Source organism: Lactiplantibacillus sp. 30.2.29 (genome assembly GCF_018991255.1).
GTDB classification, from domain to species: Bacteria; Bacillota; Bacilli; order Lactobacillales; family Lactobacillaceae; genus Lactiplantibacillus; species Lactiplantibacillus pentosus.
In genome coordinates this window covers 57,672-115,342 of sequence record NZ_JAGYGU010000005.1, presented here as the reverse complement: position 1 = coordinate 115,342, position 57,671 = coordinate 57,672, and the positions used below count along the sequence as shown (strand labels likewise).

Sequence of the window (57,671 nt, the reverse complement as noted above, 5' to 3'; positions counted from 1 at the left end):
CAATACTTAACGGTAAATGTTTGGTTGCTAACGCTAAAAAGCCAAAGCTTAGAATCATCCCAACCACCGTTGCGGCCGCGTAACCCAAGTGGCTGAACCCATTACTTAACTTCATCATTGTCGCCCAGACGACTTCAAAAATCCCTGCAATTACTAAATAAATCCATGTCATCATCAATTCCTCCTCGAAAAAAAACGGACAACGCCACGCGGCTTCCACAATGACCTAAGGAAGCGGCGTTAACGTTGTCCGGTGACAAGTTTGTTTAATATTTCAGTCCACTATAGCAAATCCAATTCAGGTGGTCAAGTCTATTCACCCTTCAACATCCATTTGGTCAACGGCGTCAGTGGTGACGGTAAATCATCAAGGTCAAAGAACGCGGCGGTACTCGTTTCGTCAGTCGCCTGAATGAGTTCCCCGCCAGTCGTATTGGCGCGGTACAAAGTCGTGACGCTATCAATAACATCGCCGTTGGGGTATTGATAGTGCATGTTGGGACCACTGAAGACGTCGATCAACGTCAAATCACCGACCGTTAACCCCGTCTCTTCTTTTAATTCACGGCGGGCCGTCTGCTGGACCGTCTCGCCCGGCTCCGTGGATCCCGCGGGCAAACCCCAACAATGATTATCCGTCCGATAAATCAGGACAATTTTACCGGTTGAATTCTGAGCCATCATTGCGGCACCCGCCACGACTAACGGCAGATGACCGACCCGTTTGCGTAAATCAAGCACATATCCCAAGATAAATTCCTCCCTAATGCCCGAAATCGTAATATTTTGATTAGACATGTTATACTTAACTCAATCATAACACGTTAGGAGTGAGTGTATGTCTGAAACTAACGCTCAAAAAGTACAAGAAGTCATCATTGCCGGCATGTCTAAGACTGTCGCCAACTACGACTATGCGATGTCCGAACTAGAAGCGCTCGTTGCAGCCAATAATATGCACGCCGCCCTGCGAATCGACCAGGGATTGGAAAAGCCCAACCCGGCCACCTTCTTCGGCAAAGGCAAAGTTGTCGAAATCAAAGAAGTCGCAGCAGCCAACGATTTGCACATTATGGTCATCAACGCGGATCTGACCCCCAGTCAGGTGCGTAACTTAGAGGAACAAACGGATATCCAAATCATCGACCGCACTGGGTTGATTCTGGAGATTTTTGGTAACCGTGCTCGTAGCAAGGAAGCCAAGTCGCAAGTCAAAATCGCCCAGCTGCAATATCAGCTCCCCCGTTTGCGGACCAGTATCTCCAACCGCCTGGACCAACAAGCCGGAGCCGCAGCTGGTGGTGGCGGTGGTTTTACCAACCGTGGTGCTGGTGAAACACAACTGGAATTGAATCGGCGGACGATTCAAGACCGCATCAGCCACGCCAAGCACGAACTCAAGGAACTCAACAAGGATGAAGTCGTCCGACGCGCCCAACGCGATAAGGCCGGCCTACCGAACGTTGCCTTAGTGGGCTATACCAACGCCGGTAAATCAACCACGATGAACGGCTTAGTAAAACTGTTCGGTAAGGGTGAAGATAAACAAGTCTTCGAAAAGGATATGCTGTTCGCCACGCTAGATACGAGCATCCGCCAGCTGACCTTCCCCGATAACAAGCAGTTATTGCTCAGTGATACGGTCGGATTCGTCAGTGACTTGCCGCATAACCTGATCAACGCCTTCCGCTCAACGTTAGCCGAAGCCGCCAATGCCGATTTACTGGTTCAAGTCATTGACTACGCGGACCCGCATTACAAAGAAATGATGGCCACGACTGAAAAGACTTTGAAGGAAATTGGCGTTCACGACGTGCCAATGATCTATGCGTTTAACAAGGCGGACTTAACCGAAGCCGACTATCCAAACCAACAAGATGATCAACTAATTTATACGGCGCGTGACGAGGCCTCCTTGCAAGCTTTGACCAGTATGATCAAAGCCAAAGTCTTCAAGAACTACGTGACGACAACGTTATTAATTCCATTCAGTGATGGTGACGTGGTCGCCTACTTGAATGACCATGCCAACATTCTCAAAACGGATTACTTGGCGGATGGCACCCAATTAACGGTCGAACTGAACGCCGTGGATGCACAACGCTATGAAAAATACGTAGTGACACCTGCTTAATGGGTTGTCCAATCAAAACGAAAGAGGTGCACCTAGATTTGATTCTAGGGCACCTCCTTTTTGTCATATTCAGCTTGCTCAAAAGATTAGCGGACGCCCATCGTTTGAGTATTCATCAGGTTTTCAATTCTTATCTTTAGGCCATTTTAATGGGTCGCCGTTTTAAGCCAACCCCCGCCGACTCACAAGATAGACGATCACAATTAGCGGCAACGTCACCATCATGACCGGGTAGAACCAGGTCATCGACAGTACACTGGAAATCAGCCCACCAAAAATCGGTCCCAGTGACATCCCTAAGTCGACGCCAATGTAAAACGTACTGTTGGCCAAACCATGGTCGGCTTCTGGTACCAGCGTTAGCGCCTTGGCCTGACAGATTGAAAACATCAAGCCATAGCCCGCTGCTAAACCAGCCGCGCCCAGCAAAAGCATCGCCCAGTTGGTCATATCCGTTAAGCCAATTAAGCCCAACAGATTAAAAATCAGGCACAACCAGATGAACCGTTTAAATGGCACCCGGTCAAACCAGTCACGTAAGATCAGCCGCAAGACAAGTAAAATCACCGCGTAAACTGGGAAGAAGATCCCAGCGGCCACGTGAAAATGACGCGCGGCCACGTAGCTGACGATATAGGTCTGCGTTGCGAAGTATGGTAATGAAAATAAGAGCAAAATCAGCGCAACTGGAATCACGCGCGGCTGGACAATGCGAAAATGCCGTTGCTGTGCATCCGCCTTGGGCACCGCCACCGGTTCACCGTGGTCACCTACAAATTGAATCATGATCACCAGTAGTAAGCTACAACCGGCTGCTAGCCAGAAGACACTTTGATAACTGTAATGCTGATACAAAAACACACTGATTGCGGGCCCACAAGCCATGCCGAGGGCGTTTGCTAATCCATAAATCCCCATCCCAGAACCGATACGGTCGGGTGGCAGTAGACTAGCCATCCAGGTCGCCATGCAGACGGAACAGAGGGTATAACCCAGACCATTCACGATCCGCAATAGCATAATCAGGGTAACGTTAGTCGTTAAGCTGTAACCGAGGCTAGCTAACAATAATAGACAGCCCCCAATAAAGGTCAGCCGGTACTTCGACACCCGGTCAGTCAGATTACCTGCCAGGGGCCGCAAAACTAAGGATGTGAGGTTGGTCAACCCAGCAATCACCCCTGCTAGCACCGAACTCGCCCCGATACCGTGCGCAAATCCGGCAATCACCGGGTTGATCAACATTGGGCTCATTAGGAAGAAAAAGCTTGCTACTAGGACTAACTTCACATCTGGCGTGTATAAACGCGTCTTCATCAATTCTCATCGCTCTCTAAATTTTGATTGACCTGTCGTAACAAATCTAAGAATAACTGTTGTTGCTGCTCATCGAGGTGCGCAAACATCTGCGCGCTCGTTTGCCAACCGTGTTGCCGTAACTGGGCGCGTTTGGCACGGCCGCTCGCCGTCACCACCACCTGCTTGGCCCGTGCGTCCGTGGGACTGACCACTAATTGGACGTAGCCGCGCGCCTGTAGCCGTTGGACAATCAAACGAGCCGTCTGGTGTGTGATACCCTGGCGCGTCTTAAACGCCGTCACCGTCTGCTTAGGATGATCGGTAAAAAAGACGAGCGCATCCGCCTGCTCAGTCGTTAATCCGACCGTTCTTAAATGTTGATTACGGCGGCGCGTAATCTGCCTGGCCAGCACCAAGACTTGCCTAGCCACCATTTCATCATGATTCATCCCATCACCATCCCTATCTTTTATACAGCTAGCTGTGTATAATGTCAAGATTACACGTGCTGTTAAACTGATAGGGTCAGAGGACTGTAAAACGTTAACATTTCCATTATGTCAGCTGCGTTGGTCAGGTTCTATGATTAAATCATGCCAATTATTGGGCCTACTGTCCGTCAGCCGGTGTTCTTCCTATTCCGACTTCCGGGGCCGGCTGACAATTGCTGGAACGTAAGCCGACATCGATTTGAACTCACGCAGAAGTTCACTGCGCAATTTCAAATACGAGTCTTATTCTAAGCCGGAAGTAACCCACTTCCGACTAAGAATAATTTGGCTACTGAGCATTGTCAGCCAGCCCCTCCAGTCGGGAAGCCGCTCGAATGGCGGATGAACAGCCACCTAACTAGGCACAATTGAGCACTGAACACTAGGTGACTGGCCCTTCAGTCAAACTTTTATTCGGTGTCGTTGATGCTTTATGACATTTGGGCACCCAGAAGATTACCTGAATATTCTTCATTCATCTCAATACCAATAATTTCAGCGGCACTAGTCTTGCAACTAGTCTGTAAAATTGCCTTCATTTAGAATTCAAAACTTTACTATCTCAGACGACTAGAGAAAATTCTATCAGGCAAGTTCTGTGAAGTTGTTTGTCAGAATCTTTAAAACAGGGGTAAAGGAGCCTCGCTAGTGTTGAAACCAGTCTCAGAGTTAAATATCAAAATGACTGTGTACCCAGAAACCAGCGACTAATCCAACAAAAAGCTGAGTCCGCACATGTCTGTCTTTCGAATACAACCCAGGCTGGAAGGTGGTTCTGACAATGCTCAGCGATGAAATTCCACTTAGCAAGCGTTGTGTGCTTGGTTAGTGGAAGACCAGTATTTAAGACGTGGGCTTTCGGCTTAAATCTGTGTCCATCGCGTTCCAGCGTTGTCAGAAACACCTGGAAGCCGGCATAGGACGACCCTATCACAGCAGTTTTACACTAACTCGCCTTGTTCCCAGCGATCCTCAGCTGGCTGCTTTTGAACTTAATAACTGGCATGATTTAATCATTTTTAATGCTAAACAATAATCAGCACAACGCGTAACCGAATCACATCATCAGCCCACAAAAAAAGTTGTTAGCTCATGGAACGCTTAACAACTTCGCTGCTATGATTCAAATTTAGGATAGCGCATTTTTCTGCCGTTGTGCCGTCTGCCAGAGTGAAAAGGCCGTCCAACAACTGACGAGCACGATTAGCCAACTGAGGGCTGTTAAGGAAAGTGACTTAACGAGCGTCGCCGCAACGACCACACCCAGAATACCGCCTAAGATAATCCCAAACAACCCGCGGTAATCGACCCGGTCATGCCGAATGAAATTAACTGACGAAATCGGCATTAATAGTGCACAGGACAACATCATGATTGGAAAAGCCGCAATCGGTGTCAAACCTAAGAAGTACACCATGACCATGCAAGGTGCGTATAGGCCGACCCCCGCTGACATCAATAGACCCAAGATAAAGTTACCCACGATTCCGGCAATCAACTTCCAACCCACCAGGCCAGTTGCTTGATTGGCGACCCCTAATAAACTAATCAAGCCTAGTAGTTTGGCCGCCATCAACAACGCCGTCACAATCAAAGCGCCAGCCATGATCAGTTGGACCCATCGTTGATTAAGCTTCGTCATGACTTCACTACCTACTAAGGCACCGATTGTCGCGGCCAGCACCAAACTGATCAGTGTGACCGGGTCGACGGTGACCGCCGTCACAAAGAAAAAAGCCTCAAAGGCGGTCGGAATCGCATGCATCGTATTTAAAGTTCCCGGCAATTGGCGTTCATCTTTTAAATAGTGACTGGCTTGAAAAATCGCCGTTGAGACCACAAAACTGCCGATCCCCAACGTATCTAAAAAATCAGTCACCGCGCCAATCACCATTCCAAAACCAAAGGAATGGTCAAAAATAGCAGCGCCTTGGCGTTTTGCACCGGCTAACAGTAAGCCAAATAACCCGATGCTGAAAATCGCCAACACTATCACAATTGCAATGACCATCAATCTAACCCCACTCTCTTACTTACTCGTAGCATTATACTGTATTTCACCCGTCGAACCAATTATTTTTATCGCAGTCAGGGCTGAAATGAATGCACCAAGATTCGGCAAACGGTTGCAATGACAATCCGCGACTAGCTTGCAGGACCCTGCAGCCCATATGTTATCGATTATATGCTATAATCCAGGCAATTAGATTGCATACAATCTGTTTTTAAGTTTTCTTATTCAACCAAAATCACAATAGAAAGGTGGTCACAATATGAACACAGCCCCCATTCGACCGCTTGACGAGCACATCTGCTTTTCGGCCTATACGACGGTTCATGCGATTCAACGTTTATACCAGCCAACCTTGGCCGAACATCATCTCACATACCCGCAGTACCTAGTCTTAGTGGCACTCTATGCTGATCCGCCCAAGGCCGTTCCCGTCAAAAAACTGAGCGCCCAGCTCGACTTGAGTACGGGCACCCTTACGCCAATTTTAAAACGGATGACTAAGGCCGGTTTGATTGCACGTCAACGCAATCCACACGATGACCGTAGCGTGCTCATTACCTTAACGGAAGCCGGGGTCACGACGCGCAAAGTCTTGAACACCCTGCCTAACATTTTAACGGAACGCGGCGGACTGGACAAAGCTGAATGGCAACAGCTCCAGACATTGATGAATAAGCTGATGCGTAACTTGACCGACCAATAAACCAGATAATATCTGTATATAAATAAGTTGCTGCATAAATCACTTATGGCACAATCAGCCTTGTCACCTCCACTCTGAATCTTCTGTAGCTCCAGGAAACCGACTAGATGGTTTTATCGAACTTTCCTATTACTAAATCGTTATTAGTTCGGATTTTGACGTTACCAGGCCCATAAAGGGGCGATATTTCGTTGTCAGCGTCGGTAATCTCTGGTATGCTAATTGCAATCATTTAGAATTTGGCTGCTCCAAGGAGGAATTCAGGTCATGCAGGAAACAAAACAAGAAACGACCTTGAACCGTTCGCTCGGTTTTTGGTCGGCACTTTCACTCGTCGTGAGTACAGTTATTGGCTCAGGAATCTTCTTCAAACAGTCATCCGTTCTGGACAGCGCTGGTTCACCCAGTGCGGCGCTACTTGCTTGGCTGCTCGGTGGACTGATCACGTTGACGGCCGGCCTGACGATTGCCGAGGTTGGCGCGCAAATGCCGCACACTGGTGGCCTCTACGTCTACATGGAACAAATCTATGGCAAACTCTGGGGCTTCCTTTCTGGCTGGATGCAGATTGCAGTCTACGGTCCCGCCATCATTGCCTCGATTGGCGCTTATCTAGGGATTCTGTTAGTCGGTTTCTTTAATTTGAGTTCTGGCTGGCAGGCGCCTCTTTCAATCGGTGTCATCGTTTTGATTGGGATTTTGAATATGTTCGAAAACCGCTGGGGCGCGGCCTTTCAAATTGCCACGACACTGGGTAAACTATTACCGATTGCGGCAATTATCATCTTCGGGCTGTTCTTCGGTAATCAAAACGCCTTTGGACAGTCCCTACATACGATCAGCCAATCAACCGGTAGTTTTGGGGTGGCGGTCCTCGCAACGTTATTTGCCTATGATGGTTGGATTTTGGTTGCTAACCTTGGTGGCGAGATCAAAAATCCCCAAAAGCTATTGCCTCAAGCCATTATTTTAGGCATCTCACTGGTGCTAATCGCCTACACCCTTGTAAGTTACGGTATCTTGCATTTTGTTCCAGCCGCCACAATCCACAAACTAGGGCAACAAACGACCTTGTACTTTGCCCAGGCGGCGTTTGGTACGATTGGTGGCCGATTACTGAACATCGGGATCATTATTTCGATGGTCGGCTGCTTGAACGGGAAAATCATGACGTTCCCCCGTATTGTGTATGCGATGGCGCACCAGAACCAGCTGCCGTTCGCCAAGCAACTCAGCTTTTTGCACAAGAAGTCGCATGAACCAATTGTGGCCACCATTGCCATCCTAGTGTATGCCAGCATCATGATTCTGTTCTTTAATCCCGACCGGCTGTCAGACCTGTGCATCTTCACAGTGTACTGCTTCTACGTCGCGACGTTTGTTGGCGTCTTCCTCTTACGCAAACGCAATCCAGCATCCGCGCGGCCATTCTCAACACCAGGATTTCCAGTAACACCGCTGATTGCCATCTTAGGCGCCCTGTTCGTGATTATTAGTGAGATTGGCTCTGACCTCTCCGGCGTGCTGATTTCACTAGTCATCGTCGCAATTGGCGTTCCGATTTATTATTGGAAACGGCGGCAGAATGCCACACGCTGATTGCGAGAAAACTTTAGTCTAAATTCAAATTAGAATAAGGCAGGATTGTAAAAACGAGCACTGACAGAACATTCAATTCTGTCAGTGCTCGTTTTTCGTGACTATTTTGATTTATAGCGTTTTAATATTCGTCAGCAAATCATCGACCTAATTTGACCTCCAGAGCTTGCTGTTTCTGGCCTATAAAAACAGCACAAAAAAATCGCTCCACAACGGAACGATTTTTAACACCCTATGCCAATTTCTTGTCCAGCACCCGTGATAAGACGGAGAGTGCGTAGCAGATGATGAAGTACATGACTGCGATCATCAAGAACATTGGTAAGATGTAGGCTGAATTTTGCCCGTAAATAATTTGTGCGTGGTTCAGTAATTCTGGTAACACGATGATGGTGGCCAGTGACGTATCCTTGATCAAGGAAATGAATTGGCTCACGATCGTTGGAATCGTCTTCTTGATGGCTTGTGGGAAGACGATGTGCCACAACGCCTGTACGTAGCTCATCCCGTTGGCGCGGGCGCCTTCCATTTGGCCATAGTCCACCGCGAGGATCCCAGAACGAATGATTTCAGCTAACATGGCTGATTCGAAAATCGTCATCGCTAAGATTGCTGCGAAGATAATGCCGGGTTTGAAACCCAGATGTGGCAGGCCAAAATAAGTAAAGAAGATGATCAAAATTAATGGTAAGTTCCGGATAATGTCGACGATAAAGCCGACCACTGCTGACAAGTACTTGATTTTAACGTAGCGGAGCACCCCTAAGACCGAGCCGATAATAAAACTGGCAATGATGGAAACGACGGACACTTCCACCGTGACCCAGAGTCCTTCGAGCAAGAACCGGATATTTATCCACGAATAAGCTTGAATAAAGTTTTGCATGAAACGTCGCCCCCTTCTAGTTAGCTAACTTCTTCTCGAGATGCCGCATGTAATAACTAAGCGGTAGCGTAATCACCAGGTAGAAGCACCCAACGACCACGTAACTGTTGATCGTATCTAGTGATAACGACGCAATCGAGTTCGCTTGATACATCAAATCAAACCCGGCCACGAAGGCTAACACTGACGAGTTCTTCACCAAGTTGATGAATTGGTTACCCAATGGTGGGATGATGATTTTGAAGGCTTGTGGCAACACGATTTTGCTCATTGCTTGCCAGTAGGTCATCCCATTGGCACGGGCCCCTTCCATCTGACCAGGGTCCACGGATTGAATACCAGCCCGGACCGTTTCGGCGATGAAGGACGACGTATAAATCGTCAGCCCAATCGTCCCGGCGGTAAAACCGTCGATTTTGGCGACGTACATCGGAATAATCACGTAGAAGAACATCGCGATGACTAGCAATGGAATATTCCGGAAAACTTCAATGTAGACCCGGCCGATGATGCGCATCGTGTGACTAGGCAAGACTTCGAAGATCGCGAACATCGTCCCGATAATCGTACTAAATATCAAAGCGATCACACTGGATAACAACGTATATCCGAGACCTTGAATCAGCTCTGACCAATAATGCGTTAGAATGTATCCCATTAGCGTGACGCCTCCTTATAGTCGAAGCCGGCCACGTTCCCAAACCACTTCTTCAAGATGCGGTTATACGTCCCGTCCGCTTCAATTTCTTTTAATGCTTTATTTAATTCCTTTTTCAATGGCGTTTGCCCTTTGTTAACGGCAATCCCGTAAGGTTCCTTCGTAAAGGTCCCGCCGACGACTTCGTAACCTGGGTTTTGAGCAGCCATCCCGTAAAGGATCCCGTTATCAGTCGTCAAGGCAACCCCTTGGCCTGATTTCAAGGCCGTCATTGCTTGTGCGTAGTCCGACAACTCTAGCACTTTGGCCTTAGGCGCCACTTTCTTGATGTTTTCAACGGAGTTTGCCCCCGTAACACCTAGAACCTTCGTGCCAGTTTTGTTCAAATCTTTGACTGATTTAATCGAACTGCCCTTCTTCACCAGCAACGATTGCCCGGCATCGAAGTAGGAATCGGTAAAATCAACTTGTTTTTCCCGTTCGGGGGTGATGGTCATCGTGGCGATGATGGCGTCAATATTCCCGTTTTTCAACAGCGGAATCCGCGTTTGACTCGTCACTTGCACAAACTTGGCCGTGGCGTCTTTACCCAACACCCGTTTTGTGAGGGCTCTAGCGATATCAGCGTCAAACCCCTTGATGGTGTTGTCCTTAACGTCCATCAACCCAAATAACTTCGTATCAGCTTTAACACCCCAAGTGATGGTCTTGCTAGCCTTATCATTAGTCAAAACGTCTTGTTTGGATAACGACTGCCGTGAACCGCAAGCGGTTAAGACCACCACTAGCACGGCGAGCATGCTGAGTGCGCCAATTAGTCGTTTTAGCTTCTTCATTCGTGGTCCTCCCCTACAAATTAGTGTGTAATAATTTTACTCAAGAATTGACGGGCCCGTTCATTGGTTGGTTGACCATCAAAGAATTTTTCCTTCGCATCGTCTTCCAGGATTTCGCCGTCAGCCATGAAAATAACCCGGTCCGCAACTTCACGGGCAAAGCCCATTTCATGCGTCACGACTAACATGGTCATACTGGAGTCTTCCGCGACACTCTTCATTACGTTCAACACATCATCAATCATTTCCGGGTCCAGCGCAGAGGTTGGTTCATCAAATAACAGGCACTTTGGCTTCATTGCGAGTGAACGCGCAATCGCGATCCGTTGTGATTGGCCCCCAGATAATTGGCTTGGGAAGCTGTTGGCTTTGTCTGCCAAGCCAACGCTATCTAGTAAGTCCATCGCCAGCTTTTTGTTTTCCGCTTCAGGCCGTTTTAAGACTAACCGCGGTGCAATCATAATATTTTCGAGCACCGTTTTATTGGCATATAGATTAAAGTGTTGGAAGACCATGCCGACATTTTTACGAATCTTGTTCATATCCGTCTTGCGGTCCGCCAAATCAAACCCATTGACTAACAACTGACCTGACTGGACTCGTTCCAAACCATTAACGGTTCGAATCAAGGTACTCTTACCTGAGCCAGAAGGTCCGATCAAAACAACTTTTTCACCTTCATTAATCGTTAAATTGATATTTTTGAGGGCGTGAAAATCACCATAATACTTTTCGACGTCGTGAAATTCGATCATTGACATTGCAGTCACCTTCGCTTTCTCTATCAGCCTATTGACTGACGGTCTAGAATTATTGCATTAATTTATAAAGTTAAGAAATCCTTATTCTTCGTTAATGCTATTTAAATAGTTTAATACATAATTAGTAATTTTGTCAAAAAGGAGTCAAATATTGTTCGATATCAATAAAATAGTGAGAAAGTCATCCGCTGTTTTCAGTTAAATTAACTGAATCCATTTAGATATCTTGAACAATCTAGTCATAAGTGCGCCTATAATTCGTGTTTTATCAGCATTTTTCAGCCTTGTAATAAGAATTTATCAATACACTTAATAAAAATTTTATTATTCCGACCCGCTCATTAGGTCAATCATACCACTACCGCAGCCAACCAATGCTTCTCAGGCATAAATTTCATGATTTGACCGGTTAACAAACGACCTTAACGCTTCGTTAATCCTTTCGATAAGCTTTCTTTACTAATCCCTGCTAGACTCATTTCAATGACAATCATCGATAGGAGCTGATTACATGTTAATTGACCAAGCCACCAACATGACCAATATTATCGCCGCTCAAATCATCAAGGTGTTTTATCCATTTGTCATCGCCAAAACGGAGACTGGCGAATACTTGAGCCTTAATTTATCGACCAATGAACAACGGGACCCACTCTTCTGGGATGAACTGCGCAGCATCTTACAAGCAAAACTCTGGGTGCCAATCGGTCGCCACTATCACCAGTTGCTCGACAACGGCTGGTTAGCGGTCGGCATCAGTTGACGATTAGTTGACGTTTTGCTGACTCTTCACCTGACATGGCCCTGGCAGGTATCCGACTGATTTCGTCCGCTCAATTTGCACCCAAACTTAGCCCCATATAATTGAATCACACTTAAATTTAAATAGTCGCTTCAAGAATTTACCATTAAATTCCCGAGGCGACTATTTTTCAATCAATTAACACCATTATCAGCGTCTCACTCAACCGTCGCCGTGCCCACACCGCGTCTGGTTTCAAGTTTAGTTAAAAGGCATGTTCACTCGTGCCACCGTTCAGAATCGTCACGACGTCATCCAAACTAATCTCGACCATGTTTTTGACCGCCAGATTCGTGTAGAAGCCGACATGTGGCGTAATGATCACGTTCGGCATCTGCATGAGTTGCGCCACGTTGGTATCTTGCAATACTTCGCCCTGATGGTCTTGGTTGAACAACTCATTTTCACCTTCGACCGTATCCAGCGCACAGCCCGCGATTTCGCCTGCTTTTAAGGCTGCGACCAGGTCAGCCGTCACAATGACTGGCCCCCGTGAGGCGTTAATAATGTAAGCATCCGACTTCATGACTTTTAACGCCGCTGTGTCAATTAAACCTTGCGACGTTGGATTGAGGTCCACATGCAAGTCGACCACATCCGCCTGCCGTAACAAGTCTTCCTTAGTATCGACGTAGGTTAAAACGTCGGTTAACTCAGGATGACGCACGACATCGTAAGCAATCACCTTAGCACCGAGGCCGTGGAACAAGCGGGCTGCCGTCCCACCGATTCGACCAGCGCCAATAATGCCGACCGTTAGCGACCGAATTTCACGTGCTTGCAACCCCGCCCACTGGAAGTTCTGTTGGCCGATACGTTGGTCAAACAGTTCCAGGTTCCGAATCAAACGCATCGTTTGTGCCACCGACATTTCAGCGACTGAATTCGGTGAATACGCTGGCACGTTGGTGACCACTAACCCGGCGGCTTTGGCAGCGGGAATATCGATCGTATCGACCCCGGCCGTCCGACTGGTCAATTGTTTCAGCCCAGCCGCAGCTAAGTCTTGATACAAACTAGCGTCGCCGCCAATTGGGCTCCGTTGTTGGATGACAAGGCCATCGTAACCCTTGACCAAGCCTGCAGTATCCGGGTGGAATTCTAAGTCATTGGTATCGACCTGAATTTGGTGTGCTGTAGCCCACGCTTGAATGGCATCCTGTTCGTCATCGCGAACACTATACATTAAAATTTTCATATTTACTTGGCCTCCTGTGCTTTACTGGCAACGTATTGACTGATTCGTTCAACGGCCGTCTTCAGATCGGCCATGGATGCGGCGTAACTGATTCGAACGTAGCCTTCACCACCAGGGCCAAATGAGCTTCCGGGAATCAATGCGACGCGGGCCTCATGGGCCAATTCACGACAGAACGCCATACTGTCTTGTGGCAATCCCGCTGGAATCTTACTGAATAGGTAGAATGCCCCTTCTGGTTTCGCAGATTTAAAGCCCAATTGATTCAACGCGTCGTACAAGTAATCGCGACGGGCCTGGTATTCGCGTTTCATCTGTTGCGCGTCATCGAGGCCATTTTTGAGTGCTTCCGTCGCGGCAGCTTGGGCATTGGTGGTCGTCGAAGTCACCGTGAATTGATGAATCTTTCCCAGTTGGGTCGTAATTGCCTTAGGCGCACACATGATACCAATCCGCCAGCCGGTCATCGCGTGTGACTTCGAGACCCCGTTTAGTAAAATCGTCTGCTCTGGTAAGTAAGATGCAATCGATTCATGCCGCTCCCCATAGGTCAGTTCACTGTAGATTTCATCTGATAAAACGAAGATTGGTTGGTCCGCTAAGACAGCCGCCAATGCCTTCAAATCATCATGCCGATACGTCACACCAGTGGGGTTCGAGGGGAAGTTCAAGACAACGGCTTTGGTCTTAGGATGGTCGTTGAGCGTCTGTTGTAATTGTTCTGGTGAGAGCACGAAGCCGTTCTTGGACGTATCCATAAATACCGGCGTGGCGCCCGCCAACTTCACGATGGCAATATACAGTGGGAAGATGGGCGTCGGAATCAAGACTTCATCGCCAGGATTCAAAATTGAACTTAACGCCGTGTAGATGCCACCCGTCGCCCCCGCGGTAATAATCACTTCGCTAGCTGGGTCATAGTGCACATCGTATTTTTTCGCTAAGAAGTCGGCTGCCGCAGTTCGTAACGCCATCGTCCCATTCGAAGGCGCATAGTGACTTTCATCGTTTTCGATACTCTTAATCGCGGCCTGCTTAACGTGTTCCGGTGTATTGAAATCTGGTTCACCGAGTGTTAAACGAACGATGCCGGGGATCGACGTGATCTCGGCGTTGAAGGCTAAAATATCAGACGGCTGAATCGCCGCGATTTCATGATTCATTTGTTGGACGAGTGTTTCTGCATTAATTGACATAGGGGTTCCTCCCGAATTTTAGTTAAGTTTAGTTGGTGGAAGCGGCTTGGATCAGGGCGAAAAAAGCGCACCCTCTGAAAATTCAAAGGGTGCGCGACAACGCAAATACAGAATTATTAGCCACCCTTGGAATTTTCAAACATCCATGGGCGCCGTTAAATCACAAAATGCTTTTGGCAACCGCATCGATGCAAACATCGGATTCGTGTTTGCACCTAAGCAGCGGGCACAAACACTAGCGAAAATACCAAAAGTAAAAGCTAGTTCTAGATTTTAATGAATTTAACGGTAATGACATATCATTAGCTCCTCATCAATTGTTAATCTAACTATAATGGTTGTTGTCAGCACTGTCAAGGGTCAATTTGGTATACTGAGAGTAAATCCACTTTGGAAGGAACGATTATTATGACTTACCAGGCACTGATGTTTGATATTGACGGGACGTTAACGAATAGTCAACCAGCCTACACGACGGTGATGCGGGAAGTTTTGGCAACTTATGGCAAACCGTTCAGCGATGCGCAGGCCCAAAAGACTTTTCCGATGGCCGCTGAACAAGCGATGGCTGAGCTCGGTATTGCTGCCAGTGAATTCGACCATTTTCAGGCACAGTATGAAGATGTGATGGCGAGTCATTACGATGAAATCGACCTTTATCCGGGCATCACGACCTTGTTCGAACGACTGCCTGCGGACTTGCGCCTCGGTATCGTGACCTCACAACGTCGCAATGAACTTGAAAGTGGGATGCGCAATTATCCGTTCATGATGCGGATGACCGTAACCATCAGTGCCGACGATACTGAACGGCGTAAACCCGACCCACAGCCATTGTTAACGGCACTCGGCATGGTCAACGTTGCGCCAGAAAACGCCCTCTTCATCGGCGATTCATTGAGTGATGAACAAACGGCTCACGCCGCCAACGTTGACTTTGGTTTAGCTTCCTGGGGGATGGACCCGAATGCGGAACACGTGCATGTGGCGCACCGGTTTGAACAACCATTGGATATTTTGGAACTCTTTAAGTAGTCGGCGGTCGGTTTATTCGGTCCGTCTTTGAAAAAATAAAATGAATCGGCGCCACAAGTGACAGATTGTTTATCACTTGTGGCGCCGATTCGATTTTTACACAACGTTAAGCCGTGCCCGCTGATATTTAGCAATAGTTAAGAGATTCTAAACAAGAGTCGTCATTATTCCTTGAATCGATCTGAACCTTTAGGCGTATTGATTGACCAAATGATGCCATCCAGAAGTGATAACAATAAACCGGCAAACGGAAAAATCCTGATGGTTAAGATTGCAACAACAATAATCACGAGCTCCAATGCACCAAAGGGCCCCTTTAGCATCATCATAATCGGCTTTGCTTTTTCCGGATTATCCTTAGCCAAACTCATCGTGAGCAAGTAGAACGCCACTGCCCAGCAACCATACACTAGAATATAGAAGTACTCCGGTGCGATTGCACTCGGAAAGTCACCCACCCAGCTAGTTGCAACCGGGAAAAACGACATCGCAAACAACCACAGGCAATTCAGCCAGAATGACCGTTTAGAAATCCAATCGGCATTATTGATCAAGTAGTGGTGGTTATACCAAGTGGTACAAATTAAAAAGAAGGTTACGGCATAGGCAAAAAATGGATGCCACTCCGCAATCAAGTCATTCAACTGACCGCCTGCAGGTGCCTTGATTTCCAAAACCATGATTGTCAAAATAATTGCGATGACCGCATCAGTAAACGCCTCAAGCCGGGATTTTTTCACTTTTCTGGACCTCGTTTTCTCAGTTTATGATATTTTCATACCCTAATTTACCACAACGGGCAGGTGTTAAGCATATCGCCTAACTCCTACCCGCCATGCTTATTTGATTTTTTCTAGCCAGTGATCAATGGCAGAATTGAGGGACTGGTCATCATTTAAAACTCCCATGGTCAATTCTAGCAGGTCTTTAACCTGCCCGTTATTTAATTGCTGCTTCAGATCCGTCAGATATTGCTCATCATGATCATAAAACGTCACCCATGGATAGACTGGATTGCCCGCAAAATCTGCCTGTTTTAAGAAAGCTTGTAATGGGTTCGAAATCGTATATCCCCAAGCTGGTCCACCAAAAATGATTCGTTGATACTGACTCATATCAGGAACGTTCGTCTGTAATTCTGGCAATTGACCCGATTTACGCTCTGCTTGTGCAACATCCCAAGCTGCCCACATATCCTTATCATAAGGTTTGACTGGTTTTACCTCAAATAAGTCTGCGTCCAATTTTTTAGCAATGCTGTTTGCCACTTTTTGGTTGTAACCAGTACTGGAATAATAAATAATTAATGTCTCTGCCATTATGCTAGCCTCCTACTGACTATTTTAAATCACGAACGACTTGTTTATAAGTTTTGCTTGAAAAAAGCTTCGATTTTGTCAAACGGAATATAATCGTGATCACCACCATCATAAAGGTCACAGTGTGTGGCACCCGTAATGGTAATCAGTTCTTTGCTTTGGGCATTCGTTAAACGAGCCAACATATCAACTGATTGCTGATATGACCAGGCTTTATCACCATGAACCAACAATACCGGTTGTGTGACCTCGTCTGCACGGGCATAAATATCGTCAATAAAATGACTAAGCATCGTTGTTGGGGTCCAACCTAACCCAGAGTTGACAGACCGCTTATGATAACCTCTTTGAGTCCGATAGTAAGCATAGTAGTCCTTCAACATTTCAGGTGAATCCGCATCAATGTCAGGAACAGTAATCATCGGGTCTACCTTTTTACCACTAACGATCTCACTCCGTAACGCATTCAGTCCCCGACGTGCTTCAATTCGATCAGCGCTATTCTCAAATTGATCAAAGACACCCATCGTGGAACTAACCACGGCCTTAACACGCGTATCCATGGCCGCTAATGGAAATGTATAACATCCCCAGCCACAAACTCCCAACACGCCAATTCGATTAGAGTCAACTACTTCAAGGGCGTCGAGATAGTCGACTGCTGAAGAAAAATCATCAATATTGATATCCGGTGACGACACATTGCGCACATTACCGCCAGATTCACCTGTAAATGATGGGTCAAAGACAATCGTGACAAAGCCACGTTCAGCCAGTGTCTGCGCATACAGGCCACCCGCCTGTTCCTTGACAGCCCCATAAGGACTTGCGACTGCAATTGCCGGCATATTCTCAGTCGCATTTTTTGGCATATACAGGTCAGCTGCCAAAGTGATTCCATAGCGATTGACTAATTCAACTTTGGTATTATCGACAGCATCACTCTTTGGAAAAGTCTTGTCCCATTCCTGAGTTAAGTTAAGTTTCTGAGTTAATTGAACGTTGTAATGATTTGCTAATTTCATAATCCTTTATCTCCTTATATTTTGATGATTACATTGCTTGTAATGTCGGACGAACGATTAATTCTGAAATGGACATATTCGCTTTTGAATCAATGGCAAATTCAACTGCTTGTGCAATCTGATCGGCAGTTAAACCATCTACCGTCCCCCAGTAATCCGTATTACTTTTACGCGTTTCAGGATCACTGATGTGACTCGTTAATTCACTCTGAGTTGCCCCTGGCGTAATAATCGTCGTTTTAATATGGTTAGCCGCTTCTTCCATTCGCAACCCATCCATAATGATTCGTGCTGCATACTTAGTGCCAGAATAGACGGCCATTCCCGGCGCAACGACATGTCCGGCAACAGAATCCGTCGTAATAATATGACCTTGTCCCTGTGTTTTCATAATCGGAAGTGCAGCCGCGATACCATTCAACGGTCCCATGATATTAATATTGACCATATTCTGCCATTCGTCCCGATGGCCATCAATTAAGTTGGAAAGTGGCATGATACCGGCATTATTATAAAGAACGTCGATCCGTCCAAATTCGTTGACAGCAGTTTCAATCGCAGCTCGAACTTCTTTAAAATTCGTGACATCCGCCTGTACTGGAATCACTTGTCCTTCGTCAAATTCGCTGGCAATTTCATTTAAACGATCTAAACGCCGAGCAGCAATAACTAGCTTTGCACCATCACGAGCTAAGCGTCGGGCGGTCGCCGCACCAATTCCTGAGGAAGCCCCCATAATAACAACAACTTTATTTGATAAGTCAGTCATAATAATCACCTTTCATTTTTGCCTGTTGGTTTCTTTCAACGATTATTATTATAGCTTCGGGGCAATGTAATGTATAATAGTTATATTTGATGGCAACCGATGATTAAAAGTGATTGGTAGCGACTGTTTCAAGAACTAATTGGCATAGCGCAACTTTTGATAATGTGTCTTCTCAAATTAGTCCGTCTATCTTTAGATAACCATTTTTTCATCAACAACGAATTAGTAGTCCGAAACGTATTAAGTACAAGGAGTGATGACATGGAATTACGGGTTCTAAATTATTTTGTCGAAATCGTTAATCAACATGGGATGACCAAAGCTGCTAATCACTTACATGTTTCGCAGTCAACACTATCCAGACAAATTCAGGATCTAGAGCAAGAATTGGGGACTCAATTATTTGTTCGTGGTCCGCGCAATATTTCACTGACCGAAGACGGCTACTTTCTCTATAGCCGCGCCCAAGAGATCCTATCCTTATCAGATGGCACTAAAAATTACTTAGTACAAGGAAAAAGTCTGGCTGGCGAGTTGAACATCGGCGCAGGGGAAAATGACGCCAACCAATACCTGTTACCGAGTTTTAAAAGATTAATTGATACTGGCAACGGTGTCAGAATCAATTACGAAAGTCTAGATGGGGACCAAATCATGGCAGGCATCGATCGTGGGAGCCTAGATTTCGGCGTTATTGCGACCAATCAAAGTTTTAACGACTATAATACTCTCACGCTCCCGTTTGAGGATCACTGGGGGATTGCCTTTCCAGCCAACCATCCCTTCGATCAACGCAATGAAATTGTCGCTGCTGATTTACGTCACCAAAAACTACTCATTCCGCGCCAACTTGATTCAAGTTCACAACTACTTGCATATCTCGACGAATATGTCGATGATTATAAAATTGTTGCAACTTATGATATGCACTACAATATGCGTGCAATGGTCACCAATCGGCTTGGCTTAGCGTTGACCTTTGACAAACCCATCTACCAGAGCGGTAATATCCATTTCAAGCGTCTCCAATATTTGCAGCCAATTCGATCGATGCTCATTTGGCGTAAGGATCATCAACTCACGCGGCTGGGAAGTGCCTTTATCGAAGAAGTTAGGGAAACAGTTGAAAAAGACCGCGATACTCCTAAGCGCAGCAATTAATGGCTGCTAGTTCAATACTTTTTTCCGTTCACTGCAGACTAAAAGACAGCTGTTGCCATCAGAGTTAGTTAGACAACAGCTGTCTTTTAGCGATTTTTAATTAAAATTTTGCTCTGCTTTTTCAGCCGAAACGTGGTTCTAAAGGCAGTTTGTTCCGCTTAACACTAAAAGAGCCATCATCCAAGCCCAGGATGATAACCCTTTTACCTACTGCTCTCTATCTTTACAGTCGAAACGTGCTAAACGCCACAGTCAGCTCCGCTTAACCCTGTTCCGCTAATCATCCCAAAACCGGATGACCAGCCGCTCTACCTAGATGGCCGAAACGTGGTTCTAAAGGCAGTTTGTTCCGCTTAACAATAAAAGGGCCATCATCCAAGCCCAGGATGATAGCCCTTTTACCGTTAATGCTCACAAACTAACCGCCTTTAGAACCACTCTTATTCTTGCCTATCCTCATACGCCACCTGCGCCGTGACCTGGTAATCACCTGGCTGCTCGATGGCTGAGGTCCGACCTGCGATTTTGCTCATGCCGCCCGTGATCACTGTTGAAGCGAGATACAGCTTGTAGTCCTCATGGGCATCGTGGACATCCGTCAAGCCAACCTTCGTAATATGCCCGACCGGTGACTGGTCCATCTGGTTAATGCCCGCATAGATGACCAAGCGGTGGTTTTCCAATTTCAGTTGCGAAAATGGAATCTGGATCCCCTGCCCAATCGCATATACCGGTTCGCCAGTGGCCTGAGCCTGCTGGATGACCGCATCATCACTCATGCCACCGTAATCCAACCGCACGATATTAGCCGCTTGCAACTGATCGACGATTTGATGCACATTTTCCTGTTCGGTATGCGACGTTTTGACCGTGGCCGGCAATAATTCCTGACCATCAAAAATCCCATTGGCCGGAATGTAGGGTTGTTGCTGGTTATTTTGAGCTTGCTGTTCAGCGGCCAACGCTTCCTTTGGTTTACCGCCTAACAATTTTTCAATTTTCGGTGATAAATCATACTTGGCTGTCTTATTAGTAAAGTAATAAATCACGTTTAACGTAATAAAGTAAATCAACGCCAAGAAGACTAACATGTAGAGGATACCGCGTAACCACGCACCGTTTTGCATCAAGCGGATGGCGACGTAGCCCAAATACAGGTTACCAGCGATACCAATGCCAATATAAATTTGATTTTTAATCTTAACATTGACGTTGACGTACCCCAACGCATGATTAATCATATCTAAAATACTAAACATTCACTATTCGCTCCCGTCGTCAGTAGTCGTCGTCGCTGACTGTGTGGTCGTCGAGCTGGACGTCGTCGTTGCACTTGATGAGGTCGTCGATGAACTATCATCATCGTCATCATCCGTCGTCGTGGCGGCACTGCTGCTACTGCTTGAAGCATCGTCGTCATCCGTCGTACTAGAACTTGTACCCGTCGTCGAACTCGACGTACTGCTGGTCTTGTCCGCGCTACTGCTGTTATCGTTGTCATCTGTATTGCTACTACTACTGCTACTTGAGTTGTTATCTTCATCATCCGTGGATGAATCTGAACTCGATTTGTCTTTGGATTTACTTTCATCGGAGCTATCATCAGCGGCCTTCTTCTTCGCACTGCTTGAAGTCGCTGACGAGCTTTTGACGACACTGCTGCTGGCCTTGGCACCATTCACAGTATGGGTGGTTTTATTAACGACCACGTTGGTTACGCCGAGCGCTAAAACGATCGACACGATTGCAAATGGTGAAATAAATGGTGGTGTTCGATAAGCCATCGATGTCATTCCCTTCTGAGGCTTTCCTGTTATTCTTTCTAATCTATAATTAAACCATGCTCACGGGTAGAATGCACTAATTCCAACCCAAATTAATAAACTCTTTACCGCCAGCCGCCATAAAAAAAGCCGACCTTTCGTCAGCTATTCAACGCTTGTTTTTTCGTACAGTCCGCACACAACCCATAAATCTCGATTCGATGCCCGGTAATCGTGCAACCAGGCAGTTGCGCTTCGTATTCATCCAGCGGACAAGCCTCGAGTTCCGTGACCTTGCCACAATTCGAGCACACAAAATGATGATGGTGCTGGTGCTTGAAGTCACATTGATATTTCACGAGCGTCTGATTCGCCTGGGCTTTCAATTCGAGTAGGCCCAACGTTTCAAATTCCTTAATATTTCGATAAATAGTATTGTGGCTCATCCCTGAAAATAGCGTGCGCATATGCTCATCAACTTCCGAGATGGCGACGTAATGGTCCTGATAGGTGACCAGATAATCTAAAAGTGCTTGCCGCTGCTTGGTAATCTTGAGTTGATTACGGCGTAAAATCGCGACGGCTTGTTCAATTGGTGTTTCCATTGCTTGTTGCCTCCTACCGACCAGGACTCGACTAAATCATAATCATTACTATTTAGTTTAGCATAGTCACCCATAAAAGTGAATCTTGTTGCCCGGTGAATCCAACGAGCTAGTCCTTAGAAACGGCATTCGGCGCACCATACTCTGCCACTAGTTGGTCCAGTTGACGTTGTGTGGCCTGCCACTCATCATTGACCAACACGTGTGCGTGCCCGACTAACCCGGCTGGCAACGCTTGGTCCCGTAAATATTCCTCACTGGCGACCCGTTTTTGGATCCGGCTTGGTTGGTCACCACGCTTAGTCAACCGCTCAATCAGTGCTTCTTGGTCCGCAACTTCCAGGTAAATCACGACGGCTTGCTCACCTAACTCACGGGCATAAGTAATCGCGCCCGCGGTATCCAAGACGATACTAATTAATGGCGAGCGTTCCCAGGCGGCCGCTAAGCCTTCCCGTGAAGACCCGTATTGATTGCCACTGTATGTGACGTGTTCGAGGTAATGTTTGGTTGCAAAACTAGCCGGCGTTTCAAAGTAATAATCACGGCCACTCACTTCGCCTTCTCGCGGTGCCCGGGTGGTATGAGTGATAACTTGCGGAATCTGATACTGCGACCACAAGTAATGGCTGACCGTTGTCTTGCCACTCCCAGTCGGGCCAGTAATCACAAAGATGCGTTGCTTTGTCAAAGTAAATTAACCTCCATTTTTAGTCCATGTAAAGCTTTTCATTTGCGTTAGCTCGGTAAACCGAGTATAGTAACGAGATTGTAAGGTTCAAATAGATGATTCACGCATCTCGTAGCAAACCAACAATTTTCAGAAGGGAGTTTTGTCATATGCAATTTCAAAAAACGAATAGCTGGTTCAGCATTGTTTTAGATACGCAACGCCAAATGTTTGTTGCAACTGACAAACTTCATCCAGAATTGTTCGCTGAAGGCGTAACAATCGAAGATGCAGTTGCAAACTTAAAAACTCAGGCCTAAGCCACATCTAAAAAAAGTTGTTTAAAAATTACTGGTACCGTTTATGCGACGGCACCAGTAATTTTTTTACGCTCGTTCAGGCTTACAGGTGTTGTTCAATGTACGCATTCGCCTGGTCCAGCATTTTTTTCAAGTTATCGTAAGTCAGTCGTTCGCGGGCTGCGGCATAGTCAAACCAGCCAATCGCACTGATTTCAGCTTTTTGCCGCGTCACCACCACGCCACTCGGCACTTCACTGACAAATAGGGTCACTTGCTTCAAATTGCCGTTTGGTAAATCGTACTCCGTGTACGCTTTAAAATTCGTGTCCAATGTCGCGTCGATCTGCGTCTCCTCACGAATTTCGCGTTTGGCCGTTTCCGCTAAAGTCTCGTTGCCTTCAACGTGCCCCTTAGGGAACCCCCAGAAATCACTGGTTGCGCTCTGCAATAATAAATAAGCGGGATGACCGTCTTTTTGCTGATAGACGACCGCGCCACTTGCTACTTCTGTACTCATGAAGTCGCACCTTCCTAATTATGAATTACGTCTTAGTATAACATGTTCCAGGCTCAATGAACGCTCAAAATTGCACGAAGCAGTTGGCCCAAGGCAATCCCTTGACGCTCATCTGTTCGTTGCTGCGCAATCGTTTCGGCGACTGCAAGATGCAACCACTGATTGGCCCGCTTCAAGGCAGCCGCTAAGTCGACGCCCTGCCCTAACAGTCCCGCAATCACCGCTGTGAGCGTGTCGCCGGTGCCATTATAGTGACCGGGTAACCGTGGCTGACCATAGAATTGAACCGTGCCGTGATCATCTAGCCACGCACAGCCGATCTCTTTACCCCGCTGGACATCCGTAATAACCGCATGTGCCCCGGGCTTTAGTTGCTGTTGTAGCGCTGGCAAGATGGCCGTTAAATCGGGATTTTCTTGATACGGCATCCCCGTCAACAACGCCGCTTCAGTCGTATTTGGTAAAATGACATCCGCGTGTTTGATCAAATCACGCATCGCGTCGACATACTGCTGATCAAAGCCCTGATACAGTTTGCCTAAGTCACCTAAAACTGGGTCGACCACTAATAAGTCTAACGGTTGTTGGGCCAAATACTGCGTCACTAATTGACACAGTGGTACCGAGCCTAGATAGCCAATCAACGCCTGGTCAATCTTCAGTTCAGCCTGCGTCCAATGTTGAAAAACCCGTGGCAACCAATCTGCCAAATCAACGACAGCTGGCGTTCCATAGCCACTTGTATGCGTTGATAATAAACTAGTCGGTAATGCCGCGACCTCGTATTGCATCGCCGTTAACACCGGTAAAGCTGCACTCAGCGAGATCCCCCCCACCGCTGATAAATCCTCGACAACTAACATCGTTGACACGGACGTCGCCTCCTTCTGATAAGTTGTTTAGTGCTTATTCTATCAGAACTCAACTGCCCTGTAACCCGTCCACACCGAATTGATTGGATTTCAAAGCAATCATGGGGTGAAACGCTCATCTTTGAAATTGCGCAGTGATTTTCTGCGTGAGTTCAAATCGATGTCGGCTGCGTTCCAGCGTTGTCAGCCGGCCCCGGAAGTCGGAGTATGACGAACAAACACTGACGCAACTCACCAATACGTCTACTTTTAATGATTCTGCATTTGACCAAACACGAAAAAGAGGCCCTTCCTCCGCGCCCCTCATTAGTCGGATGTTCTCCAGAACTGTACAAGCTAGTTATTTACTCCTGATGTAACAAATATTGTTGTTCAATTGCGCGCCGGGCCCGCACGGCATCTTCAAAATGGTCAAAGTGCTTGTTGAGGACATAGTGGCCCTTAAAGTAAAAGTGTGCGACCCACGAATGCGACTGCTTGTCGTAGCTCACGCCAACCACGCCACTCGTATTGCGCTTGGACTTCTTGAGTGAGCTCACATCCGTGTGATGGTCATGAATCTTCAAATTCCGTGGATCACCCATCCGTGACACGACTTCCGGATTATTGAAGATATTGCGCCGACTCTGTTCAGCTGCCAAGCAGCCACAACTCCGCGTCTTGCCGTGGCGCAAAACGTAAGAATCTACGACACAAGTGCGCCCACACGAACACTGACAAAACCATAGGGCATTGCCATTTTTCGCCCGTCCTGCCCGATACATCGCTGTTAACCGCCCAAAGTGTTGCCCGGTAATATCGATTGCCGCTGCCATTTTAATCCCACCATTCTTGAAATAATCTCTATTGATAACAATATTATAAGCTTTAGCGTATCGATTTAACAGTTTAACGTATTAACTTCGTTTAGATTTTGATAATTACTGGTCTTAACTGTATTTAGACAGTGTTTAATGACTAGCAACTATCCGTCATCGGCTAATTTTTGCCGTCATAACTTGGCGGTTCAACAAAATCAACAGAGCCTTCCTTAATTATTAAGAATAAAAAGTGTTAGTTCTAATTGACTTTTAATAATCAACCACGGTATCATATGAGCATGGCAAATTGTCGATAATGACAATCAACTGTTACAAATAACCAAAAAGGTGGTCCATGTTATGGGGATTTTCCAGCGCATCTTCCAAAAAGAAGATTTAGAGCGCTATTTACAAAAAGACAGTCATTTTGAACGCACCCTCTCAGCAGTCGACTTGATTGCGCTGGGTATCGGTGCCGTTATCGGGACTGGTATCTTTATTCTACCCGGGACAGTCGCCGCAACTAAGGCCGGCCCCGGCATCATTTTATCCTTCGTCCTAGCCGCCATCGTCTGTGCGGTGGCCGCAATGTGCTACGCTGAATTCGCTTCGGTGCTGCCGATTGCCGGTTCGGCTTACTCATACGGCAACATCGTCTACGGCGAAATGATTGGTTGGATCATCGGCTGGGCCCTCGTCCTAGAATACGTGCTCGCCGTCGCCACGGTGGCAGTCGGTTGGGCAGCATATTTCAATTCGTTCATTGCTGGCTTCGGACTCAAGTTGCCGAAAGCCATTACTGGTTCGTTTGACCCGGCTCACGGCACTTACATTAACGTCGTCGCAATTTTAATCGTTTGTTTGATTGCTTGGATCATTGACACCGGCTTAAAGACTTCGATTCGTTTGAACAATATTATCGTGGTCGTCAAACTCGCCATTATCGTGTTATTCCTATTGGTCGGTTCATTCTACGTCAAACCAAGCAACTGGACGCCATTTGCACCATTTGGCGGCATGGGGATTCTAAAAGGAGCGGCGGTCGTCTTCTTCGCCTACCTGGGCTTTGACGCCGTCTCGTCATCCGCTGCCGAGGTCAAAAATGCCAAACGCAATATGCCGATTGGGATTATTGGGACGTTGGTGATCTGTACGATTTTCTACATCTTAGTTTCAGGCGTGTTGACTGGGATGGTTTCGTACAAACAACTCAACGTGGACGATGCCGTTGCCTTCGCATTGCAACTCGTTCATCAAAACTTTGTTGCCGGCATCATCTCGATTGGCGCCCTCGCCGGAATGTTCACTATGATGGTCACGATGATTTACAGTAGTTCACGACTACTCTATTCCATCGGCCGGGATGGCCTATTGCCCCGGTTCTTAGGTAAAATTGACAAACATCACGCGCCTAAAAACGCCATGTTGACTGTGACGATCGTCATTTCGATTCTCGGTGGTTTGATTCCACTCGACCAACTCGCTAACCTGGTTAACATCGGGACACTGATTGCGTTTGCGTTCGTTTCATTCGGTATCTTGTTACTCCGGCGCAATCCAAAGCTCAACCAGATCAAAGGATTCCGGGTGCCATTTTATCCGGTCTTACCAATTATCTCGGGGTTACTGTGCCTGTTCATGATGACCCAACTTTCAGCTGAGACTTGGCTCGCATCACTAGCCTGGTTTGTGCTCGGTCTGCTCATCTACTTCGGTTACGGGATCCGTCACAGTCGCATGAATAAGGCGGACGACGAAGCTTAGGGCACTGTGAATGCTAGGCTTGGCCTGCTGGTAACAGTACCCGTTCATGTCAAACTGGCAATGATTGATGCGTGTGTTCAAATATTTCCAACGTTGTCAGGTTATCTCAGAGCCCAGAACAAGCGCACCAACAGACACATTGATACTGACAAGATTAAACCGCTCGTTTCAAGTCATCACCTGACTTTGAAACGAGCGGTTTTGCGTCTGCATGCAATTTCAGCGTATCAATGACAACGGTTGCATTTTAAGGTATGATAGCGTTAATGATAAAGGAGCGTGATTCGATGTTGACACCTAAACTTATTCACGAGAATCTCCACGAACACCATACCCAAGTCCTACAGCTCTTCAAACAGAATCCCTGGTTGATTCCAGTTACGACGGCGCTGCACATTGTCCCAGTTGCGATTGGCGTTCACGGCTTTTGGAAGTCGCGGGCACTAAGCAAGCAGCTCAAAATCGAGCGTGAAAAGACTAAGCAGCTCGCCTTACAACAAGTTGACAAGGTTCAAACGACGATGGCGGATCACCATTGCCAAATGCCAGCCTTACACCATTTGATGATGAAGTTGCATTCACAGCACTAAGCTGAACATGGCTTGCACTGCGACCAATTCGGGTTGCGGCACAAGCCATGTTTTGTTTGATTGCTATTTTATTGTGACGATTGTGTGATTTTGACTAAGTACGTTGCTTTTACTAAGATGTTGGTTGGACTGAATGTTGCTATTACTAATGTGCAGTTCTGACTAATAGATCGCTTTAACTCACGTCCTGCGCTTACTCGGCCAAATGGATGGTCACGTTAGCGGATGCCCCCACTAGTTTGGCGACTGGGCAACGGGTCTCCGCGATTTCGATCCAATGGTTGGCGGTCGCCGCATCCACCTCTGGAATCGTCACCGCTGCGTCCAAGAAGAATTGGTAGCCAAAACGGTCACGGGACATTTTGATCGTCGTTACGACTTTACTCTGGTGCGCTTGTCCGTGTTCTTTTTCGATGGCCTCTAAGGTCGCATTCAGACAAGTGCTTAACGCTAAACCAATCAGTTGTTCCGGATTAGTGCCGGCGACCGGTTTGAGTGGACTCGAAACTGATACTTGTAACCCGTCTGGCACATAGGCCTGCCCTTGGATGCCGTCTTCGTTTACTGCCTGGGTTTGATATAGAATTGGAAACTCTGCCATGTTGATCCCTCCATTAGATAATTCACTTTGCATTCAACCTACCACAACCTGACAAACTTGTCAGTAAGAAACCTTGGTTCTGACATAATTAGCGGTATAATATTGCTAATAATACTTAATGAGGAATTTACTTATGAAAAATAATCAATTTGCAATTGTGCCCACCGATTCGGAAGCAGCAATTGCCGAACTCCAAAAAATACACTTTATTACGCCTGAAATGACGGCGCTCACAACTGTGCCTGCCGTTTATCAAGCCTTGTTGGCGAAGGGCTTACCAGAAGTTCACACGGCTAGTGGCCTCAAACATAAATTCAACAATATCATGGCCACCAGTCAGCAGACCCTGACAGAATGGTTAGCTGACGCGACCATCGTCAATAATCAAGTTTTTTATAACGTCGGCCTGCAATTGCTCGGTTTTTTGCCGGGCCAAGACTTTGACTTAGCTGACCCATTGCTGGCCATGCGTGACATTCATTTACCAATGGTTGGTGACACCGCTTTTGACCGTGAATCACTTTATTACGCCTGGTATTTATTACTCAATACACGTGGCAACCATGGCCAAACATTAATTGAATCTTTAACGACCCGCGGTTATTTTGTCCCGTTCTATCAATTACCGAACGAACAAAAGCCCTTGTTTTTCAATGGTAAAGCCCAAGCCGTCTTTGATACCAACACCTTGATTCGTGAAGTGGTCTACGTTGAAGCACCACTCGATACGGACCACGACGGCCAGCGTGATTTACTCAAAGTCGAGATCTTACGCCCGGCCGAAACCGCCACTGGTCTAAAAGTGCCGGTACTTTACACGGCTAGTCCTTACAACCAAGGGATCAACGACCATGCTGGCGAGGCTCAAATGCATAACGTCGACGTGCCGTTAACCGCTAAGGAACCGGATGACAATACGTATGCCGACGTTGAATACCAACCTGAACAAACATCACTACCCGCACCACGGACGCCTGAAAGTACGACCACGACCGCTGAAGAGACCTTTAGTCGTGAGAAGTCCTACACCCTCAACGACTACTTCTTAGCCCGCGGATTTGCCGTCGTGTATGCGGCTGGAATCGGCTCAATTGATTCCGACGGCTTGGCCCCAACTGGTGACGTGGATGAAACCACCTCGACCGTGGCGATTATCGAATGGTTGACTGGCAAACGTCAAGCATTCACCAATCGCGATGGTGACGTGGCGATTACCGCTTGGTGGTGCAATGGCAACGTCGCGATGACTGGCCGTTCATACCTCGGCACGCTCGCCACTGCGGCTGCCACTACCGGTGTTGATGGCCTTAAGACGATTATTTCAGAAGCCGCCATTTCCAGCTGGTACGACTACTACCGCGATAACGGGCTCGTCGTGGCCCCCGATACCTTCCAAGGTGAAGATACCGATGTGTTAGCCGCCGAAGTCTTTTCTCGGAGCTTAAAAGCCGGTGACGCGCATCAGATCCAGGCCAAGTTTGACCAAAAACTCGCCGAACTGACTCGTGATCAGGACCGCGCGACTGGAAGCTACAACCGCTTCTGGGACGAACGGAACTATCTCAAAAATGTCGGCAATATCAAGGCAGACATCGTGATGGTCCACGGACTGAACGACTGGAACGTCAAACCGCGTAACGTGGCGAACCTCTGGGATAAACTCCAGCAGGTCCCCGTCACTAAAAAATTAATTCTGCATCAGGGCCAACATATTTATATCAATAATTTACAGTCACTTGATTTCACCGATATGATGAATTTATGGTTGAGTCATAAATTATATGATTTGGATAACCACGCCGATGCACTCCTGCCAAACGTCCTCGTTCAGGACAACACGGCCGCGCAGACTTGGCATGGCTACGATAACTGGTGGCAAGATACGACCGACGCACTTGACTTTAAGGTGCAATATAAGGAGCTGGTGCCGGCTGACCACACCGTCGACCAACGGGCTGCCCACTTTACAGATAAGTTGCCGGACAAGCTCTTTGACCACTACAAACATCATCTGGATGCTTGGCAACGTGACTTGCTGCAAGAAGATAAGTTGAATCCGCTCTATGACCACCGGTTGCTCTTCAAATCTTGGCAAGCCGAGGATGACCAGTTGCTAGTTGGCGTGCCACACATCGAAGGGTCCGTCGCTGTTAATCAAAACTTCGGGATGCTGAGCTTTATGCTGATCGACTTTGGCGCAGCACGGCGCTTGACCGTCAGTCCGCAAGTCTTGGAAGCGAAAGCACTGGACTTAGGCTACCACTGGCGCGAAGACGATTTGAAAGACTTCAAGCTAGCTGGCGAGACGCCTTTCAAGATGATTACGAAGGGTCATCTCAATTTGCAAAACCGCCATCAACCATGGCATGCCGAGGCCATCCAACCCAACGTCTTCTATGATTTCGCGGTTGACCTTCAACCCCTGTTCCACCACCTACTCAAGGGTCACCAACTAGGGCTGGTCATTTACGCGACCGACATGAAGATGACGATTCGTGGCAACCAGGATCTCCAGTACTCACTGAATTTAAATGATATTCGTTTGCATGTGCCACTTAAGAAAACCCACTAATTAATGAAACGTCCCTTTCAGAATACGCACGGTATTCTGAAAGGGACGTTTTTCATGGCGCAAATTAACTAGCACAATGCGTCATCTGATTTTTCGATACGCTACGCCGCAAAATTGAGAGGTTCTGGAGCGATTACAGTCCCTGCAGTAGCAATAAATCTGCCACAGAAGAACTCATGACTTCAATTACATCGACAGCTATTTTGTTACCGAAAATAGAACATCTAGGCAAGTTGCCTATCAACTTCAAAAATTGTTACACCATTAAAAAAATCCAGCCCCCATCACGGTAGGCTGGATTTCTCAAACTAGTTATTATTAACTTCCGCAATCCGATTAGCAATCAAGTTCGTAAGCTGAACATTACCAGTGTTATTCGGGTGAACGTTGTCAGCGGCAAACCAATCGCTGTGATTCAAAGCCCGCGCATGCCAATCAATGACGTGAACGTTTGGATGCTTCTTGGCCGTCTTTTCGATTTGTGCGTTAACCGCATTCTGCCAGCTTTGCGTTGGTACGTGCGCGGTGACCCAGAAGATCTGCCGGTCCTTACCAATCAGCTTAACGACCTGTTCGGCTTGATCGTTAGTAACCGTCCCATTCGTCCCGATGTTCAGCAAGACGTTGTGGGCAAGTTGACCTTGCGACTTCAATGAATTGACGATGCTAGGAACTTCCGTGACCTGGCGTCCGACCCGACCTTGAACAACGGTCCCAGGAATCACGTCCTGTAAGTCAGAGGAAACATCCAGGAGCACTGAATCCCCAATCGCTGTCAAATCAGTATCCGCCATTGCTAAAACGACTTGTGGCTTCAAACTGTATTCTTTTTCAACTTGCTTCTGCTTCGACGATAACTTGGCTTCAGCCTGCTTGGTTTCCATCTTCTCGGTAGCAACCTTCTTATGTGAAGCGGCCGCAGCCTGAGCTGCCTTTTGCCGTTTCAAAGCCGCTGCGTTCTTCTTATCCGCAGCCTTAGAATTAGCAGCAATCGTCTTCTGCAACTCAGTCTTCTCGTTAGCTTCAGCCTTGCTTGGTTGTTGGACGAAGCCAACTGCAGTGATTACGAACAAGGCGGTCGTCACAACTGTGATGGCGGTCGTCACGCGGTTGAACTTTGGCTTACGGATAAAGTCGCGAAGATCAACTAACAAGCGACTGTAATCGTAGTGACGCATTGGGTTTTCGATAAAGCGATAACTCAATTCGGTCACGATCAAAATCAAAGCAACTTCAATCAAACTATTCAGCAACAAGTGATCACCGATGTTTTTGACCTTGGATTCGTAAAAAATCATCACTGGAAATTGATACAGGTAAATCCCATAACTCCGTTGACCAACGTACTTGAATAGCGGATTGGTCAGCACGCGATTCAAGTGACTGGCTGGATGCGCAACCGTCGCCACCAAAATCGTCGATAGAATCGTGAAAATCAACATCCCGCCGCGATACGTAAAGTCAGATTGACCAGACATCTGGAAAAACATCCAAATAATTGCAATTAACGAAGCCCCACCGACGATGTCTAAGGTCACCCGATTGATGTTCGCAATGTCAGCTGACAACTCACGTGAAGGCCAGATAAAGGCTAATCCGGAACCTAATAGGATGGCGAACATCCGCGTATCAGTACCGTAGTAAACCCGGTTCGTGTTCGCTGGGTCATACAACAGCGCCATCGTAATGGCTGAAATACCAGCTGCAATCATCATGAACCAAAAGACCCGGGAGCGTTTCTTGAAAATCACCATTAATACACCAATAATTAATGGCCAGAATAAATAATATTGTCCTTCGATCGATAGTGACCACAGGTGGGTAAATGGTGATTCACCATTAAACCGATCAAAGTAACTTTGTCCGTGATTGATTTCAAACCAATTGTAGACGTAGACCAAGTTCGTCAGGACCGTCGCCCGAATATTCGTCAGTAACGACCGCTGAAACAAGGTAATATACGCCGTGGTCCCCAACAACATCGTGACAAACGCCGGATATAGCCGCCGCATCCGGTGACCTAAAAAGCGCCAGATTCGAACATGGCCACGACTTAAAATATCTTGTAATAAAATATCAGTGATCAAGTAACCAGAAACAACGAAGAAGATGGGCACCCCTAAGTAGCCACCTTGCAACGATGCTGGCATTAAATGGTAAATAATCACCCCTAGCACTGCCAGTGTCCGAATGCCATCAAAACCCGTTATGTAGCGCCGTGGATTCATCCGGTGTCGGTTCATCCGACTCATTGTTCGGCTCATATTTACGCTCCGCAAATTTTCGTTCATATTTCGATTACCCCTTGAATTGTTTCTCAATGATTAACTTACCCAACTAGCGTCCCGGTACCTTTACTATAATATGTAAACGCCCGCAATGACCAGCATTAATTAAAATTCATTAATTATTTTTATTAACCACTTTATTTATTATGCTGGTTAAATGTATATAATCCCCAACTTAATTACACTATAACTAAAATTGACGTCAGTCCTTTACTTCATCCTTTGTCATTCCCATACTATCAACAATTTAAGGTTGGTACGTCTGACTGAGTACTGAATTTAACGGTAGTTAACCGTCTTGTCATAATCAGTCACTAACTACTACTATACAACAGTATGAAGCCGTAAAACATTGAATACAAAAATATTTTTAAATATTCTCCGCATTCGTTTGATCAATTTATTAATTAGTTTTACAAACCCGCTAACCGCGATAACCACCAGTCTGCAGGTTGACCTTGGTAATCTCGCCGGAAGTAAAGTGGCGGACCTGACCGCTAGTTAATTGCACCACTAGCGCCCCGCGGTCATCGATGTCGAGCACACGGCCCTGGTACGTTTGTTGCCCACTGGCTAACGTCACCGATTGACCAATCACCATCGACAGTCGGCGGTATTCAGCCATGAAATCACCACGCTGATAGGTCGGATAACTGGTAAAGAAACGATGTAGTAACACTTGAATGACCTGATTACGAGTGACATCCGTAGTGCCCGTGGTCACCGCCCCCGCCTTCGTCACTAGCTCATCCGGAAAAGCCGCAGTGGTTAGATTGATACCGATACCGATGACTACTGCATCCATTTGCCCGGTTTCTAAATCAGTCGTGCCCTCCGACAAAATACCGACAACTTTGTGTTGATTGACCAGCACATCATTGACCCACTTCAACGCAACCGGTACCTTGAACAATTGTTGCAAGGTCTGTGCGACAACGACAGCGGTGCTCGTCGTCAACAGCCCCGCATCAAAGGACGCTTGGTCGTTGATTGGCAAGCCGATACTCAGATAAATGCCGGTCTGACCCGGTGAATAAAATGACCGTCCAGACCGTCCGTACCCCGCCGTCTGCGTATCCGCAATGACGACGGTCGGAACAGTCACGACGCCTTGACTAATCAACCGTTTGACGTCTCGATTGGTCGAATCAACCGTTGAACGAACGATCAACTTAAATGGTGGCAGGTCGCGCAGGCCCTGTTCGATGACGGGCGCACTCAACTGATTAGACATCAGATACCGATAACCACGGTAATGCCGGCTTTCAATCTGATGTCCACTGAGCTGCAGTCGCTGAATGCATTTCCAGACTGCAGGTCGACTGATGGCGAGTTGCTGCGCGAGCCATTCACCGGAGCAATAGTCCGGGGCGGCTTGAATCAACAAGCGTAAAATGGTCTCTTGATTTGACATGTTGATCGCACTCATTTCTAATTAGTTAACCCATTATTTCATATCGGTTAACCAACTGCAATTGGTTCCTAAAAATGTAATATTACATTTTCCTACAATCATCAGTTTCCTTATTATCGCTGAAAATGTAACCGCTTGTCAAATCAATTGTACACAATTTTTGTGACGATTGCCGTGCAGTTACGGATTGTTGCGGGTATAAAAAATTTAATCAGCAATCTGCACTAGCCCACCGATTCCGGCTAGTCTACTTGCGAACGATTCAGCATTGATGTTGACTTGAGGGCCACGTCAACAATTCGACCTAAACGCTTTCTTTCGAGCACTTGAGTTCAAAATTGAATCCGTTTTCTTCTATTATATAACCTGCATTATGCTGGTTATAACTCTCAGTAATATTTACCCCTACTAGCGTCCCCGTTTACCCAACAGCAAGTTATCAGAAATGATCACTGGTCAACATCGCCGACTCAGCGAGACTCCCGAATTAACACCAACTCACAATTGCACTTCGTCACCACCAACGTAGCCGCTCCCACTTTCTACTGTCGGCCTAAATCCAACCGTCAACCGTTTTTGACCCTACTGACTTAACAGTGGTAAGATAACAATTAATATATAGGAAATTGGGTGATCATTTGAAGCAAGGAACAACAATCATCACGTTAGATAATGGCTACCATTTATGGACGAACACGCAGGGACAAGGCGATATTCAATTACTCTGCCTCCACGGTGGCCCTGGTGGCAATCACGAATACTGGGAAAACTTCGGTGAAGAGCTCTCAGACTTGGGCGTTCAAGTCTCGATGTACGACCAACTGGGCTCATGGTACTCCGACCAACCCGACTACTCCGATCCAGAAATCGCTAAGAAATACCTCACCTACGACTATTTCTTGGATGAAGTTGAAGAAGTCCGGCAAAAATTAGGTCTCGACAATTTCTACTTGATTGGGCAATCATGGGGTGGCGCACTCACGATGATGTACGCGTTGAAATATGGCCAACACTTAAAGGGTGCGATTATTTCAAGCATGGTCGACAACATCGAAGAATACGTCGTCAACGTCAACAAGTGTCGTGAAGAAGCCCTACCTGCTGATGCTGTCGCCTACATGAAGCAAAAAGAAGCGGAAGGCAACTGGGACGATCCACAATACCAGAAATACGTCGACGTTTTGAACGCCGGCTACGTTGATCGTAAGCAACCCGCTTCCATTCGGCACTTGATCAATACGACCGCGACCCCGGTCTACAACGCCTTTCAAGGTGACAATGAATTCGTCATCACCGGTAAATTAAAGGAATGGGATATTCGCGACCAGATTCACAACATCAAGGTGCCAACGCTATTGACCTTTGGTGAACACGAAACGATGCCACTTGCTTCAGCACGGCGGATGGCCCGTGACATTCCAAATTCACGGCTCGTCACCACGCCAAATGGTGGTCACCACCACATGATCGACAACGCGCCAGTCTACTTTGACCATTTGAAGCAGTTCATCCGCGACGTTGAAGATGGTAGTTTTAATCAGAAATAATTAATTTTATCACCACGATAAAAAGCCACGAACATTTTTAAATGCTCGTGGCTTTTGCCATCCTCGGCTTGTCCTCACGTTTACAGGTTATCGCCCTGCGCCCGTAGTAACGCGCCTAATGACGGTTGTTGCTCAATATCAATGTGGTTGGCCTTGGCGTATTCGTCGACCGCTTCTTGACCGTATAACTGTGGGTCCAGTGGCATATAAGCCGTGCCAATTGGGTCGTCGTTCTTGATAACGGCATTGACCACGATTGGTTTGCGATTGCCCTTAGCCTGCAGTTGTTTGATCTGGTCAAAGACGTCCTCGACTTCCTGATTATTTTGAACGGTGAAGCCGATACCACCTAAGCCGTCCGCGACCTTGGCCCAATCCGCATCGGTCAAATCAACGCCATACAAATGCTGCTTCGTGTCGACTTGTTCCCGATAGATAAAGCCGAACCGTTGATTACTGAAGATGACGTTGATGACCGGCAAACCGTAACGAGCTTCCGTAATAATATCTGGTGCGACCATTGCAAAACCACCGTCACCGGAGAAACTCCAAGCTTGACTATCAGGCACACTCAATGCACCAGCCATCCCTGCTGGTAGGCCAAAGCCCATCGTGGCAAATAGACCGGATAACGCAAACCGCTGCTCGTGGTCCATTGGCAAGCCCCGGACTGCCCATTCCGAGACGTTCCCGGTATCAACACCGTACGTATCCCGCGGACCGACCATCGTGGCGACCTTTTGCATGACTGCTTCAGGGGCCAGGCCATCGGATTCATCCGCAGCCCGTTGCTTGAGCCAGTCATCCCAGTTGCGCTTGTTTTGCCGATTGGTCGTCAACCAAGCCGTTTCGGGCAAGCTTTCGCCAGTGTCGATCATCGCTTGCAGATACGCCTTCGCGTCACTGATGACCGCGTAGTCGATTGGGACCATCTTACCAATATCAAACGAATTATTATTGACCTGAATAATCTTGATACCCTTAGGCCAGAAGCTCGCGAATGGAAATTCTGAACCGAGGAATAAAATCAGGTCAGCGTGTTGTAACGCTTCAAAGCCGGATTTGGAACCGAGCCGTCCGAACGTCCCAATCGCATTCGGATGATTCGTCGGAATAACCCCCGTTGCTGGGACCGTATTCATCACCGGCAGATTGAACTGTTCACTAAACTTGACCAGTTCCGCTTTCGCGCCCAACAGACCACGACCGGCGTAAACTAGCGGGTGTTTAGCCGCTTTCAAGAGCTTCATCGTTGCCGTAATGGCTTGCGGGTCGACCCGTTGTTCAAACGTATCAGAGACCGTATTTGGCGTTGAAACGGGTTCATAATCGATTTCTTCTGCTGAGAGATTTTCAGGAATAATAACGACAGCTGGGCCCTTTTGACGATAGGCTTCACGAATCGCCTGGTTGATGACGTATGGTAACTGGGCAGCCGTTGTGACCGTCCGATTGTATACTGCCACGTCACTAAACATCGGCGTTTCGTCCATTTCTTGGAAATAGTTCGTATTCATGGTCGCCTGTGGGACCTGACCGACTAATGCCAGGACGGGCACGTGATCCATCTTGGCGTCATACAGACCGTTAAATAGATGCGTGGCACCAGGACCAGCTGAGCCAAACGAGACCCCGATTTTGCCAGTAAACTTCGCATCCGCAGACGCAGCCAGTGCGCCAACCTCTTCATGCCGCACTTGAATATAATCAATGTGTGCTTTTTCAAGGTACAGGCCTTCCACCGTATGGTTGATCGAACCGCCGGGAATCCCGTAGATATGGTCAACGTCCCATGCCTCTAGCACCTTTACTAACGCCTGTCCTGCAATCATCTTTGTCATTTTATCCCATCCCTTCACCATTTAAGCCAACTGATTTCATTGGTTTAATTTTCTTAACAAACGTATTATAAATCGCTTCCAAGTGGAAACGCAATTAATATGCTTACTTTTTGTAAGTGAATTTTTAAAGCTAAAAAAACTGGTTGGCAGTTGTGTGTGCACGACCAGTTTCTATCTAGAATGAGTTATTGTTCAATAAAGTGATTACAACGCCTATAAACGCACGCCAGACTTACGAGTGCGCCCCCGCAGCCACTAATTTGAATCGGTTCATCGTCAGTCTCTACCGCGGCCGTTTCGTCATCAGGAGGACCATTTAAACGCTGTTCAGTAAAGTCTCTCTATCATAACAGCCGACCCCGCGTCGGTCTAGAAAGACACGTTTAGAGGAGCGACTGCTGACAAGCAGCCAGAGCTGGTGTCGTCATAGCAGCGACTTGTTGGCGCCACTGTAAGCTCACCGTCAAGTCAGTCATGACCGCTGGTAATTGATACGGCGAAATGATCTGGCCGTTTGGAGCGGTCGTTGAGACACGAATGACGACCTGTTGCCGGTAGTGGTCACCGACCAACCAACAGCGGTAATCCCCGCCACCTGGCAACTGTTGCTTGACGTTTTTAAATGTCAATTCACGCGTCTGCGGGTTCAACGTTGCGGTCGTCTCGTAGTCATAGCCTAATAATTGATTGGCTTGTTCGAGTTGTCCCCGCGCAATTAAGCCCCGAATCCGAGTGGAACTGACCTTTAGTTGCTGATTAGCTAAGCGGTCGACCGTGACCGTTTCAAAAGACCCCGCACCCAGTCGAGCCAGGTCCGTCATGCCATTCACACCACCCTGACCAAACGTGTAATCGAAGCCTGCAACGACCACTTGAGCATTCAGCCCAACCAAATACTGGTCGACAAAATCTGCCGGTGCTAATCCAGCAAACTGGCGATTGAAATCAGTCACGTATAGCCGGTCGACTCTTAGCGCCGCCATGTGCTTGATTTTTTGGTCGAGCGTATTCAGATAACGAAATGGTGACTGCGGCTGAAACAACTGTGAAGCGTGCCGGTTGAAGGTCATGACAGCTAGGGGCAAGTGCCGCTGAAGCGCAATTTTGCGCGCCGTTTGAATCACACGCTGATGCCCCTGATGCACGCCGTCAAAAAATCCTAACGCTAAAACTAGTGGCGGTTGCGCGGTCAAGTGTTGTACTTGTTGCTGATTGAGCTTGATTACCTGCATGCGTGTATTCCTCCTCAAGGATGGCTTCAGTGCGGTCTCATCCGTTCAACGGTGACCCGTTTGATGCTATGTACCAAAAGAGCCGCGAAAGTCGCGTGCTCCTTTGTTTGTTCAATAACCGAATTAGTTCGTTTGTGCTTGTTTCAAGAAATAGCTGAATGGCTTCAAGTCTTGAGCATCGTACTTCTTGACGAATTCAGCAATCTTATCCTTATCTTGCCATGAATCGTCCAAGTACATGTGTTCCGTCGTAAATGGCATTGCGTGTGTTAACTTAACGTCAATTACGACTGGCTTGTCGGTCTTCTTGGCATCTTCAAGGGCTTGCTTGAATTCAGCCTTAGTCCGAACCGTGTAACCCACGGCACCATAGCCTTCACCGACTTTTGCCCAGTCAGTATCTGGCAAATCAACACCAGATAGTGGTTGATGGCTGTCGTCAGTTTGTTCAGCTTCGATAAAGCCTAACGTTTCGTTACTGAAGACCACGTTGATGACGTGTAAGTTGTACTTGACTTGAGCCAAGATTTCTTCTGATAACATCGCGAAAGCACCGTCACCACTCAAACTGTAGACATCACGGTCCGGATAGTTAACTTTGGCAGCTAAGGCAGCTGGTACCCCAAAGCCCATGGTTGCGTAGATCCCAGAAGTCGCCCACTTTTGGTCACCATGCATCCGAATCAAACGTTCGAAGTTAATGTTGACGTTACCAACATCAACGGCCCAAACGGCTTTGTCACTGGCTTCTTCATTTAAAACATCAAAGATTGGTTCTGCCCGGACTGGTGATTCGGTGCTGTCCTTCAAACCGTCCAACCAGTTATCCCAGTTTTGCTTGTCGGCAACCGCTGCGTTGTAGAATGCGGAGGCTTCACGGGCTTCACCAGCGGCGTTGATGGCAGCTAATGACTTCTTAGCGTCCGCTTCGATGGCAACATCGGTGTGGTGACGCTTACCAAACTTTTCGCTATCGATATCGATTTGAATAACTTTAGCTTTCTTGTTAAACAGGAAGATACTGAATGGTACGTTGTTCCCAACCCAGAGAATCAAGTCGGTACTGAAACCAATTTCGGCCCCTGGCTTTGGTGCGACCCGACCAGTTGAACCTAAGTATGCTGGATAGTCATCTTCAATAATGTCCTTAGCCAAAACGGAGGAAACGAGTGGCATCTTGAATTTTTCAGAAGCGGCCTTCAATTCTTCGGCCGCGTCCTTGGCACCAATCCCAAAGTAAATCATTGGTGACTTGGCGTCCTTGATCAACTTAACTGCATCAGCCACTGATTCAGCCGTTGGTGCTGGGTAGTTGACCGTGTGCAAGTTAGCATTGGTTTCGAAGTTGTCTTCGATTTCAGCCCAACCTAAGTCCTTAGGAATCGTTAAAACAGCGACACCGTTGTGGGCGTATGCTTGACGAATCGCTTCATCAGTCAACATTGGTAAACTTTCGGCCGTCATTGCCGTCCGGTTCCAAACCGCAACGTCGTCAAAGATTGGTTCTTCGTTCATTGCTTGGAAGAAGTCCATGTTCATCCGCTTAGTTGGGACTTGTGCGACGATGGCTAACATTGGAATGCCATCTTCCTTAGCATCGTACAACCCATTCAGTAAGTGGACAGCACCAGGGCCAGCGGATCCAAAGCAGACACCGATTTTACCCGTCAGTTTATAATCAGCGGAAGCGGCGATCGCACCAGCTTCTTCGTGACGTACTTGAATGTACTTCAACGTTTCACGTTGATTATAGATGGCATTCATTGTTGAATCGAATGAACCACCGGGCAAACCATAAATATGTTTAACGCCCCACTTCTGAATTACTTGTAATACGGCATCTGAACCACTAATTTTAGCCATTAGTAATGTCCTCCTCATGTATATATAAATTAATTATCAACTTAACGACTTTATTGTAATCACGAATTCCACAAATGTAAACGCTTTTATCAATAGATTTTATCTATCATTGTGAATTTTGTTAAACTTTCTATCGGTTTACAAGCGTTCACATCAAGGGTTCAGGCGTTTTTTTGAATTTTAGATAAATTCACCCATTTTTTTGAATTTTTTTGATTTATCCGTTGAAATCTATCTATGATTCATGCTAGCGCCAATGATTTCGCTTACATTTATTTCAGTAACAATCCGGTTAAATTGCCACGCTAATTCCTGATTGCATGACTGTAGTATAGTCGCCATTTGCGACCGTTAACTTGACGACCATCAAGTTTTAGGCAAGTTTTACGCTTTGTGCTAGGTAATTTGTCAGCCAGAATTGTCATGAATCATGGTTAAATCATGACAATTTCTAAGTTCAAGTGCTGCCAGCTGAGACCCGCTGGAAAAAGTGCGACTTAGCGTAAACTTGCTGTTGTGGAGACGTCCTACACCGGCTTACAGGCATTTCTGACAACGCTGGAACGTGGTGGACACAGATTTAAGCCGACGACCCACGTCTTAAATACTGGTCTTTCACTAACCAAGCACAAAACGCTTGCTAAGTGAAATTTCACCACTTAGCATTGTCAGAAACACCTTCCAGCCGGGATGGTATTCGAAAGGCAGACATGTGCGGACCCAACTTTTGATGGCATGGTCGTTGGTTCTTAGTAGACAGTCATTTTGACATTCAACGATCCGAATGGTTTCTAACGATTGCTCAGCTTTCTAAACCATAATTTAATAATTCGGACACACAGTTTCACTGAAATTATCAGAATTTCCTCTAGTCAACTGAGATAGCAAAGTCTCGAATTCTAAACGAAGGTCATTTTATCTACAAATTTCAACACTAGTTAACATTGAAATTTGTAATCTTGCGATGGGCAAATAATATTCAGATAATCTTCTCAGTAATTAATTGCCATCAGTCACCATTCGTACCGAATCAGCCTCAGCCTGAAGGACCAGTCACTTAATATTCAGTGGTCAATTGTACCCAGATAGGTGGCCGTTCATCTGCCATTCGAGTGGGTTCCCGACTGGCCGGCCCGCCGGACAATGCTCAAGGGCGAAGTTCTTCTTGTCCGGGTGGTCTTCCCGGGCTAGAAGAAGACTCGTATTTGAAATTGCGCAGTGGGGTTCTGCGTGAGTTCAAATCGATGTCCGCCCTGTTCCAGCGTTGTCAGCCAGCCCCGGAGGTCGGACTAAGGCGCGCATCGGCTGACGAACGGTACGCCAAATTGTCATGATTTAACCATCTTTAAGGCTAAAGAATAACTAGCACAACGCGCAAGTTTTGATTTTTGGCGCTTAACTACTTTGATTTTTCAGGTCGAATGTTACTTCATGATTAAAGCGTGCCATTGTGTCAGCCTACTGTTCATCGGCTAATTTGCATCCTCGTCCAACAAAAGGCTGGTACACATATGTCCGTTTTAATCATAGGTTACGCTAAATGATCACCATAGTTGCACGCAAAAAAATTGGCCGCCCTCCCCAATTGGGAATGACTGCCAATTTAACGAAACCCGCCTCACACAGGTTTCAATAATATTCAAATCAATGATGAAGCATGGTCCATCATCAGACGTTTAGAATCCATAAGAAGATAATAAAGACGAAGAAGAGCACGTACATTAATGGGTGCACTTCCTTAGCATGCTTAGTGGCCACCATCGTAATGACATACGCGATAAAGCCCAATGCGATCCCGTCAGAAATACTGTAAGTCAGTGGCATCCCAATCACAGTCAAGAAGGCAGGAACGGCAATTTCAAAGCGTTCCCAGTTGATTTGCTTCAAGGATTGTGCCATCAAGACCCCAACGATAATTAGAGCGGGTGCCGTAACTTGGTCCGTGACCACGTTTAACAGTGGTGAGAAGAACAGTCCGAAGATGAATAAGGCACCAGTAACCACGGCACTCATCCCTGAGCGGCCACCCACGGCGATCCCAGCGGAAGATTCAACGTACGCTGAAGTTGGTGAAGTCCCAAGCACTGAACCGACTAACATAGAAGTCGAATCGGCCATCAAGGCTTTACCGACCCGCGGCATCTTGTTGTTTTTCATAAAACCAGCTTGTTCGGCTAAACCGACCAGCGTGCCGGCCGTATCGAAGAACGTGACTAATAAGAAAGTCAAAACGACAATGATTAATTGTAACGAATTAATGTCACCAATGTGCGCCAGTGCGACCCCAAAAGTTGGTTTTAATGAAGGGGCGCCTGAAACGATTGTCGACGGCATTTTAATTAAGCCAGTAACTAAGCCCAAGATTGACGTCAGCACCATCCCAATGAAAATCCCACCGGGTACTTTGCGACTCATCAGAATCAACGTGACAATCAGGCCAAAAATCGTCAGCCAAGTCGTCCCAACGGTTAATGAACCTAAGCCGACCACCGTGGACTTGTTCGCCACGATCAAACCACCACCGTGTAACCCGATGAAGGCGATAAAGAACCCGATCCCAGCAGAAATTGCCAGCTTCATATCACGGGGAATCGCATCAATAATCATTTCCCGTAACTTAAAAATCGTAATGATAATGAAGATAACAGCGGCAATGAAGACGCCGGCAAGTGCGGTCTGCCATTTGACACCCATCCCGATAACCACCGAATACGTAAAGAAGGCGTTGACCCCTAAGCCGGGCGCGATGGCGATGGGATACTTCGCCACTAACCCCATCAGTAAACACCCTAACGCTGAAGCCAATGCGGTGGCGGTGAAGACCGCCCCTTTATCCATCCCTGATGCACCCAGGACACTTGGGTTAACAAATAGGATGTAAGCCATTGAGACAAAAGTCGTCAATCCGGCCAAGACTTCCGTCCGCATTGACGTTTTCAATTCTGAAAAATTAAAATATGCCGCAATTTTATTCATGATTCCCTCCAGTTATTCGCCTTAAATGATAATTGCACATTTGTAAACGTTCGTGTTTACTCGTTCTTTTAACGTGTTTAATCGTATCATTATGTCCAATTAAATGCAATAACCGAACGGTAAATAATTATCATTCGAATTAAATGCGATTTTCAATTCATTAAAGCTTGCGTTAAAATAAAGTTAATTAAAGCGTGTTCATTGTTTTAATGTCGGCTTTAGCCATCAGACCGAACCGCCATTATGACATGTAGCCACTTATCAAAATTTGATTTAAGAGGTGATTTGAATGGCTGGTTCCAAATTCACCGCAGTCTTCTTTTTGGTACTGTATGCAGTCTTACTCTACCTGGTCTTCACCATGCAAAACATGCTCGCCATGTATTTGATGGCCATCGGGATGTTCCTGGAAGCTTGCGAAGGCGTGTACCATAACTTTTTTAAACACTAAGTTAGCCGCAACGACCATTGGCTAGATCCACATTAGTCGTTGCAACTTTCATGAGTCTCGCTGCAGTCTCATGAGCACGATTCCGGGTTCAAACGGATCGTCCCCACAGCGAATACGTCCTGCTCACTTTAAATAGCAGTCCAAACACAATAGGCGCGACAAGAATTCAGTTATAAATTCCTGTCGCGCCTATGTTTTTCCTACTTACTATGATAACTTGCAGACGACTACTCACCTCAGTACCATTTAGATTCAGTAGAACCTAGTGAAGGACGGGGTGTGACTGCGGTTCGCCCAAGTCAGTGACCTGTTGACTAAACGTCTCCATCATCTGGAGGACTTGCTCGATTTGCGGTGCCCCTAACTGATTGACCCAGTGATCAAAATGTTGCGTAATTGCTTGGTCGACGACCCGTTCAACTTGTTGCCCACGTTCCGTTAAATGCAGATACAGCCGACGCCGGTCACGTGGATCCGGTACTTGGAACACGTAATGCTGCATCAATAGCGACTTAACTTGCCGTGAAATCGCACTGCGCGTCACTTGCCGCTGAATGGCAATATCGTTGAGCGTCACGTCTTCAGTGGTCGCAATCCGCCGTAAAATCAAAAATTGTTCAAACGACAGCTTATTTTGACTTAATGGCCAAGCCACCAAGTCCATCATAATTTTAGTTGTATTTTGGTATGCCTCAAAATAATCATTTAGCAATTTGCTTAATTCGTCATTATTCATCGCGATCACCATCACTTCATTACTTTTGTTCGAATATATCACGCCTTTAACTATTTTGCATGTAATTACCCGCATTTCACATTGTTAAGCATCCTCCCTAACAATTTTCAGTGACTAAGTGTATGATTGAAGTATGATAAACCGCTTACGGAAACGGAGACGAAAACTATGCCTTTGACACCTTTACATCGCGTCGAATTACGCCTCATGCAAGTCGTCATTGATATTTGTGACGCTGAAAACATCGACTACTTTTTGATTGGCGGGTCGCTACTGGGTGCCATCCGCCATCACGGCTTCATCCCGTGGGACGATGACATCGACATTGGCATGCGACGTCGCGACTACCAGCGCTTTATCGCCGTCGCTAATCGTCACCTGGACCCGAACCAGTATTTTCTCCAAACGGGCGCCTCGGATCCAGATTACGCCCTCAGTTATATGAAGTTACTGGACGTCAACACTTATATCGAAGAAAAGAATAACGTCAATAACGCGTTCAAAGGCGTGTTCGTTGATATTTTTCCATTCGACAAGATTCCTAATGACGAGGCCTTACGCCGCTCACAGATGCTTCATTATAAGTTAACGGATGCCGCGATTTTGCTCAAACTCAACTATAATTTTGTCAAAACACCGCTACGCAACATCTTAAGCAAACACACGCCTGAACAGCTCGCCGAAGTCAACCGGCACAAGCAGGAGCGCGAAGAATACATGCGTTTGTATGAACAATCCGACTCACGGACCTACAAAAACTTAGCGTCACAGTATGATTACGATAAAGAAATCATGTCCTATCGTGAATTAACTGAATTGACGACCGTGCCGTTTGAGACACTTCAAGTTCACGTGCCAAAAGCTTATGATGCCGTGCTAACGCGGATGTACGGCGACTATATGCAATTACCACCAGCCGATAAACGAGTTGAAAAACATCTGAACAAACTAATTATCGATAATCACGAGATTTTATAACTGTCGCTAGCGTGGTTCAGGGTACTCGTTACTGCTGAACCACGCCCTTTTTAGTTACTGGCGCGTGGGTTAGATTTCTGTTCGTCAGCCGGTGCACGCCTTATTCCGACCACCTATCTAGGTACAATTGACCACTGAATGTTAAGTATTGAGTCTTTCAGATGAACTTTTAATTGGAAGCGATGCGCATTACAACATTTATGTACTGAGAAGATTACCTAAATATTATTCGCTAATTTCAACGGATACTAGCCTTGAATTTGGTCGATAAAATTACCTTCGTTGATACTTCGAGACTTTACTATCTCAAGCGGTCAGGAGAATTTCTGACAATTTCTATGGAACCACTGATTTGAAAAGTTAAAACAGGGTAAGAAAATCTAGCTATCATTAGAAACCAGTCTGATGGTTGAGTATTAAAATGACCATGTACCAAGGAACTAACGACTAATCTAATAAAAAGTTAAGTTCGCACATGTCCGACTTTCGAATACCATCCCGGCTGGAAGGTATTCGGGGCAAGGCCAAGTGGTGAAATTTCACTTAGCAAGCGTTTTGTGCTTGGTTAGTGAAAGACCAGTATTTAAGACGTGGGTTGTCGGCTTAAATCTGCGTCCACCACGTTCCGGCCATTGCCCAGAATGCCTGGAAGCCGGCCTAGGACGCGCCTACCACTGCAGGTTTACTTTAATTTGCCCTTATTTCCAGCGGGCTTGAGCTGGCGGTTTTGACCCTACAAACTAACGAACTTTAATCATACCCGGTCCATTTGCACCAACACCGCTCAAGACAAGTCGATTTAATCTTAATTTTCGAATATAACCTAGAAGCGCTAGCTAACGCTGGTACTAGTAAAATACTAATTTAACTAACCTCAACCTGTGTTAAACTAAAAATAATTACATGACTTTAACCTAATCGGGGTCAGGAATTCATTAAATGGGGGATCGCCATGGCAGCAAAATTATTTGGAATTATGATGATCAACGTTCAAAGTATTGAATTGTCGATTGTCAATTTAAGAACACTCCGCCAAGTCGAACGGGTTCGTTCCGACGTTTCACTTGGGGAAGATATTTACGATCAGCATACGATCGGCTATGATTCAGTGGAACAGGCCGCACAAGCGTTGAGTGGCTTCGTGCAGATTATGAACGATTACGGGGTTAAGGACTACCATTTATGGGGATCGTGGTCTTTATCATCCGCCAATAACGCCGACTATATTCAAGACCAGTTACTCGTGCGCACGGGCCTCAAAATCGACTGGCTCTCCAGTAGTCAGGAAACTTATCTGCGCTCCGTCGCGATTGCCGTCCACTTTCCACGTTTTAAGGAAATGATTACGAAACCGACTTACCTCCTCGGAATCAATTCCGGGAGTGTCGGTATTTCACATTACGACCAGAGTAACTTTATTTATTCACGCAGTCTGCGCTTGGGACCCGTTCGGATTGCGGAAGTGCTGGAAAACTTGCAATCGAGTGTGCCTAATTATGTCGAAGTGCTTGATGATTACATCTCTAGTCAAATTATTGACTTCGGACGCTTCCTGCCTGGGCATCGCGACCAACCTAGTAACGTCGTGATGTTAGGTGTGGCACCCTTTGCGACCCTCTTTCGGCAACAACAATCCAAAGCCGGGGTCGAAGAACTCAGTAAGGCTGATTTTCAAGCACTATACGATGACGTCATCAACGCCTCGGATCAGTATTTAATGGATAAATACGAAGTCGACGAGGAAGATGTCCGCCTGATCGTGCCGGAACTACTGTTGATCAACGAACTACTTCAGCTCACGAATGCCGAAAAGATTTGGCTGGGTAACGTCACGGTCCTCGATGGCCTGATTATCCAAGAAGCCATTAAGCTGGGCTATAAGAAGTATAACTTCAACGACCAAATCGTTACCGCGGCCAAGAATATTGCCGACCGCTACAACGTTGAACCGAAGCATCGCGACCTGGTCACGAAGTTCTCATTACACCTATTCGACCAATTAAAGCCGCTGCACCACCTTGGCAAACGTGACCGGTTACTGCTGCAAGTTGCCGCTATCGTTCATGACGTGGGGAGTTATGTCGATCCACATCAACATTACCTACATTCAGACTACATCTTACAAGCAACTGAATTAATGGGTCTGACCGATACTGAAAAACGGATTGTCGCGCTGATTTCACGTTATCACAGCGCACAAACCCCTTCGAAAGATATTCGGCACTTTGCCAACTTGCAAGTCGAACAGCGGTTGTTAGTCTCGAAACTGTCAGCGATTTTACGGATTGCGGACGCACTCGATGATGGTCGCAAACAAAAAGTCGACAAAATCTCCGTTTCGATTCGTAATCCACGCGTCATCATCACCTGCTTTGCCCACGACGACCTGTTCTTAGAGAATTGGGTCTTCGCTCAAAAAGCAGCCTTTTTCAAAGAAGTCTTTGGTTTAACACCAGTCATCAAACAACGGGGGGTTCGTTAAAATGAATTATCACAAAGAAAGTTATTACACCAACCGTGAACTTAGCTGGCTTGATTTTAATTATCGTGTCTTGGATGAAGCCCGCGATAAGGACAATCCGCTCCTCGAACGGGTGCGCTTCTTAGGCATCACACAGAGCAACCTCGACGAGTTCTTCACGGTGCGGGTCGCGTCATTACGCAAATTAATGTCGGTCAATTATACTAAGCCGGACCCGGCTGGATTGACCGCCGCTGATCAGGTCGCGGCCATTAACGACAAGGCGCATGAAATGGTCAAACGGCAATATAACACCTTGAATCGTTCTCTGTTGCCGTTACTAGAACAACATGACATTCACCTGTTGACGATGGCGGACTTAAATGAAGAACAACACACGTTTGTCAAAAATTATTTTGATGATGAACTCTACCCGGCGTTGACCCCGATGGCGGATGATTCTTCACGGCCCTTCCCATTCATTGGCAATAACACCTTAAATATTGCGCTACGGATTTATAAAAATGGTGATAAAAAGGACCGCAAATTTGCGACCGTCCAAGTCCCAGACGTCTTTCCACGGGTCGTTGTCTTACCTGGCAAACCCAATCAGTTTATTTTGATTGAAGAAATCATCAAGGCGTTTGTCGGTTCCCTATTTATCAACTATACGGTCAAGGAGACGAGCTGCTACCGGGTCATGCGGGATCTGGACTTAGACGTTGCTGAGGAAGATACGTCTGACCTGTTAAAAGAAGTCCAGAAACAACTGAAGATGCGTGAACGTGGTAAAGTCATGCGGCTGGAAGTTGAAAAAAGCATGAGTAAGCATCAACGGACTCGTTTGGCCAAAGCGCTTGGCATTAGTGAAAGTACCCTGTACGTCATCAACGGGCCACTCAATTTGACCTTCTTATCCAAGCTCGTTAAAGCGGTCCAGGGTCATGACGACTTGAACTACCCGAAATATCGTGCGTACTACCCGGCGAAATACCGTGAACGTTCGATTTTTGACCTCATCAAGGATCATGACATCTTGATGCAATATCCATATGATGATTTCAAACCCGTGGTCGATTTCATCCGCGAAGCTGCCGAAGATAACGATGTATTGGCCATTAAGATGACCTTGTACCGGGTCTCGGCGGACTCACCAATCATCAAGTACCTCGGACAAGCGGCGCAGAATGGCAAACAAGTCACGGTACTGGTCGAAGTCAAGGCCCGGTTTGATGAAGAAAACAACGTTCACTGGGCCAAGAAACTTGAAGAAATGGGCTGTCACGTCATCTACGGTTTGATTGGCCTCAAGACCCACTGCAAGTTGGCGTTAGTCGTACGTCGTGAAAACGAAGGTATCAAGCGCTACATGCACATGGGAACTGGTAATTATAACGACGTCACCGCCCACTTTTATACCGATATGGGGCTGTTCACCGCGGATACTGACATGGGCATCGATGCCTCCAACATTTTCAACATGTTGTCCGGCTATTCGGAGCCACCGTACTTCCACAAGCTGCACATCTCACCAGATGGCATTCGCGACTTCATCAACGAAAAACTTGACGATGAAATCGCGATTGCCAAGGCGGGACGGCCAGCTGTCGTTAAGATGAAGATGAACTCGTTATCTGACCCGCAAATTATTAGCAAACTCTATGAAGCTTCCCATGCGGGCGTTAAAATTCAGCTGATCATTCGGGGCATTTGTTGCTTACGGACCGGTATCAAAGGTGTCTCAGATAATATTGAAGTTCACTCGATTATCGGTCGGCTGCTAGAACACAGTCGAATCTACTATTTCAGTAATGACGGCGAACCGCAGATTTACCTATCGAGTGCGGACATGATGACACGGAACTTGAATCGGCGGGTGGAATTGCTCTTTCCACTGTTGCAACCCGAAATCAGTCACCGTGCGATGAACATTTTTGCGACGATGTGGGCCGATACCGTTAAGACCCGGATTTTACAACCAGACAATACGTACACGCGCGTCGATGGTCGAGGCTTAGAAGTGCTCGATTCACAAGCCACGTTTATTCAGGAAGCTGAACAAGCCGTCAAGGAGGATCACGGTGAAGCGACACCGACAAGTAACGCCCACCAGTTTATTCCCATGATGAGCCCTAAAAACGAACCAGACGCTTCAGATCTAGATAGAGAGGATGATTAGCAATGGAAAATTTCGCGGTCATTGACTTAGGTTCTAACTCGTGTCGAATGACGATTACGCAGATTCAAGAAGATGGCAGTTACACCGTGACGCACCGCTTAAAGGAGATGGTGCGGCTATCCGCTAACGAAAACGCGACGGACAAACCGACCTTACAACCAGATGCCATCGACCGCACCATTGCGGCCCTCAAATCCTTTGCGGCCGTCTACGAAACTTTGCCCAACTTAACAATTAAAGCAGTCGCCACGGCTGCGACCCGTAAAGCTAGTAATCAAAAGAAGTTCCTCAAGCGGGTCAAAAGTGAAGTCGGGCTGGATATTGAAGTGATTCCGGGCACCACTGAAGCCTACTATGACTATCTCGGCGTTGTGAACACCCTGCCCACGACTAACTGTGTGATGGTCGATACTGGCGGTGGTAGCTGCGAACTCGTCTTGATCACCAATGGCCAGGCCAAGGAATTGATTAGCCTCCCGATTGGCGCGGTGAGCCTCTCTGAAAAATTTGGCCTCAATGACCAAGTCAGCGCGAGTCAGTTATTCCAAACGATGACCTTTGTTGATAAAATTTTTAATAGCGTCTGGTGGTTACGCAACGGCTTGAACTTGCCACTCGTCTGCTTAGGTGGCAGTAACCGGACGTTAGCGAAAATCAATCGACGCCAATGCAATATTTTGAATTTTGAGGATATTCATGGCTACCGACTGCGCGATAACGCGATTTACGACACGTTTAATACCGTCATCGCACAAGATGCGGCTGGTCGGGCTGCGATTCCGGGGCTCGCCAAGGACCGAGCCGATATTATCGTCGGTGGTATGGTCCCTGCCATCAGTCTGATGCGCTTCCTAGACTCTGACCGGATGATATTCTCCCAGAATGGCTTGCGTGAAGGAATCCTATTCGAACACTTAACCAACTTGGCTGAACAAAACGCAAAAGTTAGTGAGTAAGTTTTACTGACAATCTAAAAAAGATTATGCTAAGCTTAAAGCATCATTAAAGCAATCAATTATGACACAAGGTCGTCTTTAAATGCTTGTATATCTTTGCCACGGAACCTCCGTTGACCAAGAAAAGCATCGTTTCACATCAGAAACGAGCTGGCCTTGATCACTGGAGGTTTTTATATGTCATCAAATTCAACTCAAATCACGACGCGGACCAAGGCCGCCATCTTTGGCGCAGCGAGTCTCGCCTTTTGCGGTATTCTAGTCGAAACGTCGATGAACGTGACGTTCCCGACACTCATGCGCCAGTTCAACACGTCACTCGAAACCGTGCAGTGGGTCACCACGGCTTACTTGTTAGCGGTCGCCGCGACGATGGTGATCACCGCCTTTATCCAAGCGCGTTTTCACTGGCAAACGATTATCAACATTGGCGGTAGCGCCTTTGTCCTCGGTGGTTTGTTGTGTGCCCTGGCACCCTCACTATGGGTCTTGCTGCTAGGCCGGATTATTCAAGCAATTGGGACTGGCTTTGCACTGCCACTGGTCTTCGCACAAATCATGACCCAAATTCCGTTTGAATCCCAAGGCCGTTTCACTGGGACGGCGGGCATGCTAATTGCCCTGGCCCCTTCACTCGGCCCCACGTATGGCGGCTTAGTCACCCAACTCGCTTCTTGGCGCTTGATTTTTGGCATTACCCTACCATTTGGTCTGATTGCGTGGTTGGTCACTGCACAAGCCACCATCCAACAGCCGCACGCCCCACAACGATTAGCCTTTCCTGGCCGCCAATTTATCCTCATCGTCGTTGCCCTGATTGGCCTGCTGTTTGGCGTCAACAACTTCAGCAGCCACGGTCTCAGTCTAATTTATGTCGGCTTGCCACTTCTCCTAGCGATTGTCGCTTTGATTGGCTTTATCATGATTGCTGCTCGAGCGTCACATCCGCTGATCAACCTGACCGTTTTCAAACAAGGCGACTTCACACGCGCACTGCTGATTTACTTTTTGATTCAGTTCATTCAGATTGGGATGACCTTCCTCCTGCCGAACTTCGCCCAATTAGTCTTAGGTAAAAACGCCCTGATTTCAGGCCTCATGCTGCTGGCGGGTAGTCTCTGCGCCGCCATCATCTCGCCATTTGCTGGTAAATTGATGGACCGGCGAGGCGCACGGTTGCCGTTTTTCATTGGGAGTGGTTTCATCGTGCTCGCGACGTTAGTCTTGGCCTTAACCGCTCGTCACCTGTCAATCGCGTTGATTGTCGGCGGCTTCGTGATTTTCCAGATTGGATTCGCCTGCCTCTTCAACAACGCCTTGACTTATGGCTTACAACAACTGCCACCGCACTTGATTGGCGATGGTAACGCGCTGTTCAACACCTTGCAACAATACGCCGGGTCACTGGGAACTACCATCATGGCCGTCCTGATGACATTTGGTGCCACCGTCCTCCCACACGCCGCCAGCCAGCTTCAAACCACGGTCGGAACTCAAATCGCACTCTGGTTTAGCCTGGTTGTCATCGTACTAGTGGCTGGACTCGCGCTGACTGTTAAACGCAATAAGCGGGCCTGATTAGGAACAGTCGCCGGATTGCCATCGGGTTGCGTGTTTATTCATCAACTGTGCTGGCTCCGATTCATCCGCTACTCGATTGTTTGTCAACGTTAAGCCAACGCTGACAAACAGATGATTCATCCATTCGCCATCAACACTGATTTGCTTAGGTTTTGTTTAAATCCATAAAAGGTTCTTTAAGGCTGATCTTGAAACTACTTCATTCCAGACACTTCCGCTAAGATAAGGGTAAGCAGATGACGAATTCCGTCACCTAAATCAGAAAAGGAGTGGTTGGCATGCGCTGGGAACCTTTCATGTTTATCTTATTACTGACAACGGTCAGTTGCCTAGTCATCTTAATTGCGACCCGTAACGCGAAGCAGCGTGGTCTACGACTACTCGGACTCGCCTACCTATTCGGACTGAGCGTGATTTTATTCACACCACTGTCCGTTGATGGTCATTCACTGTACGTCATGCCAGCGGGCTTTGGTCAGGTCAACTTGACGCGACTGTACTTCCATGGCCTGGGCTTTCTCGAAAACATCTTATTGACCATCCCATTAGGCTGGGGGCTCAAACGGCGATTCCAGCGACGCTCATTGATTAGCATCGGCATGACCGGCCTATTGATTAGCGCCGGCATCGAGAGCTTACAATACTTCATGTCGCAGCACTGGCTCATCAATCGCAGTAGTGATATTAACGACGTTGTTGCCAATACGCTGGGCATTCTAATCGGTGCCGTCATCGCGATGATCGTGCACGCGGTCAGTCTGCGCAAGGGCCGGTTGGCAACGAATCAGTAAAAATGGCCACTAACTAAATCGGCATACAAAAAAGTCGCGACACGTCTTTTCACAAGTACGTGTCGCGACTTTTTTGATGCTGTGCTCAGGGGTCAAGGACCAAGCTTTACTGGTGTTACCCGCTGATACAGCTTGATCACTTAAGCTTTAGAATTGTCCTGACCGGCGTGGCGGGCTTGTTGGTCCTGATGCCAACTAGTCGGGCTCCAGAGCTGCCCTTCCATTGATCCGCGTAAGCTTTCGATTTCAGCTTGCTGGTCATCTAACACTTTGATGACACTATCGATGACGACTTGATTATCCGCCGTGCGCAGGTCTGTTAATGCTTGAATCGCCCAAGCAGTTTGGTCTTGTTCACTCATGTTGATGCGCTCCATTCCTATTCATTCTTTTTACATTGTACACAATTCACCATTTCTTACCAAATCATTTGCCTTTTGAATCCTGATTTTGGTCGAACGGCAACTAGTTAAGCCTCACCCTGTGTCAGCGGCTCCAATCGCTGATATACCAGGAACGGCGGCATTTGATGCGGGCCAATGTCACTCGCAATTGCAACTCAGGCAGGCATTGAGGTTAGTCTTCTTAGCCGAGTTGATGGTAAACAAAAAAACGCCGCTACGAGTTGTAACGACGTTATGATGAAGGTTAGCCAACTGCTTGTTGGTCGTCATCATAGAGTTTTTGTTGAATTTCGCGTAATTCAGACTTACGCACTGAGCGAGGCAAAAATGCCCGAATATCTTCTTCGTTATACCCAATTTGGAGTCGCCGACCATCATAGATAATCGGCCGCTTGAGTAGCTGTGGTTTTTCAACTAATAGGTCTAGTAACTGATTAAAACCTAAGTCCGCCAAATCAATGTGCAATGCTTTAAAAGCCTTAGAACGCGTTGAAACGATGTCCTCGAAGCCATTTTCAGTGAGCCGGAGGATTTGTTTCAATTCATCGCGATCCAGAGGATTAGCAATAATGTCGCGTTCATTAAATGGAATGTTATTTTCAACTAACCATGCGCGCGCACTACGACTGGACTTGCTGGACGTTGAATAATATAAGTTTACTGTCACGATGAATTCCTCCTAAGTTTCAGTAAGGGCCATTACACCACTTACTTTTATATAGTAAGTATACGAGCTTAGTCAAGAATAGTCAAGGTTTGTCAGAACTTTTTTAATTAAGACTTTCTAAAGCTACGGGACATCCGATTAACCACCATTTTCCGGTAGTGGTTAGTAATGATGTCGACAAAAGCGGTATCTCTGAAGATACCGCTACAACCATTCATGACATTGAGCAACTGCCCGGGCTGGGATCGAACCAGCGACCTCTTGATTAACAGTCAATTATTCTACCGCTGAACTACCGGGCAATGTCTATGTCGTTATTTATACACGCTTTTTTGATAAAACACAAGCGTTTATTAAAATAATTCACACTAATTTCACATATTGATTTTATTTAATGGTCAAATGGAATACAAACCAAGCCACGACATGACGGTAAAGTCCTTATCGGCGACTAGCTTGGCAATCGTGCGGCGAATCTCTAATTCACTCAGAGTCGTTCTTAAATCAAAATAATAATCGCCCTGCTGGTTTTGCATCGTTAATTGCCACTGACCCAGGTCTGCCCACTGCTCCGTATCTGGCAACGCAGCTTGGCGTTTGAATAGCACGTGAAAAGTTGGTTTCCAGGTATCTTGGTCATCACCGGTCACCTGAATCAAGCGGCAAACTTCGCGGTGGCAGCGCAATGCGGCGCGAGCACCAATCACGATTCCTAAGACAATCAAAGCGGCGCCCAGACCCAGACTAGTCAGTAAAATCCGCGTCAAAAGTGGTGTCGCCTGTAATTGAGAACTCAAGACGATCGCGGCACTCATCAGTAACCAGATGGCGAGCACCCAGCCATTCAGCCAATTCAGAGCGACGTCCCGCGCATGCCGATAAGCGGCTAACCGGTACTGGGCATCATCATTGACCACCCGTTGCTCCGGTGTCACTGGGGAATAGACCACTGCCAAATCATCGTGAAAGACGTGGGTCGCGAACGGTTTGAAGACGGGGGTCATCAGGTCTAAGGTCGTCTTTGGCAAGTATTCAGCGACCACGTGCTTCGCAGTTGGCGTCGCTTCGAATTGGTACGTACATCCATGAATGGCGGCGAGTTGATAGCCAGCGTCTGCTTGACGATTGAGCCAGGCGACTTCCGCGGCCGAGCCTTTTAAATAAAATCGGTGTTTTTGCATGGTGGGAACCCTCCATTTCTCAATGATATGACTCCCCATTATAATCAGATTGGTCTATTTTTCAAACATTCCTTAATCTTCGTTCAATACCGTTACTAACACTTGTACAATCGACTTATTAATCTATTGGCGATGGTAGCCCTTACGCCATCAATCCGGATTGGTATGGGTGAAGCCGTCAAAAATCCAGCTAGATTAGCACTCCTGCCGGCTTTATTAAGTTTTTGATATTTATTCACAAATTTTCTTAAGCGTGCTAGACTCAAACTTGATGTTATCGATTTCAACAACTTGGAGGAACAACTATGTCTGCGCAATATATTATGGTCATCGATGAGGGGACCACCAGTACCCGGGCCATTATTTTCAATCACGCCGGTCAAAAGGTCGCCGAGGCCCAGCGTGAATTTCCACAATACTTTCCCCAACCTGGCTGGGTCGAACACAATGCGACTGAAATCTGGAACGCCGTCTCATCAACGATTGCGGACGTGCTCATCTCAGCTGACTTAAAACCCAATCAAATTAAAGCCATTGGCATCACGAATCAGCGGGAAACAACGGTCGTTTGGGACAAACAAACCGGACTTCCGATTCACAACGCGATCGTCTGGCAGTCCCGGCAAACTGCCCCACTGGCTGAACAACTTATCGCCGACGGATACGGGGACCTGATTCATCGCCACACTGGTCTGGTGACCGACGCCTACTTCTCGGCCACTAAAATTCAGTGGATCTTAGACCATGTTCCGGGTGCCCAACGACGTGCGGAAAAGGGCGAACTGCTCTTTGGGACAATCGATACTTGGTTGGTTTGGAAACTCACTGGGGGGACGACGCACGTCACCGACTACACGAATGCGAGTCGGACGATGCTATTCAACATTCACGATCTCCAATGGGACCAGACGATTCTAGACCTATTGCGAATTCCAACTGCGATGTTGCCAACGGTGCGGTCTAACTCTGAAATTTACGGCACAACTAAGGATTACTTGCTGTATGGCAGCCAAATTCCAATCAGTGGGATGGCTGGTGACCAACAAGCCGCCTTATTTGGTCAAATGGCGTTTGAACCCGGCATGGTCAAGAATACATACGGCACTGGCGCCTTCACCGTGATGAATCTCGGCCAACAACCGCAACTTTCCGACCACAATCTCCTAACCACGATTGCGTACGG

The 57,671-nt window shown here is 47.0% G+C and carries 53 protein-coding genes and 1 tRNA gene (2 of these 54 cut by a window edge); 20 read left to right on the top strand and 34 right to left on the bottom strand.

Annotated elements, in window-relative coordinates:
• Positions 1-172: the 5' portion of a multidrug efflux SMR transporter gene (locus tag KGF65_RS04380; protein WP_101873941.1), read on the bottom strand. Its footprint begins 143 nt before the window's first position; 172 of the gene's 315 nt are visible here — the first part of the coding sequence; the start codon lies at positions 170-172; its stop codon lies off the left edge, out of view.
• Positions 173-312: 140 nt separating this feature from the next.
• Positions 313-750 carry an NUDIX hydrolase gene (locus KGF65_RS04375; protein ID WP_003637958.1) on the bottom strand — a complete coding sequence of 146 codons (438 nt, stop codon included), beginning with the start codon at positions 748-750 and terminating at the stop codon, positions 313-315.
• 88 nt (positions 751-838) lie between these two features.
• Here KGF65_RS04375 and hflX point away from each other — a divergent pair, with 88 nt between their 5' ends.
• Complete coding sequence (gene hflX / locus KGF65_RS04370) at positions 839-2,134, top strand: GTPase HflX (protein WP_216748409.1); 1,296 nt, start codon at positions 839-841, stop codon at positions 2,132-2,134.
• A gap of 162 nt (positions 2,135-2,296) precedes the next feature.
• Here hflX and KGF65_RS04365 read toward each other — a convergent pair whose 3' ends face one another.
• From KGF65_RS04365 to KGF65_RS04355, 3 genes are all read right to left on the bottom strand, one after another.
• Positions 2,297-3,451, bottom strand: coding sequence for an MFS transporter (locus tag KGF65_RS04365; RefSeq protein WP_162936985.1), 1,155 nt, complete (start codon positions 3,449-3,451; stop codon positions 2,297-2,299).
• The gene (locus KGF65_RS04360; RefSeq protein WP_050339061.1) at positions 3,451-3,882 is read right to left on the bottom strand and encodes a MarR family winged helix-turn-helix transcriptional regulator; all 432 of its coding nucleotides are present in this window, start codon (positions 3,880-3,882) and stop codon (positions 3,451-3,453) included. The genes KGF65_RS04365 and KGF65_RS04360 overlap by 1 nt, the downstream gene beginning before the upstream one ends.
• Before the next feature lie 1,171 nt (positions 3,883-5,053).
• Positions 5,054-5,935 carry a sulfite exporter TauE/SafE family protein gene (locus KGF65_RS04355; RefSeq protein ID WP_003637954.1) on the bottom strand — a complete coding sequence of 294 codons (882 nt, stop codon included), beginning with the start codon at positions 5,933-5,935 and terminating at the stop codon, positions 5,054-5,056.
• Positions 5,936-6,197: 262 nt separating this feature from the next.
• Between KGF65_RS04355 and KGF65_RS04350 the strand changes: the two genes are divergently transcribed.
• On the top strand, positions 6,198-6,641 hold the full coding sequence (locus KGF65_RS04350) for a MarR family winged helix-turn-helix transcriptional regulator (RefSeq protein WP_088769935.1): 444 nt from the start codon (positions 6,198-6,200) through the stop codon (positions 6,639-6,641).
• A 267-nt stretch (positions 6,642-6,908) separates the two neighbouring features.
• On the top strand, positions 6,909-8,240 hold the full coding sequence (locus KGF65_RS04345; RefSeq protein WP_216748408.1) for an APC family permease: 1,332 nt from the start codon (positions 6,909-6,911) through the stop codon (positions 8,238-8,240).
• A gap of 232 nt (positions 8,241-8,472) precedes the next feature.
• On the opposite strand, the gene KGF65_RS04340 is transcribed toward KGF65_RS04345, so the two are convergent.
• From KGF65_RS04340 to KGF65_RS04325, 4 genes are read right to left on the bottom strand one after another with little or no spacing between them, the layout of a single operon-like run.
• A complete protein-coding gene (locus KGF65_RS04340; protein ID WP_003637951.1) occupies positions 8,473-9,126 on the bottom strand; it encodes an amino acid ABC transporter permease in 654 nt (217 codons plus the stop codon).
• Between the two features lie 16 nt (positions 9,127-9,142).
• On the bottom strand, positions 9,143-9,784 hold the full coding sequence (locus tag KGF65_RS04335) for an amino acid ABC transporter permease (RefSeq protein WP_216748407.1): 642 nt from the start codon (positions 9,782-9,784) through the stop codon (positions 9,143-9,145).
• On the bottom strand, positions 9,784-10,620 hold the full coding sequence (locus KGF65_RS04330) for a transporter substrate-binding domain-containing protein (protein ID WP_050339068.1): 837 nt from the start codon (positions 10,618-10,620) through the stop codon (positions 9,784-9,786). Before KGF65_RS04330 ends, KGF65_RS04335 begins: the two co-directional genes overlap by 1 nt.
• 20 nt (positions 10,621-10,640) lie before the next feature.
• Positions 10,641-11,381, bottom strand: coding sequence for an amino acid ABC transporter ATP-binding protein (locus KGF65_RS04325; protein ID WP_003637948.1), 741 nt, complete (start codon positions 11,379-11,381; stop codon positions 10,641-10,643).
• A 511-nt stretch (positions 11,382-11,892) separates the two neighbouring features.
• On the opposite strand from KGF65_RS04325, the gene KGF65_RS04320 reads away from it, so the two are divergent.
• Positions 11,893-12,144 (top strand): hypothetical protein, encoded by a 252-nt coding sequence (locus KGF65_RS04320; protein WP_088769937.1) that lies wholly within the window; start codon positions 11,893-11,895, stop codon positions 12,142-12,144.
• A 244-nt stretch (positions 12,145-12,388) separates the two neighbouring features.
• Here KGF65_RS04320 and KGF65_RS04315 read toward each other — a convergent pair whose 3' ends face one another.
• Both KGF65_RS04315 and KGF65_RS04310 read right to left on the bottom strand, forming a co-directional pair.
• On the bottom strand, positions 12,389-13,381 hold the full coding sequence (locus tag KGF65_RS04315; RefSeq protein WP_105924292.1) for a D-2-hydroxyacid dehydrogenase: 993 nt from the start codon (positions 13,379-13,381) through the stop codon (positions 12,389-12,391).
• A gap of 2 nt (positions 13,382-13,383) precedes the next feature.
• The gene (locus KGF65_RS04310) at positions 13,384-14,577 is read right to left on the bottom strand and encodes an aminotransferase class I/II-fold pyridoxal phosphate-dependent enzyme (protein ID WP_105924293.1); all 1,194 of its coding nucleotides are present in this window, start codon (positions 14,575-14,577) and stop codon (positions 13,384-13,386) included.
• A gap of 46 nt (positions 14,578-14,623) precedes the next feature.
• On the opposite strand from KGF65_RS04310, the gene KGF65_RS04305 reads away from it, so the two are divergent.
• Together KGF65_RS04305 and KGF65_RS04300 are read left to right on the top strand one after the other, a co-directional pair.
• Positions 14,624-14,854: a hypothetical protein gene (locus tag KGF65_RS04305; RefSeq protein WP_101873945.1), complete on the top strand. Its 231-nt coding sequence runs from the start codon at positions 14,624-14,626 to the stop codon at positions 14,852-14,854.
• 113 nt (positions 14,855-14,967) lie between these two features.
• A complete protein-coding gene (locus tag KGF65_RS04300; RefSeq protein ID WP_225083542.1) occupies positions 14,968-15,612 on the top strand; it encodes an HAD family hydrolase in 645 nt (214 codons plus the stop codon).
• A gap of 164 nt (positions 15,613-15,776) precedes the next feature.
• Here KGF65_RS04300 and KGF65_RS04295 read toward each other — a convergent pair whose 3' ends face one another.
• From KGF65_RS04295 to KGF65_RS04280, 4 genes are all read right to left on the bottom strand, one after another.
• A complete protein-coding gene (locus KGF65_RS04295) occupies positions 15,777-16,352 on the bottom strand; it encodes a TMEM175 family protein (protein WP_101873946.1) in 576 nt (191 codons plus the stop codon).
• Positions 16,353-16,451: 99 nt separating this feature from the next.
• A complete protein-coding gene (locus KGF65_RS04290) occupies positions 16,452-16,931 on the bottom strand; it encodes a flavodoxin (protein ID WP_101873947.1) in 480 nt (159 codons plus the stop codon).
• Between the two features lie 44 nt (positions 16,932-16,975).
• Entirely contained in the window at positions 16,976-17,956 is a 981-nt protein-coding gene (locus KGF65_RS04285; protein ID WP_101873948.1) for an alpha/beta hydrolase, read from the bottom strand.
• A gap of 28 nt (positions 17,957-17,984) precedes the next feature.
• Complete coding sequence (locus KGF65_RS04280) at positions 17,985-18,725, bottom strand: SDR family oxidoreductase (protein WP_216748406.1); 741 nt, start codon at positions 18,723-18,725, stop codon at positions 17,985-17,987.
• Positions 18,726-18,986: 261 nt separating this feature from the next.
• On the opposite strand from KGF65_RS04280, the gene KGF65_RS04275 reads away from it, so the two are divergent.
• Positions 18,987-19,886 (top strand): LysR family transcriptional regulator, encoded by a 900-nt coding sequence (locus KGF65_RS04275; protein WP_105924294.1) that lies wholly within the window; start codon positions 18,987-18,989, stop codon positions 19,884-19,886.
• A 440-nt stretch (positions 19,887-20,326) separates the two neighbouring features.
• Here KGF65_RS04275 and KGF65_RS04270 read toward each other — a convergent pair whose 3' ends face one another.
• The 4 genes from KGF65_RS04270 to KGF65_RS04255 all read right to left on the bottom strand — a co-directional run bounded on the left by KGF65_RS04270 (position 20,327) and on the right by KGF65_RS04255 (position 22,945).
• Positions 20,327-21,145, bottom strand: a complete 819-nt coding sequence (locus KGF65_RS04270; RefSeq protein WP_213472047.1) for a DUF6681 family protein — start codon at positions 21,143-21,145, stop codon at positions 20,327-20,329.
• Positions 21,146-21,148: 3 nt separating this feature from the next.
• Positions 21,149-21,670, bottom strand: coding sequence for a hypothetical protein (locus KGF65_RS04265; protein ID WP_216748405.1), 522 nt, complete (start codon positions 21,668-21,670; stop codon positions 21,149-21,151).
• 140 nt (positions 21,671-21,810) lie between these two features.
• Complete coding sequence (locus tag KGF65_RS04260; RefSeq protein WP_003637937.1) at positions 21,811-22,254, bottom strand: Fur family transcriptional regulator; 444 nt, start codon at positions 22,252-22,254, stop codon at positions 21,811-21,813.
• A gap of 109 nt (positions 22,255-22,363) precedes the next feature.
• On the bottom strand, positions 22,364-22,945 hold the full coding sequence (locus KGF65_RS04255) for a guanylate kinase (RefSeq protein WP_050339075.1): 582 nt from the start codon (positions 22,943-22,945) through the stop codon (positions 22,364-22,366).
• A 149-nt stretch (positions 22,946-23,094) separates the two neighbouring features.
• On the opposite strand from KGF65_RS04255, the gene KGF65_RS04250 reads away from it, so the two are divergent.
• Positions 23,095-23,244 (top strand): hypothetical protein, encoded by a 150-nt coding sequence (locus KGF65_RS04250; protein ID WP_003637935.1) that lies wholly within the window; start codon positions 23,095-23,097, stop codon positions 23,242-23,244.
• An 82-nt stretch (positions 23,245-23,326) separates the two neighbouring features.
• Here the strand turns inward: KGF65_RS04250 and KGF65_RS04245 are convergent, their stop codons facing one another.
• From KGF65_RS04245 to KGF65_RS04235, 3 genes are all read right to left on the bottom strand, one after another.
• Positions 23,327-23,743, bottom strand: coding sequence for a bis(5'-nucleosyl)-tetraphosphatase (locus KGF65_RS04245; protein WP_021336720.1), 417 nt, complete (start codon positions 23,741-23,743; stop codon positions 23,327-23,329).
• A gap of 53 nt (positions 23,744-23,796) precedes the next feature.
• Positions 23,797-24,606 (bottom strand): pyridoxamine kinase, encoded by an 810-nt coding sequence (locus KGF65_RS04240; protein ID WP_253954416.1) that lies wholly within the window; start codon positions 24,604-24,606, stop codon positions 23,797-23,799.
• A 353-nt stretch (positions 24,607-24,959) separates the two neighbouring features.
• Complete coding sequence (locus tag KGF65_RS04235) at positions 24,960-25,430, bottom strand: AP2 domain-containing protein (RefSeq protein WP_101873954.1); 471 nt, start codon at positions 25,428-25,430, stop codon at positions 24,960-24,962.
• A gap of 345 nt (positions 25,431-25,775) precedes the next feature.
• Here KGF65_RS04235 and KGF65_RS04230 point away from each other — a divergent pair, with 345 nt between their 5' ends.
• Both KGF65_RS04230 and KGF65_RS04225 read left to right on the top strand, forming a co-directional pair.
• Positions 25,776-27,179, top strand: coding sequence for an amino acid permease (locus tag KGF65_RS04230; RefSeq protein ID WP_050339080.1), 1,404 nt, complete (start codon positions 25,776-25,778; stop codon positions 27,177-27,179).
• A 287-nt stretch (positions 27,180-27,466) separates the two neighbouring features.
• Positions 27,467-27,769, top strand: coding sequence for a hypothetical protein (locus KGF65_RS04225; RefSeq protein WP_021336718.1), 303 nt, complete (start codon positions 27,467-27,469; stop codon positions 27,767-27,769).
• 193 nt (positions 27,770-27,962) lie between these two features.
• On the opposite strand, the gene KGF65_RS04220 is transcribed toward KGF65_RS04225, so the two are convergent.
• The gene (locus tag KGF65_RS04220; protein WP_050339082.1) at positions 27,963-28,370 is read right to left on the bottom strand and encodes an OsmC family protein; all 408 of its coding nucleotides are present in this window, start codon (positions 28,368-28,370) and stop codon (positions 27,963-27,965) included.
• A gap of 133 nt (positions 28,371-28,503) precedes the next feature.
• Between KGF65_RS04220 and KGF65_RS04215 the strand changes: the two genes are divergently transcribed.
• A complete protein-coding gene (locus tag KGF65_RS04215; RefSeq protein WP_105924296.1) occupies positions 28,504-30,942 on the top strand; it encodes a Xaa-Pro dipeptidyl-peptidase in 2,439 nt (812 codons plus the stop codon).
• 308 nt (positions 30,943-31,250) lie between these two features.
• Here the strand turns inward: KGF65_RS04215 and KGF65_RS04210 are convergent, their stop codons facing one another.
• Entirely contained in the window at positions 31,251-33,233 is a 1,983-nt protein-coding gene (locus tag KGF65_RS04210) for an acyltransferase family protein (protein ID WP_216748403.1), read from the bottom strand.
• 421 nt (positions 33,234-33,654) lie between these two features.
• The gene (locus KGF65_RS04205; protein WP_105961956.1) at positions 33,655-34,644 is read right to left on the bottom strand and encodes a biotin--[acetyl-CoA-carboxylase] ligase; all 990 of its coding nucleotides are present in this window, start codon (positions 34,642-34,644) and stop codon (positions 33,655-33,657) included.
• A gap of 638 nt (positions 34,645-35,282) precedes the next feature.
• On the opposite strand from KGF65_RS04205, the gene KGF65_RS04200 reads away from it, so the two are divergent.
• Positions 35,283-36,191 (top strand): proline-specific peptidase family protein, encoded by a 909-nt coding sequence (locus KGF65_RS04200; protein ID WP_050339085.1) that lies wholly within the window; start codon positions 35,283-35,285, stop codon positions 36,189-36,191.
• Between the two features lie 80 nt (positions 36,192-36,271).
• Here KGF65_RS04200 and KGF65_RS04195 read toward each other — a convergent pair whose 3' ends face one another.
• From KGF65_RS04195 to KGF65_RS04180, 4 genes are all read right to left on the bottom strand, one after another.
• A complete protein-coding gene (locus tag KGF65_RS04195; RefSeq protein ID WP_216748402.1) occupies positions 36,272-38,032 on the bottom strand; it encodes a thiamine pyrophosphate-binding protein in 1,761 nt (586 codons plus the stop codon).
• Between the two features lie 383 nt (positions 38,033-38,415).
• Positions 38,416-39,264: an FAD synthetase family protein gene (locus KGF65_RS04190; RefSeq protein WP_088769949.1), complete on the bottom strand. Its 849-nt coding sequence runs from the start codon at positions 39,262-39,264 to the stop codon at positions 38,416-38,418.
• Positions 39,265-39,387: 123 nt separating this feature from the next.
• Positions 39,388-41,127, bottom strand: coding sequence for a pyruvate oxidase (gene spxB / locus KGF65_RS04185; protein WP_216748401.1), 1,740 nt, complete (start codon positions 41,125-41,127; stop codon positions 39,388-39,390).
• A 1,668-nt stretch (positions 41,128-42,795) separates the two neighbouring features.
• Positions 42,796-44,103, bottom strand: coding sequence for an NCS2 family permease (locus KGF65_RS04180; protein WP_050339088.1), 1,308 nt, complete (start codon positions 44,101-44,103; stop codon positions 42,796-42,798).
• Between the two features lie 289 nt (positions 44,104-44,392).
• On the opposite strand from KGF65_RS04180, the gene KGF65_RS04175 reads away from it, so the two are divergent.
• On the top strand, positions 44,393-44,554 hold the full coding sequence (locus KGF65_RS04175; RefSeq protein ID WP_003637920.1) for a hypothetical protein: 162 nt from the start codon (positions 44,393-44,395) through the stop codon (positions 44,552-44,554).
• A 262-nt stretch (positions 44,555-44,816) separates the two neighbouring features.
• Here the strand turns inward: KGF65_RS04175 and KGF65_RS04170 are convergent, their stop codons facing one another.
• Positions 44,817-45,290: a MarR family winged helix-turn-helix transcriptional regulator gene (locus KGF65_RS04170; protein ID WP_216748400.1), complete on the bottom strand. Its 474-nt coding sequence runs from the start codon at positions 45,288-45,290 to the stop codon at positions 44,817-44,819.
• 168 nt (positions 45,291-45,458) lie between these two features.
• On the opposite strand from KGF65_RS04170, the gene KGF65_RS04165 reads away from it, so the two are divergent.
• From KGF65_RS04165 to KGF65_RS04140, 6 genes are all read left to right on the top strand, one after another.
• Complete coding sequence (locus KGF65_RS04165; RefSeq protein WP_050339089.1) at positions 45,459-46,268, top strand: phosphorylcholine transferase LicD; 810 nt, start codon at positions 45,459-45,461, stop codon at positions 46,266-46,268.
• A gap of 952 nt (positions 46,269-47,220) precedes the next feature.
• Entirely contained in the window at positions 47,221-48,750 is a 1,530-nt protein-coding gene (locus tag KGF65_RS04160; protein ID WP_216748399.1) for an HD domain-containing protein, read from the top strand.
• A gap of 1 nt (position 48,751) precedes the next feature.
• On the top strand, positions 48,752-50,908 hold the full coding sequence (locus tag KGF65_RS04155) for an RNA degradosome polyphosphate kinase (protein WP_050339091.1): 2,157 nt from the start codon (positions 48,752-48,754) through the stop codon (positions 50,906-50,908).
• A gap of 2 nt (positions 50,909-50,910) precedes the next feature.
• Positions 50,911-51,864, top strand: coding sequence for an exopolyphosphatase (gene ppx / locus KGF65_RS04150; RefSeq protein ID WP_003637915.1), 954 nt, complete (start codon positions 50,911-50,913; stop codon positions 51,862-51,864).
• 177 nt (positions 51,865-52,041) lie between these two features.
• Positions 52,042-53,442 (top strand): DHA2 family efflux MFS transporter permease subunit, encoded by a 1,401-nt coding sequence (locus KGF65_RS04145; protein ID WP_216748398.1) that lies wholly within the window; start codon positions 52,042-52,044, stop codon positions 53,440-53,442.
• Positions 53,443-53,723: 281 nt separating this feature from the next.
• Positions 53,724-54,236 (top strand): VanZ family protein, encoded by a 513-nt coding sequence (locus KGF65_RS04140; RefSeq protein ID WP_101873962.1) that lies wholly within the window; start codon positions 53,724-53,726, stop codon positions 54,234-54,236.
• Positions 54,237-54,376: 140 nt separating this feature from the next.
• Here KGF65_RS04140 and KGF65_RS04135 read toward each other — a convergent pair whose 3' ends face one another.
• The 4 genes from KGF65_RS04135 to KGF65_RS04120 all read right to left on the bottom strand — a co-directional run bounded on the left by KGF65_RS04135 (position 54,377) and on the right by KGF65_RS04120 (position 56,488).
• Positions 54,377-54,598, bottom strand: a complete 222-nt coding sequence (locus tag KGF65_RS04135; protein WP_003637912.1) for a hypothetical protein — start codon at positions 54,596-54,598, stop codon at positions 54,377-54,379.
• A 286-nt stretch (positions 54,599-54,884) separates the two neighbouring features.
• Entirely contained in the window at positions 54,885-55,307 is a 423-nt protein-coding gene (locus tag KGF65_RS04130) for a Spx/MgsR family RNA polymerase-binding regulatory protein (protein WP_003637911.1), read from the bottom strand.
• A gap of 230 nt (positions 55,308-55,537) precedes the next feature.
• A tRNA-Asn gene (locus tag KGF65_RS04125) sits at positions 55,538-55,609 on the bottom strand.
• 96 nt (positions 55,610-55,705) lie between these two features.
• On the bottom strand, positions 55,706-56,488 hold the full coding sequence (locus tag KGF65_RS04120) for a hypothetical protein (RefSeq protein ID WP_216748397.1): 783 nt from the start codon (positions 56,486-56,488) through the stop codon (positions 55,706-55,708).
• Between the two features lie 305 nt (positions 56,489-56,793).
• On the opposite strand from KGF65_RS04120, the gene glpK reads away from it, so the two are divergent.
• Positions 56,794-57,671: the 5' portion of a glycerol kinase GlpK gene (gene glpK, locus KGF65_RS04115; RefSeq protein ID WP_216748396.1), read on the top strand. It continues 619 nt past the right edge of the window; 878 of the gene's 1,497 nt are visible here — the first part of the coding sequence; the start codon lies at positions 56,794-56,796; its stop codon lies off the right edge, out of view.

What these genes read in the sequence shown, in the direction of transcription:
- KGF65_RS04210 (WP_216748403.1), bottom strand. Translation starts at nt 33,233, where the DNA reads ATGAACGAAAATTTGCGGAGCGTAAATATGAGCCGAACAATGAGTCGG.
- KGF65_RS04180 (WP_050339088.1), bottom strand. Translation starts at nt 44,103, where the DNA reads ATGAATAAAATTGCGGCATATTTTAATTTTTCAGAATTGAAAACGTCA.
- KGF65_RS04190 (WP_088769949.1), bottom strand. Translation starts at nt 39,264, where the DNA reads ATGCAGGTAATCAAGCTCAATCAGCAACAAGTACAACACTTGACCGCG.
- KGF65_RS04275 (WP_105924294.1), top strand. Translation starts at nt 18,987, where the DNA reads ATGGAATTACGGGTTCTAAATTATTTTGTCGAAATCGTTAATCAACAT.
- KGF65_RS04230 (WP_050339080.1), top strand. Translation starts at nt 25,776, where the DNA reads ATGGGGATTTTCCAGCGCATCTTCCAAAAAGAAGATTTAGAGCGCTAT.
- KGF65_RS04215 (WP_105924296.1), top strand. Translation starts at nt 28,504, where the DNA reads ATGAAAAATAATCAATTTGCAATTGTGCCCACCGATTCGGAAGCAGCA.
- KGF65_RS04325 (WP_003637948.1), bottom strand. Translation starts at nt 11,381, where the DNA reads ATGTCAATGATCGAATTTCACGACGTCGAAAAGTATTATGGTGATTTT.
- KGF65_RS04290 (WP_101873947.1), bottom strand. Translation starts at nt 16,931, where the DNA reads ATGGCAGAGACATTAATTATTTATTATTCCAGTACTGGTTACAACCAA.
- ppx (WP_003637915.1), top strand. Translation starts at nt 50,911, where the DNA reads ATGGAAAATTTCGCGGTCATTGACTTAGGTTCTAACTCGTGTCGAATG.
- KGF65_RS04285 (WP_101873948.1), bottom strand. Translation starts at nt 17,956, where the DNA reads ATGAAATTAGCAAATCATTACAACGTTCAATTAACTCAGAAACTTAAC.
- KGF65_RS04365 (WP_162936985.1), bottom strand. Translation starts at nt 3,451, where the DNA reads ATGAAGACGCGTTTATACACGCCAGATGTGAAGTTAGTCCTAGTAGCA.
- KGF65_RS04240 (WP_253954416.1), bottom strand. Translation starts at nt 24,606, where the DNA reads ATGTTAGTTGTCGAGGATTTATCAGCGGTGGGGGGGATCTCGCTGAGT.
- KGF65_RS04160 (WP_216748399.1), top strand. Translation starts at nt 47,221, where the DNA reads ATGGCAGCAAAATTATTTGGAATTATGATGATCAACGTTCAAAGTATT.
- KGF65_RS04135 (WP_003637912.1), bottom strand. Translation starts at nt 54,598, where the DNA reads ATGAGTGAACAAGACCAAACTGCTTGGGCGATTCAAGCATTAACAGAC.
- KGF65_RS04335 (WP_216748407.1), bottom strand. Translation starts at nt 9,784, where the DNA reads ATGGGATACATTCTAACGCATTATTGGTCAGAGCTGATTCAAGGTCTC.
- KGF65_RS04355 (WP_003637954.1), bottom strand. Translation starts at nt 5,935, where the DNA reads ATGGTCATTGCAATTGTGATAGTGTTGGCGATTTTCAGCATCGGGTTA.
- KGF65_RS04260 (WP_003637937.1), bottom strand. Translation starts at nt 22,254, where the DNA reads ATGGAAACACCAATTGAACAAGCCGTCGCGATTTTACGCCGTAATCAA.
- KGF65_RS04225 (WP_021336718.1), top strand. Translation starts at nt 27,467, where the DNA reads ATGTTGACACCTAAACTTATTCACGAGAATCTCCACGAACACCATACC.
- KGF65_RS04235 (WP_101873954.1), bottom strand. Translation starts at nt 25,430, where the DNA reads ATGGCAGCGGCAATCGATATTACCGGGCAACACTTTGGGCGGTTAACA.
- KGF65_RS04145 (WP_216748398.1), top strand. Translation starts at nt 52,042, where the DNA reads ATGTCATCAAATTCAACTCAAATCACGACGCGGACCAAGGCCGCCATC.
- KGF65_RS04340 (WP_003637951.1), bottom strand. Translation starts at nt 9,126, where the DNA reads ATGCAAAACTTTATTCAAGCTTATTCGTGGATAAATATCCGGTTCTTG.
- spxB (WP_216748401.1), bottom strand. Translation starts at nt 41,127, where the DNA reads ATGGCTAAAATTAGTGGTTCAGATGCCGTATTACAAGTAATTCAGAAG.
- KGF65_RS04140 (WP_101873962.1), top strand. Translation starts at nt 53,724, where the DNA reads ATGCGCTGGGAACCTTTCATGTTTATCTTATTACTGACAACGGTCAGT.
- KGF65_RS04280 (WP_216748406.1), bottom strand. Translation starts at nt 18,725, where the DNA reads ATGACTGACTTATCAAATAAAGTTGTTGTTATTATGGGGGCTTCCTCA.
- KGF65_RS04205 (WP_105961956.1), bottom strand. Translation starts at nt 34,644, where the DNA reads ATGTCAAATCAAGAGACCATTTTACGCTTGTTGATTCAAGCCGCCCCG.
- KGF65_RS04345 (WP_216748408.1), top strand. Translation starts at nt 6,909, where the DNA reads ATGCAGGAAACAAAACAAGAAACGACCTTGAACCGTTCGCTCGGTTTT.
- KGF65_RS04320 (WP_088769937.1), top strand. Translation starts at nt 11,893, where the DNA reads ATGTTAATTGACCAAGCCACCAACATGACCAATATTATCGCCGCTCAA.
- KGF65_RS04315 (WP_105924292.1), bottom strand. Translation starts at nt 13,381, where the DNA reads ATGAAAATTTTAATGTATAGTGTTCGCGATGACGAACAGGATGCCATT.
- KGF65_RS04120 (WP_216748397.1), bottom strand. Translation starts at nt 56,488, where the DNA reads ATGCAAAAACACCGATTTTATTTAAAAGGCTCGGCCGCGGAAGTCGCC.
- KGF65_RS04360 (WP_050339061.1), bottom strand. Translation starts at nt 3,882, where the DNA reads ATGAATCATGATGAAATGGTGGCTAGGCAAGTCTTGGTGCTGGCCAGG.
- KGF65_RS04245 (WP_021336720.1), bottom strand. Translation starts at nt 23,743, where the DNA reads ATGAGTACAGAAGTAGCAAGTGGCGCGGTCGTCTATCAGCAAAAAGAC.
- KGF65_RS04310 (WP_105924293.1), bottom strand. Translation starts at nt 14,577, where the DNA reads ATGTCAATTAATGCAGAAACACTCGTCCAACAAATGAATCATGAAATC.
- KGF65_RS04165 (WP_050339089.1), top strand. Translation starts at nt 45,459, where the DNA reads ATGCCTTTGACACCTTTACATCGCGTCGAATTACGCCTCATGCAAGTC.
- KGF65_RS04170 (WP_216748400.1), bottom strand. Translation starts at nt 45,290, where the DNA reads ATGAATAATGACGAATTAAGCAAATTGCTAAATGATTATTTTGAGGCA.
- KGF65_RS04250 (WP_003637935.1), top strand. Translation starts at nt 23,095, where the DNA reads ATGCAATTTCAAAAAACGAATAGCTGGTTCAGCATTGTTTTAGATACG.
- KGF65_RS04195 (WP_216748402.1), bottom strand. Translation starts at nt 38,032, where the DNA reads ATGACAAAGATGATTGCAGGACAGGCGTTAGTAAAGGTGCTAGAGGCA.
- KGF65_RS04330 (WP_050339068.1), bottom strand. Translation starts at nt 10,620, where the DNA reads ATGAAGAAGCTAAAACGACTAATTGGCGCACTCAGCATGCTCGCCGTG.
- hflX (WP_216748409.1), top strand. Translation starts at nt 839, where the DNA reads ATGTCTGAAACTAACGCTCAAAAAGTACAAGAAGTCATCATTGCCGGC.
- KGF65_RS04175 (WP_003637920.1), top strand. Translation starts at nt 44,393, where the DNA reads ATGGCTGGTTCCAAATTCACCGCAGTCTTCTTTTTGGTACTGTATGCA.
- KGF65_RS04350 (WP_088769935.1), top strand. Translation starts at nt 6,198, where the DNA reads ATGAACACAGCCCCCATTCGACCGCTTGACGAGCACATCTGCTTTTCG.
- KGF65_RS04220 (WP_050339082.1), bottom strand. Translation starts at nt 28,370, where the DNA reads ATGGCAGAGTTTCCAATTCTATATCAAACCCAGGCAGTAAACGAAGAC.
- KGF65_RS04155 (WP_050339091.1), top strand. Translation starts at nt 48,752, where the DNA reads ATGAATTATCACAAAGAAAGTTATTACACCAACCGTGAACTTAGCTGG.
- KGF65_RS04270 (WP_213472047.1), bottom strand. Translation starts at nt 21,145, where the DNA reads ATGTTTAGTATTTTAGATATGATTAATCATGCGTTGGGGTACGTCAAC.
- KGF65_RS04265 (WP_216748405.1), bottom strand. Translation starts at nt 21,670, where the DNA reads ATGGCTTATCGAACACCACCATTTATTTCACCATTTGCAATCGTGTCG.